General features: G+C 72.2%; 49 protein-coding genes and 2 pseudogenes (1 of these 51 running past the window's edge). 27 read left to right on the top strand and 24 right to left on the bottom strand.

The genetic code is table 11. The features are described from left to right. The 5 genes from ABT360_RS11595 to ABT360_RS11575 all read left to right on the top strand — a co-directional run. On the top strand, positions 1 to 914 hold the 3' portion of the coding sequence (locus ABT360_RS11595) for a hypothetical protein (RefSeq protein ID WP_351813921.1). 388 nt of this gene lie to the left of the window's left edge; 914 of the gene's 1,302 nt are visible here — the last part of the coding sequence; its start codon lies beyond the left edge, outside the window; the stop codon is at positions 912 to 914. A 174-nt stretch (positions 915 to 1,088) separates the two neighbouring features. Continuing rightward, on the top strand, positions 1,089 to 1,931 hold the full coding sequence (locus ABT360_RS11590) for a nitrilase-related carbon-nitrogen hydrolase (RefSeq protein WP_351813919.1): 843 nt from the start codon (positions 1,089 to 1,091) through the stop codon (positions 1,929 to 1,931). Continuing rightward, positions 1,928 to 3,226, top strand: coding sequence for an aspartate aminotransferase family protein (locus ABT360_RS11585; RefSeq protein ID WP_351813917.1), 1,299 nt, complete (start codon positions 1,928 to 1,930; stop codon positions 3,224 to 3,226). Before ABT360_RS11590 ends, ABT360_RS11585 begins: the two co-directional genes overlap by 4 nt. Before the next feature lie 20 nt (positions 3,227 to 3,246). Then, positions 3,247 to 4,653, top strand: coding sequence for a dihydropyrimidinase (hydA, locus tag ABT360_RS11580; RefSeq protein ID WP_351813915.1), 1,407 nt, complete (start codon positions 3,247 to 3,249; stop codon positions 4,651 to 4,653). 10 nt (positions 4,654 to 4,663) lie between these two features. Beyond that, positions 4,664 to 5,665, top strand: coding sequence for a TIGR03842 family LLM class F420-dependent oxidoreductase (locus ABT360_RS11575; RefSeq protein WP_351813913.1), 1,002 nt, complete (start codon positions 4,664 to 4,666; stop codon positions 5,663 to 5,665). Between the two features lie 412 nt (positions 5,666 to 6,077). Here ABT360_RS11575 and ABT360_RS11570 read toward each other — a convergent pair whose 3' ends face one another. After that, positions 6,078 to 7,997: a hypothetical protein gene (locus tag ABT360_RS11570; RefSeq protein WP_351813911.1), complete on the bottom strand. Its 1,920-nt coding sequence runs from the start codon at positions 7,995 to 7,997 to the stop codon at positions 6,078 to 6,080. Positions 7,998 to 8,387: 390 nt separating this feature from the next. Beyond that, positions 8,388 to 8,792, bottom strand: a complete 405-nt coding sequence (locus ABT360_RS11565) for a hypothetical protein (RefSeq protein WP_351813910.1) — start codon at positions 8,790 to 8,792, stop codon at positions 8,388 to 8,390. Between the two features lie 524 nt (positions 8,793 to 9,316). Between ABT360_RS11565 and uppS the strand changes: the two genes are divergently transcribed. Beyond that, positions 9,317 to 10,003, top strand: coding sequence for a polyprenyl diphosphate synthase (gene uppS / locus ABT360_RS11560; RefSeq protein ID WP_444852222.1), 687 nt, complete (start codon positions 9,317 to 9,319; stop codon positions 10,001 to 10,003). Further along, positions 10,000 to 11,469: an oxygenase MpaB family protein gene (locus tag ABT360_RS11555; RefSeq protein WP_351813909.1), complete on the top strand. Its 1,470-nt coding sequence runs from the start codon at positions 10,000 to 10,002 to the stop codon at positions 11,467 to 11,469. The genes uppS and ABT360_RS11555 overlap by 4 nt, the downstream gene beginning before the upstream one ends. Positions 11,470 to 11,631: 162 nt before the next feature. Here ABT360_RS11555 and ABT360_RS11550 read toward each other — a convergent pair whose 3' ends face one another. From ABT360_RS11550 to ABT360_RS11535, 4 genes are all read right to left on the bottom strand, one after another. Continuing rightward, a complete protein-coding gene (locus ABT360_RS11550) occupies positions 11,632 to 12,054 on the bottom strand; it encodes a DUF6461 domain-containing protein (RefSeq protein ID WP_351813908.1) in 423 nt (140 codons plus the stop codon). A 106-nt stretch (positions 12,055 to 12,160) separates the two neighbouring features. After that, a complete protein-coding gene (locus ABT360_RS11545) occupies positions 12,161 to 13,627 on the bottom strand; it encodes a hypothetical protein (RefSeq protein ID WP_351813907.1) in 1,467 nt (488 codons plus the stop codon). A 6-nt stretch (positions 13,628 to 13,633) separates the two neighbouring features. Continuing rightward, complete coding sequence (locus ABT360_RS11540; RefSeq protein ID WP_351813905.1) at positions 13,634 to 14,161, bottom strand: hypothetical protein; 528 nt, start codon at positions 14,159 to 14,161, stop codon at positions 13,634 to 13,636. Positions 14,162 to 14,166: 5 nt separating this feature from the next. Beyond that, entirely contained in the window at positions 14,167 to 14,865 is a 699-nt protein-coding gene (locus ABT360_RS11535) for a glycoside hydrolase family 16 protein (RefSeq protein WP_351813903.1), read from the bottom strand. Positions 14,866 to 15,361: 496 nt separating this feature from the next. On the opposite strand from ABT360_RS11535, the gene ABT360_RS11530 reads away from it, so the two are divergent. Next, positions 15,362 to 19,258: an nSTAND1 domain-containing NTPase gene (locus ABT360_RS11530; protein WP_351813901.1), complete on the top strand. Its 3,897-nt coding sequence runs from the start codon at positions 15,362 to 15,364 to the stop codon at positions 19,256 to 19,258. Positions 19,259 to 19,318: 60 nt separating this feature from the next. Here the strand turns inward: ABT360_RS11530 and ABT360_RS35380 are convergent. Beyond that, a pseudogene (locus ABT360_RS35380) lies at positions 19,319 to 19,603 on the bottom strand (N-acyl homoserine lactonase family protein); the annotation flags it as partial. Between the two features lie 175 nt (positions 19,604 to 19,778). On the opposite strand from ABT360_RS35380, the gene ABT360_RS11525 reads away from it, so the two are divergent. After that, the gene (locus tag ABT360_RS11525) at positions 19,779 to 20,606 is read left to right on the top strand and encodes an alpha/beta fold hydrolase (RefSeq protein WP_351814009.1); all 828 of its coding nucleotides are present in this window, start codon (positions 19,779 to 19,781) and stop codon (positions 20,604 to 20,606) included. Between the two features lie 473 nt (positions 20,607 to 21,079). On the opposite strand, the gene ABT360_RS11520 is transcribed toward ABT360_RS11525, so the two are convergent. Next, positions 21,080 to 22,135 (bottom strand): lipoate--protein ligase family protein, encoded by a 1,056-nt coding sequence (locus tag ABT360_RS11520; RefSeq protein ID WP_351813899.1) that lies wholly within the window; start codon positions 22,133 to 22,135, stop codon positions 21,080 to 21,082. 155 nt (positions 22,136 to 22,290) lie between these two features. Here ABT360_RS11520 and ABT360_RS11515 point away from each other — a divergent pair, with 155 nt between their 5' ends. From ABT360_RS11515 to ABT360_RS11490, 6 genes are all read left to right on the top strand, one after another. Beyond that, positions 22,291 to 22,635 (top strand): hypothetical protein, encoded by a 345-nt coding sequence (locus tag ABT360_RS11515; RefSeq protein WP_351814007.1) that lies wholly within the window; start codon positions 22,291 to 22,293, stop codon positions 22,633 to 22,635. Positions 22,636 to 22,832: 197 nt separating this feature from the next. Next, positions 22,833 to 23,711 (top strand): SCO2400 family protein, encoded by an 879-nt coding sequence (locus tag ABT360_RS35375; protein ID WP_444852220.1) that lies wholly within the window; start codon positions 22,833 to 22,835, stop codon positions 23,709 to 23,711. Between the two features lie 69 nt (positions 23,712 to 23,780). After that, the gene (locus ABT360_RS11505; protein ID WP_351813895.1) at positions 23,781 to 25,613 is read left to right on the top strand and encodes a gamma-glutamyltransferase family protein; all 1,833 of its coding nucleotides are present in this window, start codon (positions 23,781 to 23,783) and stop codon (positions 25,611 to 25,613) included. A 53-nt stretch (positions 25,614 to 25,666) separates the two neighbouring features. Next, complete coding sequence (locus tag ABT360_RS11500) at positions 25,667 to 26,500, top strand: inositol monophosphatase family protein (protein ID WP_351813893.1); 834 nt, start codon at positions 25,667 to 25,669, stop codon at positions 26,498 to 26,500. Between the two features lie 120 nt (positions 26,501 to 26,620). Beyond that, positions 26,621 to 28,036: a phytoene desaturase family protein gene (locus ABT360_RS11495; protein WP_351813891.1), complete on the top strand. Its 1,416-nt coding sequence runs from the start codon at positions 26,621 to 26,623 to the stop codon at positions 28,034 to 28,036. Beyond that, positions 28,033 to 28,545 carry an O-acetyl-ADP-ribose deacetylase gene (locus tag ABT360_RS11490; RefSeq protein WP_351814005.1) on the top strand — a complete coding sequence of 171 codons (513 nt, stop codon included), beginning with the start codon at positions 28,033 to 28,035 and terminating at the stop codon, positions 28,543 to 28,545. Before ABT360_RS11495 ends, ABT360_RS11490 begins: the two co-directional genes overlap by 4 nt. 12 nt (positions 28,546 to 28,557) lie before the next feature. On the opposite strand, the gene ABT360_RS11485 is transcribed toward ABT360_RS11490, so the two are convergent. The 3 genes from ABT360_RS11485 to ABT360_RS11475 form a co-directional block, all read right to left on the bottom strand. Then, positions 28,558 to 29,775 carry a cation:proton antiporter gene (locus tag ABT360_RS11485; RefSeq protein WP_351813889.1) on the bottom strand — a complete coding sequence of 406 codons (1,218 nt, stop codon included), beginning with the start codon at positions 29,773 to 29,775 and terminating at the stop codon, positions 28,558 to 28,560. Positions 29,776 to 29,782: 7 nt separating this feature from the next. Continuing rightward, positions 29,783 to 30,268, bottom strand: coding sequence for a cation:proton antiporter regulatory subunit (locus ABT360_RS11480; protein ID WP_351813887.1), 486 nt, complete (start codon positions 30,266 to 30,268; stop codon positions 29,783 to 29,785). Positions 30,269 to 30,630: 362 nt separating this feature from the next. Continuing rightward, positions 30,631 to 31,827, bottom strand: coding sequence for a cytochrome P450 (locus ABT360_RS11475; RefSeq protein ID WP_351813885.1), 1,197 nt, complete (start codon positions 31,825 to 31,827; stop codon positions 30,631 to 30,633). Between the two features lie 159 nt (positions 31,828 to 31,986). Here ABT360_RS11475 and ABT360_RS11470 point away from each other — a divergent pair, with 159 nt between their 5' ends. Both ABT360_RS11470 and ABT360_RS11465 read left to right on the top strand, forming a co-directional pair. Continuing rightward, the gene (locus ABT360_RS11470) at positions 31,987 to 33,462 is read left to right on the top strand and encodes an AlkA N-terminal domain-containing protein (protein WP_351813883.1); all 1,476 of its coding nucleotides are present in this window, start codon (positions 31,987 to 31,989) and stop codon (positions 33,460 to 33,462) included. A 12-nt stretch (positions 33,463 to 33,474) separates the two neighbouring features. Next, positions 33,475 to 33,984, top strand: coding sequence for a methylated-DNA--[protein]-cysteine S-methyltransferase (locus tag ABT360_RS11465; RefSeq protein WP_351813881.1), 510 nt, complete (start codon positions 33,475 to 33,477; stop codon positions 33,982 to 33,984). 22 nt (positions 33,985 to 34,006) lie between these two features. Here ABT360_RS11465 and ABT360_RS11460 read toward each other — a convergent pair whose 3' ends face one another. From ABT360_RS11460 to ABT360_RS11445, 4 genes are all read right to left on the bottom strand, one after another. Next, positions 34,007 to 34,723 (bottom strand): SIR2 family NAD-dependent protein deacylase, encoded by a 717-nt coding sequence (locus ABT360_RS11460; RefSeq protein ID WP_351813879.1) that lies wholly within the window; start codon positions 34,721 to 34,723, stop codon positions 34,007 to 34,009. A 72-nt stretch (positions 34,724 to 34,795) separates the two neighbouring features. Then, the gene (locus ABT360_RS11455; RefSeq protein ID WP_351813877.1) at positions 34,796 to 35,287 is read right to left on the bottom strand and encodes an NUDIX hydrolase; all 492 of its coding nucleotides are present in this window, start codon (positions 35,285 to 35,287) and stop codon (positions 34,796 to 34,798) included. 5 nt (positions 35,288 to 35,292) lie between these two features. Continuing rightward, a complete protein-coding gene (locus ABT360_RS11450) occupies positions 35,293 to 36,381 on the bottom strand; it encodes an ADP-ribosylglycohydrolase family protein (RefSeq protein ID WP_351813875.1) in 1,089 nt (362 codons plus the stop codon). Between the two features lie 2 nt (positions 36,382 to 36,383). Next, the gene (locus ABT360_RS11445) at positions 36,384 to 36,674 is read right to left on the bottom strand and encodes a hypothetical protein (RefSeq protein ID WP_351813873.1); all 291 of its coding nucleotides are present in this window, start codon (positions 36,672 to 36,674) and stop codon (positions 36,384 to 36,386) included. Positions 36,675 to 37,201: 527 nt separating this feature from the next. Here ABT360_RS11445 and ABT360_RS11440 point away from each other — a divergent pair. The 4 genes from ABT360_RS11440 to ABT360_RS11425 all read left to right on the top strand — a co-directional run bounded on the left by ABT360_RS11440 (position 37,202) and on the right by ABT360_RS11425 (position 42,177). Beyond that, a complete protein-coding gene (locus ABT360_RS11440) occupies positions 37,202 to 38,794 on the top strand; it encodes a TROVE domain-containing protein (protein WP_351813871.1) in 1,593 nt (530 codons plus the stop codon). A gap of 100 nt (positions 38,795 to 38,894) precedes the next feature. Continuing rightward, entirely contained in the window at positions 38,895 to 40,049 is a 1,155-nt protein-coding gene (locus tag ABT360_RS11435; RefSeq protein ID WP_351813869.1) for a glycerate kinase, read from the top strand. A 110-nt stretch (positions 40,050 to 40,159) separates the two neighbouring features. Beyond that, positions 40,160 to 40,756 (top strand): TetR/AcrR family transcriptional regulator, encoded by a 597-nt coding sequence (locus ABT360_RS11430; RefSeq protein ID WP_351813867.1) that lies wholly within the window; start codon positions 40,160 to 40,162, stop codon positions 40,754 to 40,756. 50 nt (positions 40,757 to 40,806) lie between these two features. Next, positions 40,807 to 42,177 carry an MFS transporter gene (locus ABT360_RS11425; protein WP_351814003.1) on the top strand — a complete coding sequence of 457 codons (1,371 nt, stop codon included), beginning with the start codon at positions 40,807 to 40,809 and terminating at the stop codon, positions 42,175 to 42,177. Here ABT360_RS11425 and ABT360_RS11420 read toward each other — a convergent pair. Then, a complete protein-coding gene (locus ABT360_RS11420) occupies positions 42,095 to 43,282 on the bottom strand; it encodes a PucR family transcriptional regulator (RefSeq protein WP_351813865.1) in 1,188 nt (395 codons plus the stop codon). The genes ABT360_RS11425 and ABT360_RS11420 overlap by 83 nt on opposite strands. A gap of 182 nt (positions 43,283 to 43,464) precedes the next feature. Here ABT360_RS11420 and ABT360_RS11415 point away from each other — a divergent pair, with 182 nt between their 5' ends. Genes ABT360_RS11415 through ABT360_RS11390 form a run of 6 tightly spaced genes read left to right on the top strand, consistent with a single transcriptional unit; the run spans position 43,465 to position 48,854 of the window. Beyond that, positions 43,465 to 44,262: an ABC transporter ATP-binding protein gene (locus tag ABT360_RS11415; RefSeq protein WP_351813863.1), complete on the top strand. Its 798-nt coding sequence runs from the start codon at positions 43,465 to 43,467 to the stop codon at positions 44,260 to 44,262. Then, entirely contained in the window at positions 44,259 to 45,029 is a 771-nt protein-coding gene (locus ABT360_RS11410; protein ID WP_351813861.1) for an ABC transporter ATP-binding protein, read from the top strand. The genes ABT360_RS11415 and ABT360_RS11410 overlap by 4 nt, the downstream gene beginning before the upstream one ends. After that, complete coding sequence (locus ABT360_RS11405) at positions 45,026 to 45,916, top strand: branched-chain amino acid ABC transporter permease (RefSeq protein WP_351813859.1); 891 nt, start codon at positions 45,026 to 45,028, stop codon at positions 45,914 to 45,916. Before ABT360_RS11410 ends, ABT360_RS11405 begins: the two co-directional genes overlap by 4 nt. After that, positions 45,909 to 46,979 (top strand): branched-chain amino acid ABC transporter permease, encoded by a 1,071-nt coding sequence (locus ABT360_RS11400; protein WP_351813857.1) that lies wholly within the window; start codon positions 45,909 to 45,911, stop codon positions 46,977 to 46,979. Before ABT360_RS11405 ends, ABT360_RS11400 begins: the two co-directional genes overlap by 8 nt. Continuing rightward, complete coding sequence (locus ABT360_RS11395; protein WP_351813855.1) at positions 46,976 to 48,247, top strand: ABC transporter substrate-binding protein; 1,272 nt, start codon at positions 46,976 to 46,978, stop codon at positions 48,245 to 48,247. The genes ABT360_RS11400 and ABT360_RS11395 overlap by 4 nt, the downstream gene beginning before the upstream one ends. Positions 48,248 to 48,302: 55 nt before the next feature. Continuing rightward, a complete protein-coding gene (locus ABT360_RS11390) occupies positions 48,303 to 48,854 on the top strand; it encodes a GNAT family N-acetyltransferase (RefSeq protein ID WP_351813853.1) in 552 nt (183 codons plus the stop codon). A gap of 142 nt (positions 48,855 to 48,996) precedes the next feature. On the opposite strand, the gene pssA is transcribed toward ABT360_RS11390, so the two are convergent. The 8 genes and pseudogenes from pssA to ABT360_RS35370 all read right to left on the bottom strand — a co-directional run. After that, on the bottom strand, positions 48,997 to 49,860 hold the full coding sequence (pssA, locus tag ABT360_RS11385; protein ID WP_351814001.1) for a CDP-diacylglycerol--serine O-phosphatidyltransferase: 864 nt from the start codon (positions 49,858 to 49,860) through the stop codon (positions 48,997 to 48,999). Further along, on the bottom strand, positions 49,853 to 50,500 hold the full coding sequence (locus ABT360_RS11380; RefSeq protein WP_073754924.1) for a phosphatidylserine decarboxylase: 648 nt from the start codon (positions 50,498 to 50,500) through the stop codon (positions 49,853 to 49,855). Before ABT360_RS11380 ends, pssA begins: the two co-directional genes overlap by 8 nt. A 167-nt stretch (positions 50,501 to 50,667) precedes the next feature. Next, on the bottom strand, positions 50,668 to 51,873 hold the full coding sequence (locus tag ABT360_RS11375) for an acyl-CoA dehydrogenase family protein (RefSeq protein WP_351813851.1): 1,206 nt from the start codon (positions 51,871 to 51,873) through the stop codon (positions 50,668 to 50,670). A 2-nt stretch (positions 51,874 to 51,875) separates the two neighbouring features. Next, positions 51,876 to 52,388: a MaoC family dehydratase gene (locus tag ABT360_RS11370; RefSeq protein WP_126884275.1), complete on the bottom strand. Its 513-nt coding sequence runs from the start codon at positions 52,386 to 52,388 to the stop codon at positions 51,876 to 51,878. A gap of 5 nt (positions 52,389 to 52,393) precedes the next feature. Next, entirely contained in the window at positions 52,394 to 53,353 is a 960-nt protein-coding gene (locus tag ABT360_RS11365; RefSeq protein ID WP_351813848.1) for an HpcH/HpaI aldolase/citrate lyase family protein, read from the bottom strand. Further along, complete coding sequence (locus ABT360_RS11360) at positions 53,350 to 55,371, bottom strand: protein meaA (RefSeq protein ID WP_351813847.1); 2,022 nt, start codon at positions 55,369 to 55,371, stop codon at positions 53,350 to 53,352. The genes ABT360_RS11365 and ABT360_RS11360 overlap by 4 nt, the downstream gene beginning before the upstream one ends. Continuing rightward, positions 55,371 to 56,708, bottom strand: coding sequence for a crotonyl-CoA carboxylase/reductase (gene ccrA, locus ABT360_RS11355; RefSeq protein ID WP_351813845.1), 1,338 nt, complete (start codon positions 56,706 to 56,708; stop codon positions 55,371 to 55,373). The genes ABT360_RS11360 and ccrA overlap by 1 nt, the downstream gene beginning before the upstream one ends. A 428-nt stretch (positions 56,709 to 57,136) precedes the next feature. Then, a pseudogene (locus ABT360_RS35370) lies at positions 57,137 to 57,206 on the bottom strand (AMP-binding enzyme); the annotation flags it as partial.

Below are 57,206 nucleotides of genomic sequence, written 5' to 3'. Positions count from 1 at the left end.
CCGAGGGCACCCCCGACGCGCAGCGGCTCGCCCACGACCTCGCGTGGGTGCAGGACGACCACGCCAGGGCGACCGCCCGGATCGAGGAGCTGGGCGCCCGCCTGGCGGCGCTCCCCGAGGCGCCGGCTCCCACGCCCCCCGAGCGGAGCCGTACCGCCGCCGACGTCAAGCCCAGGAAACGCCCGCGAGGCGCCCGGTACGCCTGGCTCGAGGAGGAGGACGACCTCCCGGACGCCGCCCCCGCCCCCGCCTCCGTACCCGACCTGTCCACCACCGTCGCCACCCCGCGCGGGGCCCGCTTCGGCGGCGCCCCCGAACAAGAACGACAACAGCCGCGACCGCAGCACCCCCACCGGTACGAAGCCACCGACGAGACCGCCCGCCGTGCCGCCCACGACACCGTCGGCGCGCTGCTGCGCCTCCGGGCCGGAGGCCGGGGCGGCGAGGCGCACGCCCTGCTGTGCGAGGCCGCCACCTGGCCCGCCGCCCGGCTGCCCCTGCTCGCCGACGAACTCCACCGGGCCGGCCTGGCCCCCGACTGGGCCACCCTCCTGTGGGAGGCCGCCTCCCTCCCACCCGAGCGGCTCGTCGACGTCGCCGGGGCGCTCACCGCCGCCGGACGTGGCCAGGACGCCCGGCAGTTGCTGCGCCAGGGCGTGGCGCGGCCCACCGCCGAGACGGCCGCCGCCGCGCTGGCGCTCGACGAGGGCGGGCGCCCCGAGGAGGCCCAGGTGCTGATCGGCGCGTTCGTCGGGTCCCGCAGCGCCGAGGACGCCGCTCGCCTCGCCGCGTACGCCCCGCACCGCCTGGTGCCGTACCTCCTGTCCGCCGCCCGCGCTCTCGCCGCGACGTCCCCGTCGCGCGAACGGGACCTGGTGCACGCCCTCCGGGTCGCGGGCCTGGTCGGCGACTGACCGGCAACCGGCGGAAGCGCGTCCAATGTGGACCACTCGGGTACGAAACATGATCGACTCCGGCGGTTGACGGCGGCGGTCTTGCCCAGGGGTGTGGCGAGGCTTACGTTCGCTGTCTACGCACCCCGTCTACGTGCGTAGAGGCTCTCTGACGCCGTGCCGAAGGAGCAGCTCATGTCCCACATCGTGCGCGCCGCGCTCGTCCAGGCGACCTGGACCGGCGACACCGAATCCATGATCGCCAAGCATGAGGAGCACGCCCGGGAGGCGGCCCGGCAGGGCGCCAAGGTCATCGGTTTCCAGGAGGTGTTCAACGCCCCCTACTTCTGCCAGGTCCAGGATCCGGAGCACTACCGCTGGGCCGAGGCCGTCCCCGACGGCCCGACCGTACGGCGCATGCAGGACCTCGCCCGGGAGACCGGCATGGTGATCGTCGTCCCGGTCTTCGAGATCGACGGCCCGGGCTTCTACTACAACACCGCCGCCGTGATCGACGCCGACGGCTCGTACCTGGGCAAGTACCGCAAGCACCACATCCCCCAGGTCAGGGGTTTCTGGGAGAAGTACTACTTCAGGCCCGGCAACCTGGGCTGGCCGGTCTTCGACACCGCCGTGGGCCGCGTCGGCGTCTACATCTGCTACGACCGCCACTTCCCCGAGGGCTGGCGCCAACTCGGCCTGAACGGCGCCCAGCTGGTCTACAACCCCTCCGCGACCCACCGAGGGCTCTCCTCCCACCTCTGGCAGCTGGAGCAGCCCGCCGCGGCCGTCGCCAACCTCTACTACGTCGCCGCCATCAACCGCGTCGGACAGGAGGAGTACGGGGACAACGACTTCTACGGAACCAGCTACTTCGTCGACCCGCGCGGCCAGTTCGTCGGTGACGTCGCCTCCGACAAGGCGGAGGAGCTGCTCGTCCGGGATCTCGACTTCCGCCTTATCGACGACGTACGGCAGACCTGGGCGTTCTACCGCGACCGGCGGCCCGACGCGTACGAGGGGCTGGTGCAGCCGTGACGACCGACCTCCACGCCACCGACCTGTACGCACGCCACAAGGCCGTCATCCCCGACTGGGTCTCGCTCTACTACCAGGACCCCATCGAGATCACCCACGGCGAGGGCCGTTACGTCTGGGACGCCGGCGGCAAGCGCTACCTCGACTTCTTCGGCGGCATCCTCACCACCATGACCGCCCACGCCCTGCCCGAAGTCACCAAGGCCGTCACCGAACAGGCCGGGCGGATCATCCACTCCTCCACCCTCTACCTCAACCGCCCCATGGTGGAGCTCGCCGAGCGCATCGCGCACCTCTCCGGCATCCCGGACGCCCGGGTCTTCTTCACCACCTCCGGCACGGAGGCGAACGACACCGCCCTGCTGCTGGCCACCGCCCACCGGCGCACCAACCAGATCCTGGCGATGCGCAACAGCTACCACGGCCGCTCCTTCTCCACGGTCTCCGTCACCGGCAACCGCGCCTGGACACCGACCACCCTCTCCCCGCTCCAGACGCTGTACGTGCACGGCGGCGTCCGCGGCCGGGGCCCCTACGCGCACCTGAGCGACGCCCGGTTCATCGAGGCCTGCGTCGCCGACCTCGAAGACCTGCTGGGGCACACCGGTGACGTCGCCGCGCTGATCGCCGAGCCCATCCAGGGCGTCGGCGGCTTCACCTCCCCACCGGACGGGCTGTACGCGGCCTTCCGTGAGGTCCTCGCGCCCCGCGGCATCCTGTGGGTCGCCGACGAGGTGCAGACCGGCTGGGGCCGCACCGGCGAGCACTTCTGGGGCTGGCAGGCCCACGCCGCGAGCGGCCCGCCCGACATGCTCACCTTCGCCAAGGGCATCGGCAACGGCATGTCCATCGGCGGCGTCGTCGCCCGCGCGGAGGTCATGAACTGCCTGAACGCCAACTCCATCTCCACCTTCGGCGGCTCACCCGTCACCATGGCCGCCGGTCTCGCCAACCTCTCCTACCTCCTCGAACACGACCTCCAGGGCAACGCCCGGCGCGTCGGCGGGCTGCTCATCGAGCGGCTGCGCGCCGTGGGCGCCGGCGTCGGCTGCGTACGGGAAGTGCGCGGCCGCGGCCTGATGATCGGCATCGAACTGGTGAAACCCGGCTCGGACGAGGCCCACCCGCAAGCGGCGGCCGCCGTCCTCGAAGCGGCCCGCGAAGGCGGCCTGCTCATCGGAAAGGGCGGCGGCCACAACACCAGCGCCCTGCGCATCGCCCCGCCGCTCTCCCTGACCGTCGCCGAGGCCGAGGAAGGCGCCGCGATCCTCGAACGGGCCCTGCACTCGATCTGACCCAAGGGGGCGACCCACCCATGAGCACCACCCGCACCCTCGTCCGAGGCGGCCTCGTCATCACCGCCACCGACGAGACCCACGCCGACATCCTGATCGAGGACGGCCGCATCGCCGCGCTCGCCGCCCACGGCTCCACCGTCTCCGCCTCGTGGACCGCCGAGCGGACGATCGACGCCACCGACAAGTACGTGATCCCGGGCGGCGTCGACGCCCACACCCACATGGAACTGCCCTTCGGCGGGACCTTCGCCTCCGACGACTTCGAGACCGGCACCCGCGCGGCCGCCTGGGGCGGCACCACCACCATCGTCGACTTCGCCGTCCAGTCCATGGGACACGCGCTGCGCGACGGCCTCGACGCCTGGCACGCCAAGGCCGACGGCAAGTGCGCCATCGACTACGCCTTCCACATGATCCTCTCCGATGTGAACGAGTCCTCCCTCAAGGAGATGGACCTGCTGGTGGAGGAGGGCGTCACCTCGTTCAAGCTCTTCATGGCCTACCCAGGCGTCTTCTACAGCGACGACGGGCAGATCCTGCGCGCCATGCAACGCGCGTCCGTCAACGGCGGGCTGATCATGATGCACGCCGAGAACGGCATCGCCATCGACGTCCTCGTCGAACAGGCCCTCGCCCGCGGCGAGACCGACCCCCGCTACCACGGCGAGGTCCGCAAGGTGCTGCTGGAGGCGGAGGCCACGCACCGCGCCATCCAGCTCGCGCGCGTCGCGGGCGCACCCCTGTATGTCGTCCACGTATCGGCCGAGGAGGCCGTCGCCGAGCTCGCCGCCGCCCGCGACAAGGGCCTGCCGGTGTTCGGCGAGACCTGCCCGCAGTACCTGTTCCTGTCCACGGACAACCTCGCCGAGCCGGGCTTCGAGGGCGCCAAGTACGTGTGCAGTACCCCGCTGAGGCCGCGCGAGCACCAGGCGGCGCTGTGGCGCGGGCTGCGCACCAACGACCTCCAAGTCGTCTCCACCGACCACTGCCCGTTCTGCTTCAGCGGGCAGAAGGAGCTGGGCCGCGGCGACTTTTCGAAGATCCCCAACGGCCTGCCGGGCGTGGAGAACCGGATGGACCTGCTGCACCAGGCTGTTGTTGATGGGCACATCAGCCGCCGGCGCTGGATCGAGATCGCCTGCGCCACCCCGGCCCGGATGTTCGGCCTCTATCCGAAGAAGGGCACCATCGCCCCCGGCACGGACGCCGACGTCGTGATCTACGACCCGCACACCGAGCAGGTCATCTCCGCCGAGACCCACCACATGAACGTCGACTACTCGGCGTACGAGGGCAAACGGGTCACCGGACGCGTCGAGACCGTCCTGTCCCGCGGCGAACCGGTCATGGAAGACCGCCGCTTTGTCGGCCGGGCGGGGCACGGCGTGTATACGCCGCGCTCCACCTGCCAGTACCTGAACTAGGAGCCCCGGCATGGACTTCGGACTCGTTCTGCAGACCGACCCGCCCGCGTCGCAGGTCGTCGGACTCATGCGGCGTGCGGAGCGCAACGGCTTCCGCTACGGCTGGACCTTCGACTCGGCCGTGCTCTGGCAGGAGCCCTTCGTCATCTACAGCCAGATCCTCGAACACACGACGAAGCTCCGCGTCGGCCCGATGGTCACCAACCCGGGCACCCGGACGTGGGAGGTGACCGCCTCCACCTTCGCCACCCTCAACGACATGTTCGGCAACCGCACCGTCTGCGGCATCGGCCGCGGCGACTCCGCCATGCGCGTCGCGGGCCGCAAGCCCAACACCCTGGCCCGTCTCGGTGAGGCGATCGACGTCATCCGGGACCTGGCGGAGGGCCGGGAGGCGCTCGTCGACGGGCAACCGGTCCGGATCCCCTGGGTGCGGAACGGGAAGCTCCCGGTGTGGATGGCGGCGTACGGCCCCAAGGCGCTGGCCCTCGCCGGGCAGAAGGCGGACGGTTTCATCCTCCAGCTGGCCGACCCGTTCCTCACGGAGTGGATGGTCAAGACGGTGCGCAAGTCCGCCGAGGAAGCCGGCCGCGACCCGGCCTCGGTGACCATCTGCGTCGCCGCGCCCGCGTACGTGGGCGACGACCTGGCGCACGCGCGCGACCAGTGCCGCTGGTTCGGCGGCATGGTCGGCAACCACGTGGCGGACCTGGTGAGCCGGTACGGCGAGCACTCCGGCCTGGTGCCGGAGGCCCTCACCGACTACATCAAGGCCCGTCAGGGCTACGACTACAGCCACCACGGCCGCGCCGGGAACCCGTCCACCGACTTCGTCCCCGACGAGATCGTCGACCGCTTCTGCCTCCTCGGCCCACCGGCCGCCCACATCGCGAAACTGAAGGCGCTGCGGGCCCTGGGAGTCGACCACTTCGCCGTGTACGCCATGCACGACGCGAGGGAAGCGACGATCGACGCGTACGGCTCCGACATCATCCCCGGGCTCGGGGGCTGACAGTCCGCAGCAGGCCACCGGATGCCAGAGGGATCTTGTGGACCATCCCTTTGACGACCTGGCGGTCTGCCGCCCTGGGCCGCCCGCTGACGGCCTCGCGGCGGTCCCGCGGTATCAGCGGAGCCGGCAACGCCACTCCCGGTAGGTGAGTTGAGGACCGCGTGCTGCGCGGTCGCGAGATCAGGGCTGCCGAAGAAAACGTCGTCGGGACCGTCGAACTTCCGGTTCATCACCAGGCGATGCAGTGCCTTCAGATGCCACAACGAGCTGAAAGTCACCGAGACGGAATCATCTGTCACACCGGGACCATGACGTACCAGGCCCAAGGCAGACGCGGCAGGGGGCCGCCTGGACGGGGATGTCCCGGAGGTCAGGGCAGACCGCCACGGCCGCCCTGCGGGGTGGCGATGTTTCAGCGCCGGGCTGCCACGGCTGCCGCGGCCGCGGCGAGGATGCGGTGCAGGACGGGGACCGGGATCGCCGGATTGGTGACCGCCGCGCCTGCCGTGTCGCGGTCGTGCAACAGCCCGGCAAGGACGCGGGCCGGCAGCCGGGCATGGCGCATCGCGGTCCCGCGGACGTGGGCCGCTGGGTCGTTCAGCAGCCGCACCGCGTCGGCCGGTGACAGCCGGGGGTCCTCGGCCGCGCGGCGGCGCACCTCGGCTTCTGGGTCGCGGGCGAGACGTGCGACGTCGGCAGACGTGGAATTCGGATCGTCCAGGGCCAGACGGCGCATACGCCCATCGGGGTCGTCGACGTAGCGCAGCAGGCCCGTACGGGGGAAGTTGGGGTGGCTGCGGGGGCGGTCGGGGTGAGTGAGGCTGCCGTCCCACCAGCGCCAGACCTCCAGCAGCATCCAGGCCGGCGCGTCGTCGCATGATTCGGCGAGGAACAGGTGGACCGTCCGGTCCTCGTCCCGCGCCAGACGCTCCGCGACGTCCGGTGGAAGGCGCCGGGCACGGGCCACGCTTCGCCGGATGAGCGGATGGGACGATACGGCGAGGCGGCGCATTGCGTCGGCCTCACCGTGCAGGTCTTCGACCCAGGGCAGAGTGCGCGACATCGACGTCGGGTCGAAGTCGTAGCGCACCGCGGCACGCTGCTCCTCGTTGAGGTCGGGCCGCAGTGCCACCGCCGAGCGGATGTCGTTGTCCGGGTCCTCCGCCAGGACGGCGACGCTGTGCGCACCGAGCTGCGGGTTCGCGGCCAGTGCTCGGCGTACTTCCGCGTCCCCGTCCCGGACCAGCTCCGCCTCCAGCTCGGGCGAGAGACGGCACTGTTCGAGCGCGTGCCGGGGCTCGGGCAGCGCGGCGAAGACCTCGCGAGGCATGGGAACGCGGGTGTGGTGGGCGAGCAGCGCCGCCGTGCGCACCGCGTCGTCGGTGTCCGCCAGCAGCCGCGTCCGCAGCGGCGCGGCGAGGTCTTCCCACCGGGCGCAGGCAGTTGCCCGCACCCGGGGATCGGCGTCGGCCGCGAGGCTGGGGAGGTGGTGCGCGGGGAGCCCGGGGAGTTCGGCGGCCCGAGCGCGGGACGGACCGGCGAGGAGCTCGTCGTACAGGTCCCCGGGGAGTTCGACACCCCAGGCGCAGGCATGTCCGGCCCGGAGCACGCGCCGGCTCGGCGACGGTTCGGCGCGGACCAGGCGTACCCACTGATCGGGCGTGAGCTTGGGCCGGAAGGTGTCCGCGGGCGTCGAGCGCACCCGCGGATCGGGATGCGTCACGGCGGCGTCGAGTACGGCGGGCCGGTCGCAGCAGTGGAGGAAGCCCTCCGCCACATCCAGCAGCCGGATCAGCAGCTCGTCCGGTGCGGCCGGATTGGACCCGATCCCTTCCGCCCAGTGCAGGGGCCATGCCGGCCGGCCGGGCACCGCTGCCCACACCTCGGCGCGTTCGACCTCCGTCTCGCGCCCGGCGGCTGCGGCGGCCTCCTCCAGCCGCTCCGGCAGCCGGTCCAGGGCCGTCACCCGAGGCCCGTCCGCGCCGGGCACCTCCGCCAGCAGCACCTGCCCGTCGAGGGAGAGCGCCACGAACCCGGGGTCGCCGGTCAGCCTCGGCACCCCGCCGCCGGCGTAGCGGACCCGGGTCCAGCAGGAGTCGTTGCCGCCGATCCGATGTCCAAGGACGGCTACCAGGAACTCACCGTCGACACCTGCAAGGCGGCGCCACCACGCGGCGTCGAGCGCTTCCCGGACCGCGACGTCCGGCGCCGCGATCCCCCGCGCGATCCGCCAGCCGGCCTCCGGCGGGAACAAGCTACCCGGGCGCATGTCCTCGACGACCGTGAGTCCGGCGCATGCGAGCAGTTCGTGGAGTTCCGATCGGCGTGGCACGCGGTCATGATCCCACCGACTCACGGGGGGACAAGGCCCTCAGCCCAGGACACCATCACCGATGGCGCACTTACTCGGCAGGGTCCGCTCGCGGGGCCGGCTCTCAGGAGTCACGTCGCCGAGCTTACGAAACCTGGGAGCCCTCAGAACGACGAACCGAGACGACGCCCGACGAACGGGGCCGCTGACCCGCGGAATCTCACGACCGCTCCATAAGAGGTCGCGCGGGTAGGCGTGTGCTCATGGGCAGCGGTTCGGGCGTTCGTCCCAGCGGTGGGTCGTCCAGGTCCGGTTCAAGGCTCTTCGCCATCTGCGAGGAAGCCCTTGCGGGGAGGGCAAGGGCTTCGTGGTGTGCGGGTCCGTGGGGAGCCGGGTGAGTGACCCTGACGATCAGCCTGGGGTGCGCCGGCCCGTTGGCGACTGGCTCGCGCGTCCGCGCCGGAGTGCGGCCAGCGTCATCACGCTCCCGGCGACGCCCATCGCGCAGGCGGCGATCCAGTGCCGGGTCTGCTGTCCCAGGACCAGCACGGAGGCGGCGCCGAACCAGAGGCCGGACGCGGGTAGCAGCAGGATCTTCCAGCCGGGAACGCGGCGATCGGCGAGGAGCATGACGGAGCCCAAGGCGATCACGCCGCCGGCGAACAGGGCGTACGTGTAGCGCTCGCCGCCGTCGGGAAGGCCGTAGCGCCCGCGGGCGTGTTCCTCGAGGCCCAGGTGGACGGATCCGCCGATGGACCAGAAGAAAGCGCTGAATGCGATCACACCGAGAGCGACGATCCACCACAGAGTTCTCACGCCGGGATCGTACGGGAGGGCGGCGGGGCTCGACCAAGGCGTCGTTCCAGCCGGCCTTGTGCGCGTGGAGCTCGCGAGCCGTGACTTCGGCGTCGAGGGTGGCCGGCAGTGCGCGGTGCAACCGATATCAGGTTGTCGATCGCGGTCATCGGAGAAAGCCCCCGGTGCCGGAACGAGGGAATCGGGCGTATGAGCCAAGGGTGACGGCCACCCGTTTGGCCGGTCAGAAGCCTTTCGCGCCGTCAGACTCTGGGAGGGAACGCCCCGGTGGGGCGTGGGTGTGGGCGAGGCGGGGGCGAGACGGTGTGGGTGTGACCGAGCGCGGTAGGGCCGACCGTGCCGCTCCGGGCGAGACGGGAGTGGGCGAGCCGGGGCAGGCCGAGACGGGGCTGGGCGAGACGGACCACGGCGTCCCGCACGCACGCGCGGCGACGGAGGACCGGCCGGGCGGGCGACAGTACGGCGACGAGCAGCGGCGGGCCGGCGGGCCGGCGCGTGCGGTGCCGCGGCACGTGGCCTGCGTGATGGACGGCAACGGCCGCTGGGCGCAGCGGCGTTCGCTTCCCCGCACGGCGGGCCACCGGGCCGCGGAGACCACCGTCATCGACATCATCGAGGCGGCCCGAACCGCCGGCGTCGGGTGGCTCAGCCTGTACGCCTTCTCCACCGAGAACTGGAACCGCCCTGGTACCGAGGTCGACTACCTGATGTGCTTGGTCCGCCGGGTCGTGCGGAAGCATGCGCCGCTGCTGCTCGCCCGCGGCATCCGCTGCCGCTTCCTCGGGGTCGCCGACCCGCGCATCCCCTGTCAATTGGCCCGGGATTTCGACGACCTGACGACGCTGACCGCCGACAACCGGGTGATGACGCTGACCGTCGCCTTCGACCATGGCGGGCGGCGGGACATCGTCGAGGCCGCAAAGTCGCTGATCCGCAGCGGGACGCCCGCCGAAGAGGTGACCGAGCGGCTCTTCGCGGACCACCTGCCGTTCCCCGACACCCCCGACGTGGACCTGGTCATCCGCACCTCCGGCGAGCAGCGCATCTCCAACTTCATGCTCTGGCAGGTCGCCTACGCCGAGTGGGTCTTCCCCGAGGTGCTCTGGCCGGACTTCCGGGCCCCCGACTTCCTCGCCTGCCTGCACACCTACCGGCGTCGCGACCGTCGCTTCGGCGGCGTGGCCCCCCGGACGAACGGAGACCCATCATGACGACCGGAACCACGGGAACGGCCGACGAGAAGCCTCTGTTCGGGGCGAAATCGCAGTTCCGCTCCTTCTTCGACGACCCGCGCTGGGCGCTGGCCGTGATCCGTGCCACCGTGCTGGAGGCCGCTCACCCGCAGATCGGCGCCGCGCTCGTCGACAACTCCACTTTCGTTGCTCACCCCTGGCGCCGGCTGCGCAACACCATCCTCAGCATGCGGCGCATGTTCGGCGCCGACCCGGCGGTACGTGAACGGGAGGCCGCCAGGCTCAACCGGCTGCACGCCCGCATGAGCGGCTCCGACTCCCGCGGCCGCGCCTACGACGCGATGGACCGCGCGACCCGCGCCTGGGTGGTCGCCACCCTCTTCGAGAGCGCCGTCACCATGTGCCGGCTGAGCGGCCAGCCGCTCGACCAGGACACGATGGAGCGGATGTACGCGGAGTACCGCGCCTACCTCGCCGCGCTCGACGGCGACGCCGGGGAGCTCCCCGAGGAACTGCACGACTTCTGGAATTACTTCGACCGGGTCGTCGAGAACGAGCTGGAGAACACCGAGGCGGCCCGCGTCATCCTCTACCGGCTCTTCGACCACCTGCCCGCCCCGGCGCTGCTCGACGGCGCGCCGACACTGTGGGCGGCCGGCCGCGCTGTCGCCGGTCCGCTGCTTGGCGCCATCACCGTCGCCTCGCTCCCCGAGTCGTACCGGCGCCGGGCCGGCCTGCCGGAGATGCCCGGCGCCCCCACCCTCATGCAGGGCGCCTACCTCGCCGCCGGGCTCGCCCGCTTCCTGCCCGAGGGCTGGATCAACGCCGAGAGCATCATCGAGGTCCTCTCGCTCTCACCCGGCAGCGACGACCCGCGCGCCCGCACCGTGGCCGCCCTGGGCGCCCGCATGAAACGGGCATCGGCCCTGCTCCGCCTCCTCACACCGCTGGGCGGCGACGCCCACCCCGGGCCGGACCCGGCGCCTTCGGCGGGCACGGGGGAGGGCCGACGCTCGGCGGAGGAGTTCTTCCGCCAGGTGCTGGACCAGACCGGCGACGGCCACCTCGACTGGCCCGACCTCGCCGCCATGGCCCGCGAACTGTCCACCCGCCTCGACCTGGACGAACCCGAGGAGACCCGGCTCTACGACGCCTTCGCCGCCTGGTGGCGCGAGCTCCAGGCCGCCCTCGACACCGACGGCGACGGCCGCGTCAGCGCCGACGAGTACGCCGCCGCCGTCCCCTCCCTCGCCGGACCCGCGCTCATCCGCGTCGCGGAAGTGCTCTTCGCCGCCACCGACAAGGACGGCAGCGGGTCCATCGACGCCGACGAGTACCGGACCCTCTTCCGCACCGCCTTCCACCGCGACCTCATCACCACCGACGGCGCCTACGGCCAAAGCGCCTTCGTGGGCGACTTTCTCTCCTTCATGTCGGGCCGCCGCACAAGCACCCCGTACGACCCTCTTCTCGCCGACGCCTGACGAACCAGTGCACGTGGGCGGCCACGGCGTGCACGCTCCGGCACTCCACGTCCCGACTTGCGGCTCAGGTGCCCGCGAAACTTCCTCGAGCGGCAGGGTGTCGCTCTGGCAGCGTCGCCGGCCAGGTGGCAACACAACGAAACCCGTCCGCAGTTCCCTGCTTCATGACCGTCGCCCGCCGAACTCCCAGGGTGCCGTCGAGCAGGACGTGGCCCGGTCGGCTTCGCGCAGGGCGCGCAGCAGGCCGGATGACGATCGGCGAGCACGGGGAGGGGACGCGTGGCACCACCCGTCAGGGCCTTGGCCGGCGTGTGAGTACGCGGCGTCCTTGAGCAGCTCCTCCGTGAGCCGTACGCCCGTCAGTCGCTCGGCGAGAGCGAGGACCGCCGCCTTGGTGTCGGTGCTCGGGCCGGTGCGGTCCTCCTTCTCGGTCAGGCCGAAGCCGATCTCACGCATCACGGGGACCAGGTCGTCCGGGGTGCTGCCGTACCTGTCGGTGGGCCATTCGAAGCCGGTCCGAAGCTCACCGGCCTCGTACCAGGAGGAACGTATCCAGGCGTAGTCCTGCGCGGTCACCGAAGTCATGCACCACAGTCTGTCCGCCACCACTGACACCCTTTCTTCCCCGAACCGCTCAGCCTCCCGTTCACCTGCGTGTGCGTGCAGCCGGGTCGCGCTCGGCAAGGACAGGTCAGCGGGTGACGATCGGGCGGAAGGCGTCCCGTACGTCGGAGTCGGTGGTGGAGACGAACTGGTCGCCGGGTCCGTAGTCGTACGTGCCGTAGTACTCGTAGCGCAGGACGGCCGGGCAGCTTCCGCCGCTGATCTGCACCGAGCGTGGACCGACGCGTTTACCGGTGCGCAGCTCGTAGACCTTCAGTGGGATCTTGACCTTGTGGAAGGTGACTCGGTGGGGGAGGTGGACGGACTTGTCGTTCTCGTAATAGCAGGACTCGACGGCGGTGCCGTTCTTCGCCGTCTCCGCGCAGACCACGAGCGCCGCCTTCGTCGGGTCGTCGGTGCGCCAAGCGCCGGGGAGTTTGCCGGTGTACTCGGTGTCGCCGAGGAACAGCGCGCGGTTGGCCCCTTTGCGGTACGGCGGGGCGGCGCTGTATTTGGCGGGTTTGTCGCAGTAGCCGGACGTCGCGCCGTGGGTGGCCGCGATCAGAGCCCGCACCTCGTCGAGTTCGATGGCCAGGCCCGCCTTCTTCACGCCGCTGCGTGCCTTGCCGGTGAGCGGCTCGTCCGGATACGCGTCGAGAAGCCGCTGGTAGCGCACCTGTGCCTGTTTCCAGTTCTCCTCGTCCATCAGGGCGTCGCCGCATCCGGCCAGCGCCGCGGGTTCCGTACGCGTCGCGGCGTCGGCGGACCGGTCCAGGACGTCACGGGTGGGCTCGCGGGTGCGGAGCCAGCCGGCGATGTCGGCGGTGTCACAGGCGTCCGCAGTGGGCAGGGCGTCGAGGAAGGTGTTCAGGACCGTTTGGACCGTCTTCTCGTGGCCGGGCTCCGCCAGGACGTGGGCGAGGACGCCGAAGCCTTGCTCCAGTTTCTTCAGGTCCCCGGACTGCCCGGCGTCGTACAGCGTGGACGCGGCGCGCTCCAGCCGTTGGCAGGTCTCCACCACCGCGTCGCCGGGTTCGACCACTGTCGCTCCCGCCACGCGGTGGCCGGACCACACCTCGCTCTGCGCGGCGAAGACTCCGTCGCAGTCACCGGCCTCGCGGGCCTCGTTCACCCGGTTCTCGATGCCGTGCGCCTCGACGCGCAGCACCACGGCGGTCAGCAGGACCGCGACCGTGACGGCGAGGGTGCCGGTGCGCTGCGCCCGCCGTGGGACATGCTCGCGCCCGCGGGCCAGGAACCAGCCGTGGGCCGTGCAGACTGCCCACCACAGGAGCAGCAGAAGCTCACACCAGACCTCGGCGGTCGCGGCGGTGAGTTCGAGAAGCACGCCGGTGCCGAGCACGGCGATCGCGGCCGGCCGCCGGTGGCCCAGCAGCAGATAGCCGATGCCGAGCAGCGAGGCGTTGCCGATCGCGGCCGCCACCGGGTCGCACGGGGCCGGGGCGGGCGGCTCGGGCGGCCGGGGTGACACGGGCGGCTCCGGCGGCTCGCCGGGCGGCCGGTACGGGTCGTGTTCGTACGTCGAGTAGTCCATGGGCCGTCATCCTCGAGGCGAAGTGGGAGCCGGGCCGCGTACGGAGAACCAGCGGCGGGCGGTCCGGCCGAGCACCACCCACAGGGCCGCCCCGTCGATGCAGAAGACCAGCAGCACCGCCGGACTGGGCGCTCCGGAGGCCAGAGAGCCGATGAAGGCGAGGAACATCGAGCACGCCACGAAGGTCAGGCACGCGGCCAGCACCACACGGATCCAGGGACGGCGCCGGCCGGCCAGGACGGCGCAGGCGACCTGAAGCGCCGCCAGTCCCCAGCAGAACAGCGCCACGAACCAGGCCAGGCCCATCGGCATGATCAGGTCCTGCCCGTGCTCCCGCTTGCTGTAGTTCTCGTCGAGTACCGCCCAGCCGCCGAAGGCGGTGCCCACCGCGTGCGCGACGACGACCACGAGCACGAAGACGAGGGCCCCGGAGAAGCGCGCCGCCTCGGACGGACGGGGTTCGCCGGACTGACCCGGGGGGCCGGACGGCCCGGCCGGGCCGTCCGGGCCGCTCCGGGGGGAGAAGTCCTGCATGGGGATCACCTCACACTTTCGTTGTCCGGCAGGTCGTAGACCCGGGCCCAGTCGACTTCGTGGACGGCGCTCTGCAGGTCGTCCCCGTAGAAGGTGTCGAGCTGGATGGTCTGGTGCATGGAAGGGGCGCACTGGATGCAGTCGCGGTCCGCGTTTGCGCCGCCGGAGAAGCGGAACCACTCCTCTCCGTCGATGAAGCCGCGCAGATGGTCCGCGGTCCACTCGACGGCGACGTTGTGCCACCGCGACAGGTCCACGCCGCACTTCTGCGCGAACTCCTGCTGCACGGGCACGCCCCCCGGGTGCGGGTAGTGCAGGAACGCCTCGGCGCACGGCTCACCGGGGGCGCCGTTCTCCAGGTAGTCGTACTCACCGTCCTGCGGATGCTCGCCGGAGTCCGGCCAGAGGATCAGCAGCGGGTGGTACTGCCGCCCGTTGCCGGGGGCGGTGGCCCGGGAGCGTACGCGCGCCTCCCAGCGGCCGTACCGCTGTCCGTACGGCGAGGCGAGCCATCCGCTGTCGCCGTTCGCCTCGCCGGTCATGCGCAGTGCGCCGCCGACGACCCGCGTATTGACGTCGCAGCGGCGGCCGTTGTCGCTGTGGCCGGGCCAGCACGCGCCGGGGCCGCCACCCGCCAGGCGCCACTTCTCGCGGTCGGGTACGGCGGGTCCGCCTCGGAGCCGTAGCCGAACTCGTCCGACCACTCGGGCAGCGGGGCGCCCCAACCGTACCGTTCGGCGGCCGTCGACGGCCGCGCCGGACCGGCGTTCGTCGTGGTCGTCGCGGAGGTCACCACCAGGGCAGCCGCTGCGAACCCCACGGCGAGGGGCCGGGCGCGAGGTCGTCCGTACATGCATCTCCTTCTGCCTGTCGCATGGGTGAGGGGGCGGCCCGAGCCCTCCCCCCTTTGCCCGGGCTCGGGCCGTGCCGTGGCCGTTCCGGGCCACTGCCCTCGGCCATTCGACCGCCGTACGCCGTTGTTCAGCAGGCCCTGTCCCGGCGCCGAACAATCGGAGGCGCACACCGGCGGGGCGAACCTGCCGCGGTTCATCGGGAAGACGGGGCGAACGCCCGTGTCCCACCAGCAGTTACCCGGCAGTTCGGTTGCGGTCGTACCGCCCGGCTTCCTACCGTGGGCACCCGAGCAGGCGCACTGGGTGATGCCCGGGTGGCGTCTCGGCGGAGCGAGGGGGCGGGCGCGTGTCGGGACAGCCGGGGCCGGGCCGCACCGAGGGTGAGCTGGACCCGGAGGCTGGACCGGTGCAGCGGTTCGCCGCCGGACTGCGGGCGCTGCGCGAGGCCGCGGGGAAGCCCACGTACCGGGCCATGGCTCAGCGGACGCGGTACGGAGTGACCACCTTGTCGCAGGCGGCGGCCGGGAAGCAGCTGCCCACCCGAGCGGTGGCGCTCGCTTATGTGGAGGCGTGCGGCGGTGACGTGATCGAGTGGGAGCGGCGCTGGCGCGAGGTGTCGGCCGAGCTCGCCGCCGAGGCGTCCGGTGACGAGAAGTCCCGGCCGCCGTACCGCGGCCTGACCCGGTTCGAACCGGCTGACGCCGACCTCTTCTTCGGCCGCGACCAGCTCCTGGAACGGCTGACCGGACTGACCCGCAAGCACCGCCTCACCGCCGTCTTCGGCCCCTCCGGCAGCGGCAAGTCCTCACTGTTGCGCGCCGGCCTGATCCCCCGGCTGCGCACCCCACCCGAGGACGCGGGCGACGGGAACCGCGAGACCGCTCCGGCGGCCGTACGGATCTTCACGCCCGGCCTCGACCCGCTGCGCACGCACGCCGACCGCCTCATGCCCGTGCCCGGCACCGAGGCCGACACCTGGCTGCTCGTCGACCAGTTCGAGGAGCTGTACACCCTCGGCGCCGACCCGGCCGACCGGGACGCCTTCATCGACCGCCTCGTCGCCGCCACCGACGCCGACAGCCGGTTGCGCGTCCTCATCGCGGTGCGGGCCGACTTCCTCGGCCGCTGCGCCGAACACCCCGGCCTCACCGCCGCGTTGCAGGGCGCCACGCTGCTCGTCGGGCCGATGAGCCGCGCGGAGCTGCGGGAGGCCATCGTGCGCCCGGCCGCCGCGGACGGCCTGATCGTCGAACGCTCCCTGACCGACCGTCTTCTCGACGAGGTCGAGGGCGCCCCGGGCGGGCTGCCGATGATGTCGCACGCCCTGCTGGAGACCTGGCGCCACCGCAGTGGCCGGGTGCTGACGGAGGCCGCGTACGAGGCGGCCGGCGGACTGCACGGCGCCGTCGTCCGTACGGCCGAGCAGGTGTACGGCGAATTCACCCCGTCCCAGGCCGAGGTGGCCCGCCGTGTGCTGCTCCGGCTCATCACGCCCGGCGACGGGGCGGCGGACACGCGCCGCCCCACCGAGCACGCGGAGCTCGACTTCGGCAGTCCCGCCGACACCCGCGTGGTGCTGGAACGCCTGGTCCGCAGCCGCCTCATCACGTTCGACGACGGCACCGTCGACCTCGCCCACGAAGTCCTCATCACCGCCTGGCCCCGGCTGCGCGCATGGATCGACGGCGAACGCGACCGGCTGCGCGTCCACCGCGCGCTCTCCGAGGCGGCACGCACCTGGCAGGCGCTCGGCCGGGAGAGCGCCGCCCTCTACGCGGGCACCCGGCTGGACGATGCCCGCGACGCCTTCCCGGAGGACGCCGCCCGGTCGAACGGAACCGCGGCGAAGGCCCGGGACGACGGGGCGAACCGCCGCGGCGTCGAGCTCACGCCTCTGGAACAGCAGTTCCTCACCGCCTCGCTCCGCCGCCGGCACCGCGCCGCGCGACTGCGGCGTACGGTCGTGGCCGTACTCGCCGCTCTCGGGCTGCTCGCCACCGGCACCGCCGTGGTCGCCCTCCAGGCGCGCGCCACCGCGCAGGCCGAACGGGACGAAGCCGTCTTCGGCCGCCTCACCACCGAGGCCGACAGCGTCCGCGAGATCGACGCAGGGCTGGCCGGCCGCCTCGACGTCGCCGCGCACAACATGCGCGCCACCCCGGACACCCGGACCCGGCTGGCCTCGGACGCGGGCCGGACGCTGGCCACCCGGCTGCCCGGCCACGCCGGTCTCGCCAGCTCCGTGGCGTACGCGCCCGACGGCCGCACCCTTGCCAGCGGCGGCCACGACGGCACGGTCCGGCTGTGGGACACCGCCGCACGGCCAGGGCCGGCGGACCGGCGCGGAGGTCTGGGGAAGCCGTTGGGGAAACCGCTGCGATTCCTTACGGGCCCGGTCGGCGCGGTCGCCTTCGCACCACAGGGCGGTGGTCTCCTGGCGGCGACCGGGAAAGGCGGCGGCATCCAGGTGTGGGACGCACACGACCGGGAGCGGCCCCGCTCCGTCGGCCGACCGCTGGTGAGCCACGACGAAGAGAACGTCGTCTCCGTCGCGTTCGCCCCCGACGGCCGCACACTGGCCACCGCCGGGGACGACGGGACCGTACGGCTGTGGGACCTGAGCGACCCGGGCCGCTTCACACCGCTCGGCGAGCCCGTCGAGGCCGACGCGTCCGAGGAAGGCAGCGTCCGTGCCGTCGCGTTCGCCCCGAACGGGGCCACCCTGGCCACGGCGGGCTTCGACGGTGCCGTACGGATGTGGCGCATCGGCGAGGAGGGCGGGATCGAGCCGCTCGGCGAGCCGCTGCGCGAACACACCGCCTCCGTCTGGACGGTGGCCTTCTCCCCGGACGGCCGGACGCTGGCCACGGCTGGCTTCGACGACACCGTACGGATGTGGGACGTGTCCGACCCGGGCCGCGCCCGGCCGCTGGGCGATCCGCTCACCGAGCACACCGCGCCCGTCATGTCGGTGGCCTTCAGCTCCGACGGCCGCACCCTGGCGAGCGCGGGCGAGGACAACACGCCGATCCTGTGGAACGTGGCCAACCCCGAATATCCGCAGCAGCTCGGGGAGCCACTGGCGGGCCACACGGAGGCCGTGTGGGAGGTGGCCTTCAGCCCCGACGGCCGTACCCTCGCCAGCACCGGCGCCGACCGCAGCGTCCACCTCTGGCACCGGCCGCCGACCGTTCTCACGGACTTCACCAACCCGCTGACCGCCGTCGCCCACAGCCCCGACGGCCGCCTGCTCGCCGCCGCCAGCACCGACGACGCGCTGATTCGCCTGTGGGACGTCGCAGAGCCGGGCCGCCCGCGCCGGATCCCGCGGATGCTCACCGGCCACGAGGACGAGGTGCTGGCCGTCGCGTTCGCCCCGGACAGCCGCACGGTGGCCGGCGGCTCGCTGGACGGCACCGTACGGCTGTGGGACGTCTCCGCGCCCGAACGTCCGGTCCCGCTCGGCGAACCGCTGTACGCGCACGACGGCGGCACCCTCACCGTCGCATTCGCCCGGACCGGCCGCACACTGGCCACCGGCGGCGAGGACGGCACGGTGCGGCTGTGGGACGTGCGCCGGGCGGACCGTGTACGGCCGCTCGGCGCACCGCTGCGCGGCCACGGGGACGCCGTCCGCTCCGTCGCCTTCGCCCCGGACGGGAAGACGCTGGCCAGCGGCGGCGAGGACGGCACGGTGCGGCTGTGGCACGTGCACGACCCGACGCGCGCGCGGCCCGCCGGTGCGGCTCTCACCGGGGACGACGAGTCGGTCAACGCTGTCGCCTTCGCCCCGGACGGCAAGACGCTGGCCACCGGCGGCGAGGACCGCGCGGTACGGCTGTGGGACGTACGCCGGCCGGACCGCGCCCGGCAGGCCGGAGAGGAACTGGACGGACACCGCGGGCCGGTCAGGGCGGTGGCCTACTCGCCCGACGGGAAGACACTGGCCACCGGCAGCAGTGACCACACGGTCCGGCTGTGGGACGTGGCACAACCGGACCGCGCCGAGCCCGTCGGCGGGGAACTCACCGGACACCTCGACACCGTCACCTCCGTCGCGTTCAGCCCGGAGGGCGACAGCCTTGCCTCCGCCGGCTACGACCTGACGGCCCGGGTGTGGCTGCTGGACACGGACCGCGCGGCGGACTACATCTGCGACCACACCGGCGGTGTGCTCACCCGCGCCGAATGGGAAGTGCACCTGCCGCGACTCGGGCACCGGACGGTGTGCGACACCCCGTGAGCCCATGCGGGTCGCCGTGGTACGCCGGGTCCGGTGGACCAGGAGCGGGAACCGTGCCGGCTACCCGGACCGCGCGGTCCTTGGGGTGAAGAGCACCCGGCGCCGGGTCGAACGCGGAGAGCCGGCCCATCCCGGGCCGCCAGGCGGGCAGGGGCGAGGGCGACGCGTCGCGTACGGCGCGCCGGGCGAGGTGGCCGGAGCCGTACGGGGAGGCGAAGTCGTGCGCCCGACCGGGGAGGACCACCGTGCTCGCGGCTGCCGGACGACCAGGGACTGGTGGCCGTCCGTGTGGCCGGGCGTGGGGATGATCCACACGCCCGGCCACGCCTCCGCCTCGCCGCTGAGCAATGGCGCGGGATCGCCACCCGCCACGACGGTGAGGACGACGGTGCGGATACGCCCGGGTTGAGCGATGGAACTGGTGGCCGGGTCACCACCCGGGTCCGAAATGACAGGCTCTGCAAGGAGCTTGGCAGACGTGGCTCGGGGCAGGAGCGGTGAGGACGGAAGGAGCCGCGCGGTGGACGCCTGGCAGTTGGGCAAGGTCTTCGAGAGCAGGTCGGGCGAGGTCCGGTGGGAACGGTTCGGGCCGGCGGACGGAGAGCCCGTCGTGCTGCTGCACGGCACTCCGTTCTCCTCGTACGTATGGGGGGAGATCGCCCCCGCGCTCGCCGCCGGGGGCCACCAGGTCTTCTTCTGGGACATGCCGGGCTACGGCGCGTCCGAGAAGGCCGAGGGCCAGGACGTCTCCCTCGCCGCGCAGGGCCTGGTCTTCGCCGAGCTCATGGAGCACTGGCAGGTGTCGGCCCCGTCCGTCGTCGCTCACGACTTCGGTGGCTGTGTCGCCCTCCGGGCCCACCTGCTGCACCAGGTCTCCTACCGGCGGCTGGCCCTCGTCGACCCGGTGGCGCTCGCGCCGTGGGGCTCGCCGTTCTTCCGGCTGGTCGGGGAGAACGCCCCCGTCTTCGAGCAGTTGCCACCTGCCCTCCACCGCGCGCTCGTCCAGGAGTACATCGGCTCGGCCAGCCACCGGGGACTCCGCTCGGACGCGGCCGAAGCCCTCACGGCGCCCTGGACGGACCGGACGGGACAGGCGGCGTTCTACCGGCAGATCGCCCAAGCGGACCAGCGCTACACCGACGAGGTCCAGAAGCTCTACCCGGGCATCGGCATCCCGGTGACGGTGTGCTGGGGTGAGGAGGACTCCTGGATTCCCGTCGCCAAGGCCCATGAGCTGGCCTCGTTGATCCCTGACGCCCGTCTGCGGATCATCCCCGGCGCCGGGCATCTCGTGCCGCTGGACGCGCCCGCGCAATTGCTGGCCGCGCTGCTGGAATTCCTCACCTGACGCGTCCCGGCACGAGCCGATGGTGGCACGGTCACCGTCCCCGGCCGGCAGTGGTGTACGCGCCGCCACCCGGCTCCGCGCCTGCCCGTTCACGGAGTTCCGTCGCCACGACCAGCGCGCGCGTCCCCCGGGCGACGGAGTCGCCGACTCCTCGACGACGTACGCGCCTGGGGCGATCCGCTGTGGCCCGCGCTTCTCGATGTGCGCGGGGAGCCGGGGGAGGAGCACCTCGTGTCACGGTATGTGCGCGGCGGTTTCCCGCTCGGCGTGCGGGTCAGGGGGCGGGAGGCCGTCCCCGCCGGCTGAACGCTCACGCGAGCACGCCGTCATCCGGACGGCCACCACCCGCCCGACCGAACCCCGCAAGCCCTTCACCCCCCGCTGGGCGATCCGCAAACTCGCGGATCACCGGATCACCGGATCACTGGATCCAGCCAGGACCGTAGGCATGCCAACAGGTCCCGCCGGAACGGTTACGGCACCCGGGCCGTCCACTCCGACGAGCTGAACTTCGTCCGGGCCAGCTCACGCGCGCGTGCCATCTCGTCGTCCGTGACCATGCCCTCGGACAGGCCGTAGCGCTCCCGGAACGAGCCGATCATCTTCTCGATCACCGTCCCCCGCGGGAGGCCCGTCTGGCGGCGCAGTGGATCGACGCGCTTCTTCGCGCTCCTGGTGCCCTTGTCGGAGAGCTTCTCCCGGCCGATGCGCAGCACCTCCGTCATCTTGTCGGCGTCGATGTCGTACGCCATGGTCACGTGATGCAGGACGGCCCCGTCCCCGCCGGCCAGCCGCTTCTGCGCCGCCCCGGCGATCTTGCCCGCCTCGGTGGCAATGTCGTTCAGCGGCTGGTACCAGGCCTTGATGCCCATGTCGCCGAGCGCGCCCAGCACCCAGTCGTCGAGATAGGCGTAGCTGTCCGTGAAGGACAGCCCCTGGACCAGGGCGTCGGGGACGGAGAGCGAGTACGTGATGGTGTTGCCGGGCTCGATGAACATGGCCCCGCCGCCGCTGATCCGGCGTACGACGGTGATGCCGTGCCGCTCGGCGGCCTCCGCGTCCACCTCGTTGCGCAGCGACTGGAAACTGCCGATCACCACGGCCGGTGCGCCCCACTCCCACACCCGCAGCGTCGGGGGACGGCGCCCCGCGGCGACCTCGCCGGTGAGGACCTCGTCGAGCGCCATGTGCAGGGCGGGCGGCTGGGCTCCGTCGTGGACGAGTTGCCAGTCGTAGTCGGTCCAGTCGGTGGCGTGGGCCAGGGCGCGCCGGACGGCGACCCCGATGCCCTCGGTGGTGAGCCCGAACATCTGCGTCCCGGGAGGCAGTGCCGCGTCGATCCGGGCGGCGAGCCCCGACGCGTCGGTGTCGGCGGGCGCACCCTCCAGGGCCCGGTCGATGGCGAGCAGCGCCTCGTCGGGCTCCAGGAAGAAGTCCCCGCCGACCCTCACCCGGCGCAGTACCCCGTCCTCCGCGTCGAGGTCGACGACCACGAGCTTGCCGCCCGGAACCTTGTATTCGCCGTGCACGTCCACGCCTCCCGTCCGCCCCCGAATAAACCGTCATGTCAGCCTATGCCCGGCTGGCGGCGGTCCGAAAATCGATATCGAACAGTAGGTTTGAAAGGTGTTTCGCGCCGTTGGGCGAGGCAAGCGATCAGGGCATGAACAATCCCCGTGAACCCATGCCCGTAAACGACGCCTACACCCCCTATGGCCCCGGCCGGAACACCCCCGTGCGCAATGGCGACGGCGTCGGGGCGAACCGGGCGGCCTTGGCCATTCACACGATTGCGGACATCGCCGCAGGATTTCTGGTCCTCTGGATCCTGCTCCACCTGCTCGACGCCAATCAGGCGAATGTCTTCGTCGGTTTTGTGCACAGCGTGGCGGACTGGCTGGCCGCCTGGTCCCAGGACATCTTCACCATGGAGGCCGAAAGTCTGCGCGTTATCCTCAATTACGGGCTGCCCGCGGCGATTTACCTTCTGCTCGGGCATGGGATCGCTGCGCGGGTGCGCCGCATCTGACCGAATCCCGGTCGGATTCTCCCCCGGTACGTCGTGAGGCCCGTGTTGTGGTTCCTGCGGGACTTTCACCTTTCACGGGCTTCACGGCGACACATCTTCGCAGGAGCATCACAAGGACTCCGCACCACCTTCGGCGGGTGCCGTTAGCGTTATTGGCCGCTCGATCCCGCGTGCGAACGTACACAGAAAGACCGCCGATGGACTATTGCTCCGCGTGCCGCCGGAATCTCAACGGGGCGTTCGTGTGTCCAGGATGCGGCGCCTACGCTCCCGACATCGCTCCCGCCGCCCCCCGCCTCCACAGCGCGGTCGCGTCCACCGCCACGACGCTGGAGGCCACGCCGTCTCCGGAGGGATTCGACGACGCGACGGCGGGCACGTCCAGGCCGGATACGCCCGGACCGGGCCCCTCCGGTGGCTTCGAGAGCGCCGTACCCACAGGGCAGGGCAGGGCGGCGCGGCGCCGGCAACTGGCGCGCTGGAAGAAGCACCGGCGCCGGGCGGTCGCCGCGACGGCCGTCGCCCTCGTCGGCGGCGGGCTCACCGTCGCCGTGCTGCCGAGCGCCAGGCCCTCCACCAGCCACACCCACGCGGCCCCACCGCCGGAACCGCCTGCCACGCCCACGTCCACTTCCCACTCCGGGAACGCGGGCGGCGGCACCTCGTCCGCCCAGCCGGCCACGTCGGCCACGCCGCACACACCGGCCACACGGCACCCTGGAGCGCAGCAGCCGAAGGCGGCCGCCGCCGAGTGGCGGGACACCCCTACCACGGCGGGCCTCCCGGCACGGGCGGGCGCGTCCCCGTACACGGCTCCGGAGCAGGCGAGACGGACGGACGGCAGCGCCGGCGCGGTCGCCCAGCCCCAGACCCAGCCCCAGACCCAGCCCCCTGTCCAGGCCCCGCCCGCGGCTCCGGCCCCGGCCGCGCCCACGCAAGCCCCCGCGCCCGCCGCACCCCATGACCCCGCACCGGCCCCCGCGGGCACATCGCCGGCGAACCTGCTGCCGGGCCCCTCGGCGGACGACCCGGCCTCACCTGCGCAGGTGTGCCTCCTCGTTGTGTGCCTGGGCTGACCGGGCGGTCGGTAGCCTGCTCGTGGATCACGCGCACGACCGCGTCCGCACAGTGAGGTGACAGGCCGTATGTTCACCACCCGACCGACGCTGCGGGGCACCTTCGGGATGGTGTCCTCCACGCACTGGCTCGCCTCGCAGTCGGCCATGGCCGTCCTGGAGGACGGCGGCAACGCCTTCGACGCCGCCGTCGCCGCCGGGTTCGTCCTCCACGTCGTCGAGCCACACCTCAACGGCCCCGCCGGAGAGGTGCCGGTCATCCTCGCGCCCGCCGGGGGCGAGGTCCGGGTGCTGTGCGGCCAGGGAACAGCGCCCGCCGGGGCCACCATCGCGCACTACCGCTCCCTCGGACTCGGCCTGGTGCCCGGGACCGGGCCGCTGGCCGCCGCCGTGCCCGGCGCGTTCGACGCGTGGATGCTCCTGCTGCGCGACCACGGCACCAGGTCCCTCGCCCAGGTGCTGCGGTATGCCATCGAGTACGCGGACGCCGGGCACGCGCCCGTGGAACGGGTCGGCGAGACGGTGCGGACGGTGCGCGCCCTCTTCGAGAACGAGTGGACCTCCTCCGCCGACGTCTACCTCCGAGGCGGTGAACCCCCTGCCCCCGGACGACTCTTCCGCAACCCCGCGCTCGCCCGGACCTGGCGCCGCCTCATCGACGAGGCGACCGCCGCCGCCGGTGACGACCGGACCGGCCAGATCGAGGAGGCCCGCCGGATCTGGCGGGAGGGGTTCATCGCCGAGGCCCTCGTACGGCAGGCCGGGCGCCCCACCATGGACACCAGCGGGATCCGCCACACGGGCACGCTGACCGCCGCCGACCTGGCGGGCTGGTCCGCCACGTACGAGGACCCCGTCACGTACGACTGGAACGGCTGGACCGTCTGCAAGGCGGGCGCCTGGAGCCAGGGCCCCGTGTTCCTCCAACAACTGGCCCTGCTGCCCGACGCGTTGCCCCCGTACGGCTCCGCCGACCACGTCCACCTGCTCGTCGAGGGCTGCAAGCTCGCCATGGCCGACCGCGAGGCCTGGTACGGGGACGCCGCCGACGTCCCGCTCGGCACCCTGCTGTCCGCCCCGTACAACGCCCAGCGGCGCGCCCTCGTCGGGGAGAAGGCCTCCTACGAGCTGCGCCCCGGCAGCCCCGGCGGCCGTACGCCCCGCCTGAGCGCCCACGCCGTCGCCGTCGCCGAGGGCCGGCCCGGCTCCGGCGCACCGGCCGTCCCGTCCGCCGCCGCCGGCGCCGGAGAGCCGACGGTCACCGGCCACGCCCCGCCCGCGGGCGAGCCCCCCGTCGGCCGCGACGGCACCACCCGGGGCGACACCTGCCACGTCGACGTCGTCGACCGGTGGGGCAACATGGTCGCCGCCACGCCCAGCGGCGGCTGGCTCCAGTCCAACCCGGTCGTACCCGAACTCGGCTTCCCGCTCGGCACCCGGCTCCAGATGGCCTGGCTGGACCCCGGCCTGCCGAACTCGCTGACACCCGGCCGCCGCCCCCGCACCACGCTCACCCCGTCCCTGGCGCTGCGCGACGGGGTGCCGGTCATGGCGTTCGGCACGCCGGGCGGCGACCAGCAGGACCAGTGGCAGCTGCATTTCTTCCTCGCCGTCACCCATGGCGGACTGGACCTCCAGGCCGCGATCGACGCGCCCAACTGGCACAACGACGGCTTCCCCGGCTCCTTCCACCCGCGCGGCATGCGGCCCGGCGGGCTCACCGTCGAATCCCGCATGACGCCGGCCGTCGTGGAGGAGCTGCGCCGCCGCGGCCACGACGTCACGGTCGGCGGGCCGTGGTCCGAGGGGCGGCTGTGCGCGGTGGCCAGGGACCCGCGCACGGGGATCCTGTCGGCCGCCGCGAACCCGCGCGGAATGCAGGGCTACGCGGCGGGACGCTGAGCCGGAGCCCGACCCGGCCCCGCGCTGTCAGTGGGCCGTGCTTAGCTGGACACATGATCGATGAACTTCTCGATGGTTCCGGGACCCTGTCCGCCGCGGCCGAGGAGGCGGTGCGCGAAGCGGCCGCCGCCGAGATCGTGCCGCGCTGGCGGCAGCTCGCCACGCACGAGATCGTCGAGAAGAGCGGCCCGCACGACCTCGTGACCATCGCCGACCGGGCCGCCGAGACCCACCTCACCGCCTCGCTCACCCGGCTGCTGCCCGGCTCGGTGGTGGTCGGTGAGGAGTCCGTCCACGCCGACCCCGCGGTGTACGAGGCGCTGAAGGGCGACGCGCCGGTGTGGATCGTCGACCCGGTCGACGGCACCTGGCACTTCGCGCACGGGGACCCCGGATTCTGCACGCTCGTCGCACTCGCGGTGCACGGCGAGGTCCTGGCGTCCTGGACGTACGCCCCGGCGCTGGACGAGATGGCCGTCGCGGTGCGCGGGCGCGGCGCCCGGCTGAACGGCGCGGAGATACGGACCGGGGCACCCGCACCGGGCGCGGTGCTGGAGGTCGCGATGTCGCACCCCGACTACACCACCGCGGAGCAGAAGGCCGCGCTCCTGGGCCTCGACACCGAGGGCGTCCACGCCCGCCCGTGCGGCTCGGCCGGCCTGGAGTACCTGGCCGTGGCCCGGGGCGAGCTGGACGCGGTCGCCTTCTCCTGGGAGCTCGCCTGGGACCACGCGGCGGGGCTGCTCCTGGTCGAGGAGGCGGGTGGCGCACACGCCACGCTGACGGGTGCCCCGTTCCGGGTCACGGGCGCCAACGCCCTGCCTTTCACCGCCGCCCGCGACCGGGCCACGGCCGACCGCATACGCGGCCTGCTGACCTCCCCGTAGGCGGTTTCCGGACGCGTGGCGACGGCCGGTGGCGCGCGTCGCCCCTCCTGCCGCCCGCTGCCGCGCACCGGCCCAATATCCTGAGATACCTTGGCCATCGGCTGACGAAGGAGTCCCAACGTGCCGTCGATGCTCGATGCCGTCGTCGTGGGGGCGGGGCCCAACGGACTGACCGCTGCCGCCGAACTGGCCCGCCGCGGATTCTCCGTCGCCGTGTTCGAAGCCCTCGACACGGTCGGCGGCGGAGCCAGGACCGAGGAGCTCACGCTGCCCGGCTTCCGGCACGACCCGTGCTCCGCCGTGCACCCGCTGGGCGTCGGATCGCCCGCCTTCAAGGCCATGCCGCTCGACCGGTACGGCCTGGAGTGGCTGCACGCGGAGCTGCCCATGGCGCACCCGTTCGACGATGGCACGGCCGCCGTCCTGTCCCGTTCCGTCTCCGAGACCGCCGCCTCCTTCGGCCCCCGAGACGCGGGCACCTACCGCCGCCTGGTCGAGCCCTACCTCGGCAAGTGGGACACCCTGGCCCGCGACTTCATGTCCCTGCCGCTGACCGCCCTCCCGCGCGACCCGGTCACCCTCGCCCGGTTCGGCATCGACGGCCTGCCGCCCTCCACCTGGCTGATGCGCCGCTTCCACGACGACAAGGCCCGCGCACTGTTCGCCGGGCTCGTCGCCCATGTCATCGCCCCACTCGGCGGCCTGGCCACCAGCGCGATCGGGCTCGTCTTCGCGCTCGCCGCCCACGCCGGCGGCTGGCCGCTCCCGCGCGGCGGCTCCCAGTCCGTCTCCGACGCCCTGGCCGCGTATGTGAAGGACCTCGGCGGCACCGTCCACACCTCCTACGAGGTCAAGCGGCTCGACGACCTGCCGCCCGCCCGCGCGTACGTCTTCGACACCTCGCCGACCGCGCTGGCCCGTATCGCCGGCTTCGGCCGGTTCTACGAGCGCTACCGCTACGGGGCCTCCGTCTACAAGATCGACTACGCGCTGGACGGCCCCGTCCCCTGGACCGCCGACGCACCGCGCCGCGCCGGCACCGTCCAAGTCGGCCCCAGCAGCCGCGAGATCGGCACCGCCCTCAACCAGGCGTCCGGCGGCACGGCCCCCCGCACCCCCTTCCTGATCACCGCCCAGCCCAGCCTCGTCGACCCGTCCCGCGCGCCCGAGGGCAAACACGTCTTCTGGGCCTACGGCCACGTCCCGCACGCCTGGGAGGGCGACCTCACCGACGCCATCGAGCGGCAGATCGAGCGGTTCGCCCCCGGCTTCCGTGACCTCGTCCTCGCCCGCGCCACCGCCGGCCCGCCCCAACTGGCCGCCCGCAACGCCAACTACGTCGGCGGCGACATCGCGTGCGGCGCCGCCAGCGGCCTCCAGCTGCTGCTGCGCCCCCGGCTCTCCCTCTTCCCCTACAACACCCCGCACCCGGCCGTCTTCATCTGCTCCTCCGCGACCCCGCCCGGCCCCGGCGTCCACGGCATGTCGGGCCACAACGCGGCCAAGGCGGTCTGGCGCCACCTCCGAAGGAGCTGACGGTGCGCATCACCCTCGTACACGGCGACATCACCGAGCAGCACGCCGACGCCATCGTCAACGCCGCCAACTCCTCCCTCCTCGGCGGCGGAGGCGTCGACGGCGCGATCCACCGCAGGGGCGGCCCCGAGATCCTCGCCGAGTGCCGCAAGCTGCGCGCCTCCTACTACGGCCGCGGCCTGGGAACCGGCCAGGCCGTCGCCACGACCGCCGGCCGCCTGAACGCCCGCTGGGTCATCCACACCGTGGGCCCGGTGTACCAGGCTTCCGGCAGCGATCCCTCGCTGCTGGCCTCCTGCTATCGCGAATCCCTCCGCGTCGCCGACGAACTGGGCGCGCGCACGGTCGCTTTCCCCGCCATCTCCACAGGGGTCTACCGCTGGCCCATGGACGACGCCGCCCGCATCGCCGTGGAGACGGTCCGGGCGACGGACACGGCCGTCGAAGAGGTGAGGTTCGTGCTCTTCGACGAGCGGGCGTACCAGGTGTTCGCCGAGCTGATCCACTAGACGGCGAGTACGTCAGTTCGCTGTGCGGGCGACGTCGGTACGCCCGGGTTCAGAGGATGCGACCGCTGCCGTACCAGCAGTGCGGCGAGCGAGCCGACGGGCCAGGGGCTCGGTCCACCGGGCAGCGAGTGGGCCGACGATGACCAGGATCAGGACGTAGGCGGTGGCGAGGGGGCCGACGCGGGGCTCCACTCCGACGGCGAGGCCCGCGATGACGATGGAGAACTCCCCTCGGGCGACGAGGGTCCCTCCGGCCCGCCAGCGACCGGCGGTCTTGATGCCCGCGCGGCGCGCCGCGTACCAGCCGGTGGCGATCTTCGTCAGGGCGGTGACCACCGCGAGGATCAAGGCGGGTACGAGAACGGGCGGGATGTCGGCGGGGTCGGTGGACAGGCCGAAGAAGACGAAGAAGACGGCGGCGAACAGGTCGCGCAGCGGCGTGAGGAGGTTGCTGGCTCCTTCGGCGACCTCTCCGGACAGGGCGATGCCGACGAGGAAGGCACCGACGGCCGCGGAGACCTGGAGTTCCTGGGCGATGCCGGCGACGAGAAGGGTGAGGCCGAGGACGACCAGGAGGAGCATTTCGGCGTTGTCGGACGACACGGCCTTGCTGATCAGACGGCCGTGGCGGAGGGCGACGTAGAGGACGGCGCCGACGGTGCCCAGGGAGATCAGCAGCGTGACGGTGCCGCCCGCGAGGCTCACCCCGGCGAGCAGGGCGGTGAGAATGGGCAGGTAGAGGGCCATGGCCAGGTCTTCGATGACCAGGATGCCGAGGATGACGGGGGTCTCGCGGTTGCCGAGCCGGCCGAGGTCTCCGAGGACCTTGGCGATGACGCCGGAGGAGGAGATCCAGGTGACGCCTGCCAGGGCGACGGCGGCGACCGGCCCCCAGCCGAGGATCAGGGCGGCGGCGGCGCCCGGCAGGGCGTTGAGGACGAAGTCGACGGCGCCGGAGGGGTACTGGGTCTTGAGGTTGGTGACGAGCTCGGAGGCGCTGTACTCCAGACCGAGGAGCAGGAGCAGGAGGATGACGCCGATTTCGGCTCCCGCCGCGATGAACTCCTCGCTGGCCTGGAGCGGCAGTATGCCGCCGTGACCGAAGGCGAGCCCGGCGAGCAGGTACAGGGGTATGGGGGAGAAGCCCACTCTTCCGGCGAGGCGACCCAGCAGGCCGAGGGCCAGAATGACCGACCCGAGTTCGATGAGCATGGCTGTCGTGTTGTGCACGGCGCGTCTATCCTCCGGTGATCAGTTCGGTGACGGCGTCGACGCCTTCCCGGGTACCGACGACGACGAGCGTGTCGCCGATGGCGAAACGGAAGTCCGGTGCGGGGGACGGGAAGGCCGCGGTGCGGCGCAGGACGGCGACGATGGAGGCGCCGGTGCGTGTGCGGGCGTGGGTCGATCCGAGGGTGCGGCCCGCGTAGGGCGAGCGTTTCGTGATCGGGATGTGCTCGGTGACCAGGTCGATCTCCATGTGCTGGTGGAGGTGCGCCACCGGGTCCGGGGTGAGCAGCTTCGCCAGCGCGGTCGACTCGTGCGGCTCGAGTGCGGCCGAGTCCCGGCAGTTGTCGTCGTCCTCGGGGTCGTGCAGGGCCAGGATCCGCCGCCCGTCCTGGTGCACGACGACGGACAGGTGCCGACCGGCTTGCGTCTCCAGGTCGTAGCGGGTGCCCACGCCGGGCAGGGCGGTTTTTCGGGTGTGAGCCGTGGGTTCCATGGGGTCTCCTGCGGGGTGATGTGTCGGACGGTCCGGTGGCGCAGCGGTACGGGCATATGCGAGTGCCCGTTCGACAGGGGATTCTGCATCACTCGCCGCAACCGGCCGGGGCCGCGCTCTGGAGCCGGGCTCTCTTCTCCGGGCGGCGTGCCCGGCAGCGACCGGCGCCAGACGCCCGTCACTCGTCATGCGCCATGCCGTCGGCGGTGGAGCCCACGACTCGTGCGGGCCGATCGCGCTCGGAAGCGGACCGTCGGCGGACCGTCAGCGCAACGGGGCGGGGGCCGGAAACGGGGTGGCGGCCGGGTGGTCCTGCTCCGTGGCGAAACCGGCACCGGCGGATCGAACGGGTAGCTGACGGACTACCTGGTGACGTACAGCGTGCTGGGCGTGCTGGCGATGAGCGAGGGCACCGGAGGTCCGGGGGGGCCGGCGAGGCGGAGGTCCGGGAACCGTTCGAACAGCGCGGCCAGCGCGATGCGGAGTTGGAGGCGGGCGAGCGGGGCGCCGACGCAGAAGTGCGGCCCGTGCCCGAACCCCAGGTGCCGTGCGGGCTCACCGTTCCGGCCGGGCTCGAACCGGCCGGAGCCACGCCGCGGGTCCCGGTTGGCCGCCGCGAAGCAGAGCAGCAGCGCGTCACCCTCGCGCAGCGACCGGCCGCCCAGCTCCACGTCCTCGGTGGCGAACGCGAAGGGCAGGGCGTAGACGCTCGAATCATGGCGGATGCCCTCCTCCACGACCGTGCTCCAGTCGACCTCTCCGCTCAGCGCGAGGCGCAGCTCTTCGGGGTGCGCGAGCAGGGCGTGGGCCGTGTTCACCAGGGCCCCGGCCGTGGTCTCGAACCCCGCAGCGAGGAACAGCCACAGCATGTCGAGGAGTTCCACCTCCGACAGGCGGCCGGCGGCGCCCCCGCGCACCAGGTCGGTCACCAGGTCGTCGCCGGGCGCCGCCGACCGGCCCTTCACCAGGTCCGCCAGATAAGCGTTGATCTCGCGCGTCAGCCGGGCGGACTCCTCCGGGCCGAGCGTCGACCGCGAGAACGCCCGGCCCACGAGGGCGACGACGGCCGGCTGGTCCTCGGACGGGATCCCGAACAGGGCACAGAGCGTACGCAACGGCAACGGCAGTGCGTAGGCCGAGCGGAGGTCGACCGGGCCGTCAGCCACCGCTGCCGCCAGATCGTCCAGCAGCGCGTCGACGGTCCGGGTGACCGCGGGCGTGAGCCCCTCGACACGGCGGGGGGTGAACGCCGCCGACACCACCTGTCGCAGCCGCCGGTGACCGGCGCCGTCGGCGGTCAGCATCCACTGCCGTGTCACGTGCGCCAGCATCGGCCAGTCCGCCGGGACCTCCCCCTCGCGCAGGGCCCGCCAGCGGTCGGGCGAGCGGGCGAACCGGGGATCGGTCAGCACGGTCTCCAGCTCGGCATGGCCGACCACCGCCCAGCAGTGGACACCGCCCGGCCACTCGGCCGGAGCCACCGGGCCACACCGGCGCAACCGCTCCGCCTGCGCCCGATGGTCCGGGGTGCGAGGGTCGAGAAGGATCCGCTCGGTCATCAGGCATCCCCTGCGGTGTCGTGGATCGCGACGTGGCGTGACACGATGCTCTCATGTGGTGACCGGGGTCCGGCCGGGAATCGGCACACCGCTGGCAGTACGAGGCTGATGTCGTTTTCTCGCCAGCGGCGACCGGCCGCGGTGCTCGATGCTTGAGCCATGCACACCGACACCGAGCGCTGCGTGCGGGCGGTCCAGTCCAAGGACGCCCGTTTCGACGGATGGTTCTTCACCGCTGTCCTGACCACCCGCATCTACTGCCGGCCCAGCTGCCCGGTCGTGCCGCCGAAGCCCGAGAACATGGTGTTCTACCCGAGTGCCGCCGCCTGCCAGCAGGCCGGTTACCGCGCCTGCAAGCGGTGCCGGCCCGACACCAGCCCCGGCTCGCCCGAGTGGAACGCCCGCGCGGACACCGTCGCCCGCGCCATGCGCCTCATCGGCGCCGGCATCGTCGACCGCGAAGGCGTACCGGGCCTCGCCGCCCGCCTCGGCTACTCGACCCGCCAGATCGAGCGCCAGCTGCTCGCCGAACTCGGCGCCGGACCGCTCGCGCTGGCCCGAGCCCAGCGCGCCCAGACCGCACGCGTCCTCATCGAGACGACCGACCTGCCCATGGCGGACGTCGCGTTCGCCGCAGGGTTCGCCTCCGTACGCACCTTCAACGACACCGTCCGCGAGGTCTTCGCGCTCCCCCCGGGCCAGCTGCGCACCCGCGCCGCCCGCACCACCGGGAAGACACCGCACACCCCCGGCGTCATCGCGCTCCGCCTCCCGTACCGCGCCCCCCTCAACCCCGACAACCTCTTCGGCCACCTGGCCGCGACCGCCGTCCCCGGGGTGGAGGAGTGGCGCGACGGCGCCTACCGGCGCACCCTCGCCCTCCCGCACGGCCACGGCATCGTCGCCCTCACCCCGCGCCCCGACCACATCGCCTGCCGCCTCTCCCTCACCGACCCGCGCGACCTCACCCTCGCCATCAGCCGCTGCCGCTGGATGCTCGACCTGGACGCCGACCCGGTCGCCGTCGACGACCAGCTCCGCACGGACCCCCTCCTCGCGCCCCTGGTCGACAAGGCACCGGGCCGGCGCGTCCCGCGAACCGTCGACGCCGCCGAGTTCGCCGTACGCGCGGTCCTCGGCCAGCAGGTCTCCACCGCCGCCGCCCGCACCCACGCGGCCCGCCTGGTCACCGCGCACGGCATCCCCGTCGACGACCCCGACGGCGGGCTCACCCACCTCTTTCCCGCGCCCGAGGCACTCGCCGCGCTCGACCCCGAGGCGCTCGCCCTGCCGCGCAGCCGCCGCACCACGCTCACCACCCTGGTCGGCGCCCTGGCCGACGGCTCGCTCCGGCTCGGCCCGGACAGCGCCTGGGACGAGGCCCGCGTACAACTCGCGAAACTGCCCGGCTTCGGGCCCTGGACCGTCGAGGTGATCGCCATGCGCGCCCTCGGCGACCCCGACGCGTTCCTCCCCACCGATCTGGGCGTCCGGCGCGCCGCCGCCGGTCTCGCCCTGCCCTCCACCCCCGCCGCGCTCACAGCCCGTGCCACCGCGTGGCGGCCCTGGCGCGCGTACGCCGTCCAGTACCTGTGGGCGACCGACAGCCACCCCGTCAACCACCTGCCCGCGTAAGGAAGTCCGCCGATGAACCGACGGCACACCGTCATCGACAGTCCCTATGGGCCGCTCACCCTCGTCGCCACCGACGGCGTCCTCAGCGGCCTCTACATGACCGACCAGCGCCACCGCCCGCCGGAGGAGACCTTCGGCGACCCGGACCCCCGCCCCTTCACCGAGGCGATCCGCCGGCTCGACGCCTACTACGCGCGTGAACTCACCGCGTTCGACCTGCCGTTGAACCTCGCCGGCACGCCGTTCCAGCGCAGCGTCTGGGAGCAGTTGCGGAGGATCCCTTACGGCGAGACCCGTACGTACGGCGAACTCGCCGAGGTTCTGGGCAAGCCCGGCGCCTCCCGCGCCGTCGGCCTCGCCAACGGCAGGAACCCGGTCGGGATCATCGTCCCCTGCCACCGCGTCATCGGAGCGAGCGGCGGCCTCACGGGCTACGGCGGCGGCCTGCACCGCAAGCAGCGGCTGCTCACCTTCGAAGGAGCCCTCGGCAGCGGTGTCCCGGCCGCGGGCGTCCTCTTCTGAGGCGTGATCTTCCGGAGCTCTTCTACAGCCGCTTCAGCAGCGCCGGCAGGGCCGTGCCGATGGGCTCGCGCACGACCTCCTCGGCCAGTTCGTCGTACGGTGTGGGGTCGGCGTTCACGATGATCAGCCGCGCTCCGTGCTCGGCCGCGATCCCGGCGAGCGACGCGGCGGGCTGCACCTGGAGCGTCGAGCCGACCGCGATGAACACCTCGGCGGCCTTGGCGATGCCCATCGCCTCACCCAGCACCACCGGGTCCAGCCGCTCACCGAACATCACCGTCGCCGACTTCAGGATCCCGCCGCACGCCTCGCACGCCGGATCCTCCTCGCCCGCCTCGACGCGGGCCAGCGCGTCCTCCATCGACGAGCGCGTATGACAGCCCGTGCACACCACCGCCCGTGCGGTGCCGTGCAGTTCGAGGACCTTGCGCGGGGGCATCCCGCCGAGCTGGTGCAGCCCGTCCACGTTCTGCGTGAGCACGCGGACCGCGAAGCCCGGCGTCCGCTCCAGCTCCGCGATCGCCCGGTGCGCCGCGTTCGGCTCGGCACGCAGTGCCGCGCTGTCGCGCCGCATCTGCCAGGACCGGCGCCGGATCTCCGGGTCGGCCATGTAGTAGTCATACGTGACCAGCTTCTCGGCCTCCGGATCGCGCCGCCACAGGCCGGCCGGCCCCCGGTAGTCACTGATGCCGGAGTCCGTGGAGATACCGGCACCGCTGAGGATCGCGACGAGAGTCATGCGGCCGAGGTTACGCAGCGTTTCCCCGTACCCGCGAACGAATTCATCGCCCCGGCCTGGGCGCCCCGCCGCTCAGCGCACCGGGCGGCCGTTCTCCAGTTCCAGCGCGCCACAGCCGGTCGTCAGCGCGTCCAGCGCGGCGGTCACGCGGAAGCCCAGCGAGCCGAGCAGATACGTCAGCAGGTCCTCGCGCTCCACCAGCTTCCAGGAGATCAGCTCCTCCTCCTGGACCCGGATCGCCCGGAACTGCTCGCCGCTGAGCACGCCCCCGTCGTACACGTACGCCACGATCGGCGGACGCCCCGTCCCGTGCACCCAGTCGACCGCGAGGAGCGGGCCGAGCTCCACGTCCAGGCCGATCTCCTCCAGCGTCTCCCGCCGGGCGGCCTGCCTCGGGGTCTCGCCGGTGTCCGACTCGACGGTGCCGCCGGGCAGCGCCCAGCCGTCCCGGTAGTTGGGCTCGACCAGCAGGACCCGGCCCTCGCCGTCGCGGAAGAGAGCGGCGGCGCCGGCCAGCACGCGGGGGAGTCCGGCGATGTACGTGGCGTAATCGTTCGTGGTCACTTGCGTCACCTTAGTGCGAGCGTCCGCTCGGCAAGTTCACTGATCCGTACGCCGTCGAAGCCGAACACCGCGCTGCGCACCCGGTCCTGGAGCGGGTCCGTCCAGTGGCGCGGGATGGCCGACGCCCCGCACAGCACGCCCGCGACCGACCCGGCGGTGGCGCCGTTGGAGTCGGTGTCCAGGCCGCCGCGGACCGTCAGCGCGATGGTGCGGGTGAAGTCGCCGTCGCCGTACAGCAGCCCCGCCGTGATGACGGCCGCGTTCGGGACGGCGTGGATCCAGTGCAGCCCGGCCGTCTCGCGCTCCGCCTCCGCCAGGGCGTCCGCCCATGTCAGGCCCGCCTCGTGCAGCGCCACCATGTGCCGGACCGTGCGGGACAGGCGGCTGCTCGCCGGGATGCGGTCCAGCGCCGTTTCGACGGCGGCGCGCGGTCCGGGCGCGGTGAAGGCCGCCGCGACCAGGGCGGCCGCCCACATCGCCGCGTACACGCCGTTGCCCGTGTGGGACAGCACCGCGTCCCGGCGGGCCAGGGCGGCGGCGCGGACGGGGTCGCCGGGGGAGGTCCAGCCGAAGACGTCGGCGCGGATGAGGGCGCCGATCCACTCCTGGTAGGGGTTGTCGTGGGTGGCGGTGAGCGGGGGTTTCAGGCCGTTCGCGAGATTGCGGTACGCGACCCGCTCGGCGGTGAACGTCTGGAGGTAGGGCAGGCGCAGCAACCACAGCTCGCCGACCTGCTCGGTGGTGAAGGCGAACCCGTGCGTCTCCAGCAGGTGCAGGGCGAGGATCGCGTAGTCGACGTCGTCGTCCCGGCAACTGCCGTGGATCCGGCCGCGTACGCACTCCCGCCACTCGGGCCGCAGCGCGAAACCGGCGGCGTCGCCGTCCGGTGGTGGCCCGGGGAGGTAGTCGGTCAGGGGGAGGGCGTCGGTGGCCCGCAGATAGCGGTCGATCCGGTCGCGTGTCCAGTAGTCGCCGCGCTCGACGGGTTTGCCGAGCATGTTTCCGGCGATGCGCCCGGACCAGCCGCCGAGGACCCGGTCGGCCGGGTCCGGGCCGGCGGGTCCGGCGGACACGTCCCGCGCGGTCACGGCCATGGTCACGGGGACGGCAGCGAGGGAGACGGTACGACGGCCCCGCCGCCCGTCCGTACGGCCTCCACCACGGCCTCGTGCAGATCCCTGCTGTCCTTCTCCGAACGGCACGGTACGGGGCTGCCCGTCATGGTGAACCAGTCGGACGCCCCGCTGTACTGGACGGCGATCTGTGCCTCGCCGCCCGCCCAAGTGGTGTGCACGGTGACGTTCCCCGTGACGATTCCGAGCTCGTCGGTCCGGACCCCGCCACGCCCCGTGTACACATCGGTCGTCGTCCACGATGCCCACGTCATGATGGCAGCGTCACACGAATGGCGGACACCCGCGACTCGGGTGCATGGGCACACGCAGGCCCGAATAATCCGTGGCGCTCGAACAGTTCGCCTCACTACAGTGATCAGCGTCCAGGTGCGAAGGTAGGACCTACTTCCACTGTTAATGGGGCGGTCGCGGGTTCGAGTCCCGTCTCCGGCTTCGGGCCGGTGTAGCTCAGTCGGTAGAGCACCTTGTCGGTTCCGCCGACCTTGAACTCTGGACACCTGTACGGAAACGCACCTCCCGGTGCGCCGGTCGCGGCTACTTCCTTCCAACGAAATCACGCCGCGGCCACCTTGATCTCGGGAGGCGCGGCGGACGGGGTGCCCGGTGCGAAGGCAACGGATACTTCGGGGAACAGCAGGGCGCGGGTTCGAATCCCGCCACCGGCGTACGCCGGTGCAGCTCAGCCAGGTGGAGCGGCTGTTGTGATGACCGTCGCCGACACGCGACCTCGGGCACCCCTTCCGCCGTGCGTCCCCCGCCGAATTCGGGGGGAATTCACATGGCACGCTTCAACATCCGCCGGACCGCCGCCACGGCCGTCGGCCGCGCGGTCTCGCCGGTACGGTCGACCGGCCGCACCACCACCCACCAGGGCGGCGCCGGTGTGCTGCGCGACCCGCGCTCCGAGCTGTTCCTGCTCGCGGTCGCCAACTTCGTCACGCAGGCGACCTTCTACGAGTCCGGCGGTGACCGCGACGACCGGTTCACCGCGCTCATCCGCAAGCTCGCCGTCGAGGACCCCGAGTGGACCGCCGGACTGCTGCGCTGGCTGCGCGGCGAGGGCAATATGCGGACCGCCTCGATCGTCGGCGCCGCCGAGTACGTCAAGGCCCGCCTCGACGCCTCCGCCACCGACGGCCCCGCCAACCGGCAGGTCGTCGCCTCCGTCCTCCAGCGCGCGGACGAGCCCGGCGAGCTGCTGGGCTACTGGACCTCCCAGTACGGACGGAACGTGCCCAAGCCGGTCAAGCGGGGCATCGCCGACGCCGTCCGGCGCCTCTACGGCCCCCGGTCGCTGCTGAAGTACGACACGGCCGGGAAGGGCTACCGCTTCGGAGACATCCTCAACCTGGTGCACGCCGCCCCCGACCCGGCCAAGCCCTGGCAGGGCGAGCTGTTCCAGTACGCCCTGGACCGCCGTCACCACCCCGAGACCGCACTCCCGCCCGCGTCGAGCCGGATGCTCACCGCCCACCGGGCGCTGATGGAGCTGCCGGTCGCCGAGCGGCGTGCCGTGGTCACCGGCCCGGACGGCGCCGAGCGGCTGGCCGAGGCGGGAATGACCTGGGAGGCCCTGGCCGGCTGGCTCCAGGGCCCGCTGGACGCGGCGGCCTGGGAGGCGGTCATCCCCTCCATGGGTGTGATGGGGCTCCTGCGCAACCTGCGGAACTTCGACGAGGCGGGCGTCAGCGACGAGGTCGCGGCGCAGGTCGCGGCGCGGATCTCCGACCCCGAGGCGGTCGCCGCCTCGCGCCAGTTCCCGTTCCGCTACCTGGCGGCCTACCAGCACGCGCCTTCGCTGCGCTGGTCGTACCCGCTGGAGCAGGCGCTCGGCCACTCGCTGGCGAATGTGCCCGGTCTGCCCGGCCGCACCCTGGTGCTGGTCGACCGCTCCGGCTCCATGTGGGCGCCCCTGTCGCAGCGCTCCCAGCTGAACCGCGCCGACGCGGCGGCCGTCTTCGGTACGGCGGTGGCGATGCGCGCGGCCGACGCCGACCTGGTGGAGTTCGGCACGAGCAGCGCGCCCGTGCCGTACCGCGCGGGGGAGTCGGTCCTCAAGGTCCTGGACCGCTTCCACAGCCTGGGCGGCACCAACACCACCGAGGCGGTACGTGCCCACTACCGGGGCCACGACCGGGTGCTGATCGTCACCGACGAGCAGGCTTCCTACAGCCACTACGGCGACCCGACCGCGCAGGTCCCGGCGCACGTGCCGGTCTACACCTGGAACCTGGCGGGCTACCGGCCGGGCCACGCCCCTTCCGGCACGGGCAACCGGCACACCTTCGGCGGCCTGACGGACGCGGCGTTCCGGATGGTGCCGCTGCTGGAGGCCGGGCAGGCGGCGGACTGGCCCTGGTCGGCCGCCTGACCAGCGGGTCCGCACGCCGGACAGGGGTGGCACAGTGTCTCACCCTCCGGATAGGGTCGGCCTCGGCGCGACTGCCTGTTCGAAAGCAAGGGATGCAAGGGTGACGGACGGAGCAGTAACTGAGGCCGCGCGCGTGCTCGTCGCGGCTGACAAGTTCAAGGGTTCGCTCACGGCCGTACAGGTCGCGGAGCGGGTGACGGCCGGGCTCCGGCACGTCGTCCCCGGACTCGAAGTGGAGACCTTGCCGGTCGCGGACGGCGGCGACGGCACGGTCGCCGCCGCGGTCGCGGCCGGGTTCGAACGGCGTGAGGTACGGGTCACCGGCCCGCTCGGCGCGCCGGTGACCGCGGCGTTCGCGCTGCGTGACGGGACGGCCGTGGTGGAGATGGCGGAGGCGTCGGGCCTCCAGCTGCTCCCCGAGGGCGTCTTCGCGCCGCTGACGTCCACCACGTACGGCTCCGGCGAGCTGCTGCGCGCCGCGCTGGACGCGGGCGCGCGCACCATCGTCTTCGGCGTGGGCGGCAGTGCCACCACGGACGGCGGTGCCGGCATGCTGGCCGCGCTGGGCGCCCGGTTCCTGACCAAGGACGGCGAGCCCGTCGGGCCGGGCGGCGGGGGTCTCAAGGACCTCGCCACCGCCGACCTGTCGGGCCTCGACGCCCGCTTCGCGGACGTGGACCTGGTCCTCGCCAGCGACGTCGACAACCCGCTGACCGGCCCGAAGGGCGCGCCCGCGGTGTACGGGCCGCAGAAGGGCGCCTCGCCGGAGGACGTCGCGGAGCTGGACGGCGCGCTGGCCCACTTCGCGTCCGTCCTTGCCGACTCGATCGGCCCCAGGGCCACCGAGCTGGCCGAGTCCCCGGGCGCCGGCGCGGCGGGCGGCATCGGGTACGGCGCGCTGGTCGCGCTCGGCGCGAGCTTCCGCCCCGGCATCGAGGTCATGCTGGATGTCCTCGGCTTCGGCCCCGCCCTGTCCCGCGCGACGCTGGTCATCACCGGCGAGGGCTCCCTCGACGAGCAGACCCTGCACGGCAAGGCCCCGGCCGGTGTCGCGGCGGCGGCCCGCGCGGAGGGCATCGAGGTCGTCGCGGTCTGCGGCCGCCTCGCCCTGCTGCCGGAGGCGCTGGGCAGGGCCGGCATCCGCCGCGCCTACGCCCTGACGGAGCTGGAGCCGGACCCGGCGAAGTGCATGGCGGAGGCGGGCCCGCTGCTGGAGCGCCAGGCTGCGAACATCGCGCGCGACTTCCTGTCGTAACCCCGTCTCCATCCTTTCCCCCTGCACCCGACGGGTGCGGGGGGATTTTCGTACCCCGGGCACACACGGCGGGGTAGACAGTGTCTACTAGATCTTGGTAGACACTGTCTATGGATCATGACAGCTCCCTCCGGGACCGCCTCGTCGACGTCGGCGTGGAACTGGTGCTCAGCGAGGGCACCGGCGCGCTCGGACTGCGCGAGATCGCCCGCCGGGCCGGCGTCTCGCACGGCGCCCCCCGCCGGTACTTCCCCACGCACCACGCCCTGCTCTCCGCGATCGCCCGCCGGGGCTTCGAGGACCTCGCGGCCCGGTTCGAGGCCGTGACGGCCACCGCCGCACCGCCCCGCGAGCGGCTGCGGTCCCTCGCACAGGCGTACGTCGGGTACGCGCAGGAGCGCCGCGGCATGTTCGAGCTGATGTTCCGCCACGACCTGCTCGACGGCGAGCGGCAAACCCCGTCCGGCAGCCCGCGGCTGCGGGAGGCGACCTTGCCGATGTTCGGACTCCTGGTCGACCTCGTCGCCCGCGAACGCCCCGAACCCGCACCGATCGTGACGGCCGCCGCCCTCTGGTCGAACCTGCACGGCATCGCCCAGCTGTGGGCCTGGGGCAGCCTGCCCCTGGCCATGGGCGGCGAGCACCCCCAGGAACTCGACCGGCTCATCGGGGCCGCCCTGGACGCCCACCTCGGGGCGAGCACGTGACCGGAGCCGTACGCAGGCGCCTCGCCCTCCTGGTCAGCGTGGCCGGCGCCATGATCGTCGCCCTGGACGGCACCGTGCTGATCGTCGCGCAGCCCAGCCTGCAACACGACCTCGGGGCGAGCGTCGCGCAAGTCCAGTGGACCAGTACCGCCTACCTGCTGGCGGTGGCCGCGCTGCTCGTCGTGGCCGGCCGCCTCGGCGACATCCACGGGCACCGGCGGCTGCTCCTCGGCGGCGTCCTCGGATTCGGAGCCGCCTCGGCCGGCATCGCCCTCGCTCCCGGAGTCGGCTGGGTGATCGCCCTGCGCGCCGCCCAGGGCGTATTCGGCGCGCTGCTCCAGCCCGCCACCCTGGCGCTGCTGAGGCTGGCCTATCCACCGGACCGGCTCGGCACGCCGATCGCCGTCCGCACCAGCGCCATCGGCATCGCCGCGGCGGCCGGCCCGCTTCTCGGCGGCGCCCTCGTCGCGCACCTGGGCTGGCGGGCCGTGTTCGTCCTCAACATCCCGGTGGCCCTCGCCATCGCCGCGCTCACCCTCGCCGTGCGGGTGCCGACGCCGCCCCGCACGAGCGGTCACGGGCCCGGATTCACCGGCCCGGCCCTGCTCGCGTCCGGGCTGGCCCTCCTGGTGTACACGCTCGTCGGAGTGGAGGCGCACGGCTGGGGCGCCACACCGACCCTGCTCGGGTTCCTCACCGTCACGGTCGCGGGGGCCGCCCTCGCCGTACAGCAGCGCCGCAGCGCGCATCCGATCGTGCCGCCCGCCGTGGCCCGGTCCGTCCCCGTGACCGCGGCGATGGCGCTCCTGCTGGTGACCACCGCGGCGCTGTTCGGGACGCTGTTCACGGCCACCTTCCTCCTCCAGGACGTCCTGGACCTCGACCCGCTCGCCACCGGCCTGCGCGTCCTGCCGATGACCGCGCTCATGGTCCTCGGCGCCCCCGTGGCCGGCGCCGCGCTGCGTCGCCACGGAGCGCGCCGTACCGCGCTCACCGGCTCCGTCCTCGTCGTCCTCGGCATCGCGGCCCTGTCGCGGCTCTCCACGGCCGCCTCCGCCGCCGAGACCGGCATGGGCTTCGCCCTCCTGGGCGCGGGCTTCACCACCGTCATGGTCACCGCCACCGGCACGGTCGTCGGGGACGCGCCACCGGGATACGCCGGAGTCGTCGGAGGTCTCAAGCAGACCGCGATGAACGTCGGCCCGACCCTGGGCATCGCCGTCGCCGCCGGCATGCCGCTGCTGACGTCCACGGGCCCCACCCTGCTGCTCCTGGCCGGGTTCGCGGCCGTCGGCCTCCTCCCGGCGTCCCTCCTGCCCACGGGCAGGCCCCGCGCCCTCACCCCGATGACAGCCGGAAGGCGTCCAGAGCCAGCGTCATCTCCGTCAGGTCCCGGGGCCGGGACAGCGAACGGGAGGTGAGCTGCTCAAGGCGGCGGAGGCGGTTGAAGACGGTGTTCCGGTGGCAGTACAGACGGCTCGCCGCCCGGCCCGCCGAGCCCTCGCAGTCGAGCCAGACGTCCAGCGTCTCCAGCAGCACCGCCCGGTCCGCCGGGTCCAGGTCCAGCAGGGCGCCCAGCACCTCCGAGACCAGCAGGGACGACAGCTCCGGCTGGCTCACCACCAGCGCGCCGGGCATCCGCCGGTCCAGCCGCACGATCGCGGGCGCGTCCGCCGGACACGTACGCAGCGCCAGTTCCGCCAGGCGCCGCGCCCGGCCCAGCTCCGTCAGGCCCACCACCACCGGGCTGATCCCGCCCGGCCCCGCGCACCGGCCGTCCATGAGCCCGGCCAGCGCGTCGAGCCCCGTGTCCTCGTCCAGCGACACCACGCCCACCTCGCAGTCCGTGCGCATCCGCCACACGAACCGCAGCCCCTCCGCCTGCAACCGCCGGTGCGTCAGGTCCCGCCGGGCGGTGCGCAGCACCACCACCGCGTACCGTCCCCGCTCCGGCAGGTTCAGCCCCGCCGCCGCCCGCGCCGCGACCTCCGCCGACCGGCCCCCCTCCAGCAGCGCGTCGAGCAGCGCCTGGAGCTGCTCGTCGGTACGGCGCCGCAGCTCCAGCTCCGTCACCCGGTAGGCCTCCGAGGCCGTGTCCGTCTGCGCGTCCACCGCCGACCACACCATGGTCGCCGCCTGCACCAGCACGGCGAGCCGCCGCGCGTCCGCCGCAGCGTCCTCCAGCAGCGCGTCCCACACCAGGTGCCCGGCGAGCCGGTAGGCGTGCACCACCAGTTCCAGCGGCAGCCCCTGCTCCGCCCGCCGCCGTCCCAGCCACTCCGCGTGCTCCAGGTCGCGGCGCGGCGCCGCCTTCGGCGCCGAGATCATCTCGATGCCGATCCGCATCGCCTCCCGCGCCTCCTGCCAGTGCTGGTCGTAGCCGATGATCCGCCCGTAGGTGGGGGAGTGCTCGTGCAACTCCCGCAGGTGCTCGTCCACCAGTTCGGGCAGCCGCTCCAACAGCGCCGCGCACGCCTGGGCGAGCAGCTTCCAGTCGTCCCCTGTCCGTGGTCTACGGGCTCCCATGGCCCGGAGGATGCCACCTCCGCCCCCCATCCGGCATGCCCCTGACACGCGGTGTTGTGCGCGTGCACAACCCGCCGCCACGCCCGCTGGGCACCGGCAGCCATTTCCGCCCCGCACGTGGACGGGCGACCGGACCCGGTGCTGGGGTGAGCGCCACCGAACACACGGACGAGGGGAAATCCATGAGCGCTGCCGCCCTGCACGTGCGGGGACTGACAGCCGGGTACGGGCCCGTGACCGCCCTGCGTGACGTTTCGCTGGACGTACCGGAAGGCGCCTGCGTCGCCGTACTCGGCGGCAACGGAGCCGGCAAGTCCACACTGCTGCGCGCCCTTTCGCGCACGCTCGCCTTCCACGGCGGGGCCGCCACCGCCGGCACGGTCACCTTCGCCGGCCGCCCCCTGCACGGCCTGCCGCCCGACCGGGTCGTCGCGGCCGGGCTGTGCCACGTCCCCGAGGGCCGCCAGGTGTTCGCCCGCATGACGGTCGAGGACAACCTCCGCGCGGGCGCGCTCACCGCCGCCCGTACCGGGAAGGCCGCCGCCCTGCGCCGTGTCCACGAGCTGTTCCCCGTCCTCGCCGAACGCGCCCACCAGCGCGCCGGGCTGCTGTCCGGCGGCGAACAGCAGATGCTCGCCGTAGCCCGCGCCCTGATGGCCTCCCCACGCCTGCTGCTGCTCGACGAGCCGTCCCTCGGCCTCGCCCCGCTGATGGCCGCCCGGATCGCCGACACCGTCCGCGAGATCAACGCCCAGGGCACCTCCGTGCTGCTCGTCGAGCAGAACGCCGCCCTCGCGCTGCGCCTCGCCTCCCATGCGTACGTCCTGGAGGTCGGCGAGGTCGCGACCGAGGGGCCCGCCGACGAGCTCGCCGCCTCCGACGAGGTGCGCCGCCGCTACCTCGGCGTCGTCGACGAGGAGGCGGCCGCCGACGCCCCGTCCGTGGCGGTGCTCCACCTCGCCCGCTGGGAGGACGCATGACGACCCTCGAGGTCCGCGACCTCACCGTCCGCTTCGCCGGCCTCACCGCCCTCGACGAAGTGAGCTTCACGGTGGAACCCGGCACCGTCCACGCCGTCATCGGTCCCAACGGCGCCGGGAAGTCCACCACCTTCAACGTGCTGTCCGGCGTCCACCGCGCCACCTCCGGCAGCGTCCGGTTCGACGGCCACGAGCTGACCGGCCTGCCCCCGCACCGCATCGCCGCCCTCGGGGTCGCCCGGATCTTCCAGAACCTGGCACTGCCGCCGTACGCCACCGTCGCCGACGCCCTGATGCTGGGCCGTCACCGGCTCACCCGCGCCGGCTTCCTCGCCACCGGGCTCCGCCTGCCCTCCGCCGCGCGGGAGGAGACCCGCCACCGGGCCCGCGTCCGCGAGATCGCCGACTTCGTGGGCCTCGCCGACAAGCTGGACCGCCCGGCCGCCTCCCTCCCGTACGGGCAGCAGAAGCTCGCCGAACTGGCCCGCGCCCTGTGCATGGAGCCGAAGCTGCTGCTGCTCGACGAACCCGTCGCCGGCATGACCGGCGACGAACGCCGCCGCACCGCCGCCGTCATCGCGGGCGTCCGCGAGAGCCTCGGCATCTCCATCGTCCTCGTCGAACACGACATGGGCGTGGTGATGCGCCTCGCCGACTCCGTCACCGTCCTCGACTTCGGCCGCCGGATCGCCGACGGCGCCCCCGCCGACGTACAGAACGACCCGGCCGTCGTCCGCGCCTACCTCGGACAGGAGAACGCCGAGTGACCACCTTCGCCGAACTGCTCCTGGGCGGAGTGGCCCTCGGCTCCGTCTACGCCCTCATCGCCCTCGGATTCGTCGTCATCTTCCGCGCCACCGAGGTCGTCAACTTCGCCCACGCCTCCCTCCTCCTCGCGGGCGGGTACGTCATCGCCGTCCTCCACGACGACATCGGCTTCTGGCCGGCGCTCGCCGTCGGCGTCGCGGGCGCCGCGCTCGTCGGAGCGGCCGTGGAGTTCCTGGTGATGCGCCGCTACCGGGGCCGGGACCACAGCGTGCTCGCCATCGTCACGATCGGCGTGGACATCCTGCTCACCACCGAACTCACCCGCCGCATCGGCACGGACGTGCTCTCCCTCGGCGACCCCTGGGGCGACGCGGTCGTCACCATCGGCTCCGTCACCATCGCCCAGACGCGGATCGCCGCGTTCCTGGCCGCCGGGCTCCTGATCACCGCGTTCCTGCTCGCGTTCCGGTTCACCTCCTGGGGCGTGGCCATGCGCGCCGCGGCCGAGAGCCCGTCCACGGCCGCCCTGATGGGCGTCCGGCTCGGCCGGGTGTCGCTCGGCGCGTGGGCGGTGGCGGGCGGTCTCGCCGCCGTCGCCGCGCTCTTCCTCACCGTCTTCCCGACACCCGGACTGGAACGCTCCACCTCCCTCGCGGCCCTCAAGGCCTTCCCCGCCGCCATCCTCGGCGGACTGGACTCCACCACCGGCGCGCTCGTCGGCGGACTGCTCGTCGGGATCACCGAGTCCCTCGCCACCGGCTACCAGGGCGACCTCACCTTCCTCGGCCGCGGCATCGGCGACCTGGCGCCCTACCTCGTCATGGTCGCCGTCCTGCTGATCCGCCCCGCCGGGCTCTTCGGTACGAAGGAGCTCGCCCGTGTCTGACACGCTCACCCGACCCCGTACCTACGCCTGGGCCCTCGGCGCGGTCCTCCTCCTCGCCCTGCCCTTCTACCTCGAACGCTTCTGGCTCCAGGCCGGACTGTTCGCGATGGCCGCCGCCATCGGTGCGATCGGCATCAACCTGCTCACCGGCTCCACCGGCCAGCTCTCCATGGGGCACGCCTTCTTCCTCGCCGTCGGCGCGTACGGCTACTGCGCCTTCGCCGGGGACGGGAGCGACGGGCTGACCGGCCTCGGCCTGCCCGGCTGGCTCGCCGCCGTGGGCGCGGTGGCGCTGGCGGGCGCCGCGGGCGGCCTGTTCAGCCCGATCGCGGGCCGGCTGCGCGGCGCGTACCTCGGCATCGCGACACTCGCGCTGATCTTCATCGGCCAGCACGTGCTGTTCAACGCCCACGACCTGACCGGCGGCTTCAACGGCCGCGCCGTCCCGCCGCTGAGCCTGCTCGGCGTCACCTTCGACGAGAGCGAGCTCCTCGTCGCCCAGATCCCCTTCGGCGCCGCCGAGAAGTTGTGGTACCTGGGCCTGGCCCTGCTCCTGGGCTCCGCCCTGTTCGCCCGCGGGGTGCTGCGCGGCCGTCCGGGGCGGGCCCTGAACGCCATCCGGGACCACCGCATCGCGGCGGGCGTCCTGGGCATCCCGGTGGCCCGCTACCGCGCCGCCGCGTTCGTCCTGTCGTCGATGTACGCGGGGCTCGCCGGCGTCCTGCTGGCCCTGGTCTTCCAGCGGACCGTGCCGGAGTACTTCGGCATGCTGCTCTCCCTCGAGTACCTCGCCATGATCGTCATCGGCGGTCTGGGCTCGGTGGCGGGCGCGGTGGTCGGGGGCGTCTTCGTCTCCCTGCTGCCGCAGGTTCTCAACCGGTACAGCGACACGCTGCCCCTGGTGTCCGCCCCCGGCACGGGCGGCATCGCACCGGGCGAGGCGTCGCGCTACCTGTACGGCGCCGCCGTCGTGGCCGTCGTGCTCTTCCTGCCCGGCGGCCTGGTCCGGCCGGCCGCCCGGCGTCCCGCACAACCCTCAGGTACCCCAGCGGAGGAACGATGACCATGCGCAGACACCGGCGGCTCGCCGCCACCCTCACCGCGCTCGTCGCCCTGACGGCGGCCGCCGGCTGCAGCTCCAAGGCGACGAGCGGCGACGAGGCCGGCGGCCAGGGCGCCGACGGGGTGAAGACCGGCGAGGGCGTGGACGCCAGGACGATCCGGCTGGGCGTCCTCACCGACATGACCGGGGTGTACGCCACGCTCGGCAAGAGCGTCACCCAGGCCCAGCAGCTGTACGTCAAGCAGCTGAACGCGGCCGGCGGCGTCTGCGGCCGCACGGTGGAGCTGACGGTCCGTGACCACGGCTACGACCCGCAGAAGGCACTCGCCGGCTACACCGAACTGGAGCCGAAGGTGCTGGGCTTCCCCCAGTTCATCGGCTCGCCGTTCGTGGCGGCGGTCAAGCAGCGCATCGACGGCCAGGACAAGGGGCTCGTCCTGCCCCAGGCATGGTCGGCCTCGCTGCTGGGCAGCCCCCACATCCGGGTGATCGGCTCCACGTACGACATCGAGACGATCAACGCGGTCGACTTCCTGTTGAAGGAGAAGGGTCTGAAGAAGGGCGACAAGCTCGGCCATGTCTACTTCGAGGGCGACTACGGCGAGAACGCGCTCAAGGGGTCGAAGTACGCGGCGGACAAGGCCGGGCTGACGGTCGTGGAGCAGAAGATCAAGCCCACCGACAACGACATGTCGGCGCAGGTCGCGGCCCTCAAGCAGGCCGGGGTCAAGGCGATCGTACTGAGCGCCGGCCCGCGCCAGGCGGCCTCGCTCGTCGGTGTGGCGGCCGCGGTGAAGCTCACCGTCCCGGTCATCGGCAACAACTCGGCCTACGCGCCGCAGCTGCTGGCCACCCAGGCCGGACCGGCGCTGGAGCGCATGTACTACGTGGCCACGCCCAGCCTGCCGATCGGCGCCGACACCCCGGCCGCCAAGAAGCTCGTGGCGGACTACCGGGCGGCCTATCCCCAGGACGCCCTCGACAACGGCGTCGTCGCCGGCTGGTCGGCCGCCCAGGTCTTCGGCGAGGCGCTGAAGAAGGCGTGCGCCGCCAAGGACCTGACACGTGAGGGTCTCGGCACGGCGCTGCTGACGCTGAACGCCCACGACGCGGGCTTCGGCATGACGCACGACTTCTCCGACCCCCAGGCGCCCTCGTCGCGACAGAGCGCCATCATTCAGCCCGACAAGTCCGTGCCCGGAGGCGCCCGGGTGGCGCGCGAGCCGCAGGTCTCCGACGCGGCGAAGGCCTTCACACCCGGCGGCTGACCGGAGGCGAAGCCCCCGTCACCGGCCGGAAACGAAGCCGTGTGAAGCTCTGATCATGAGCGATGACCTCCTCACGGCCTACCGGATCGAGCCCCTCACCGCCCAGCAGGTCCATGACCTCGCGGGTGAGGGGCTCGCCGCGTTGCTGCGGGACGCGGTGGACGGCGGGGCCTCCGTCGGCTTCCTGGCCCCGCTGGACGGCGCCCAGGCCGCCGCGTGGTGGCGTGACGTCGCCGAGCAGGCGGCCCGGGGCGTACGGAGCGTCTGGGCGGCGTACGGGCCGAACGGCGCCGTCTCGGGCGTGATCACCCTCGTACGCGCGACGATGCCGAACCAGCCGCACCGCGGCGACATCGCCAAGCTGCTGGTCCACCGCGACGCCCGCGGCCGGGGCCTGGGCTCCCGGCTGCTCGCGGCGGCCGAGGAGGCGGCGGCCGCCGAGGGGCTCACCCTGCTCGTCCTGGACACCGAGACCGGCAGCGCGGCCGAGGTCCTGTACCGCAAGGGGGGCTGGACCCGCGCCGGGACGATCCCGCACTACGCCCTGACCCCCACCGGCACGCCCCACGCGACGACGTACTACTACAAGGCCTTGCGCGGCACCTGAGAGCCCGCCCGACCGCGCTCCGCCATCCGGGGCCGGCTGTCGCACACCGGCGCCCCGGCCCGGCGCCGGCGTGGAACGCGGAAGGGCCCGGGTGCGTATCCCGCACCCGGGCCCTTCCGGGATCCATGCCCGCCGTGAGGCGTTACGGCAGCTGTGCCGCCCGCGCCTCCCGGCTCTCGCGCCGGTTGCCGCGGAAGGTGTTCACTCGCCGGGCCGTCGCGAAGAGGGGGATCACGGCGCCCAGCACCACCTGGAGCGCGCAGCCGGTCTGGAGCAGCAGCTGGCCGCCCGGGGCGTCGAACGCCCACGCCGCCAGCAGACCCATCGCCCCGACGATCCAGCTGAGCATCGCCACCGCGAGGATGCCCCGCGGCTTGGGGTACTCGACGCGGCTCACCATCAGCCACGCCGTACCGATGATCGCCAGCAGCGTCGGGATGAACGGCAGCTCCAGCAGCACGATCGAGACGACCGTCAGCGCACCGAAGGGGCTCGGCATGCCCTGGAACATGCCGTCCTTCATGGTCACGCAGCTGAATCTGGCGAGCCGCAGCACCACCGCCAGCAGCACCACGATCGCGGCCACGGCCGAGACCTTCTGGTGGGCGTCGTCCGCGACCATCCCGTACACGAGTACGAAGTACGCCGGGGCGAGCCCGAAGCTGATCAGGTCCGACAGGTTGTCCAGCTCAGCGCCCATCGGCGAGCTGCGCAGCTTGCGCGCGACGAGCCCGTCGAAGAGGTCGAAGATCGCCGCGAGGAGCATCAGGATCACGGCCGTGGCGGCGCTGTGGCGCGCCATGCCGGTCTCCTGGCTCCCCGTGAGGTGCGGGATCAGGATGCCGGTGGTGGTGAAGTACACCGCCATGAAGCCGCACGTGGCGTTGCCCAGCGTGAGCGTGTCCGCTATTGAGAGACGCAGCGACAGCGGCATCTCCTCGGCTTCCTCGACGATGTCCGCCTCGGCGTCGGCCACCCAGTCGGCCCGTGTGTCGGGATCAATCACGGTCAATTCGAGTCACCCCCGCGGTCGTGGTCTGACCGACCTCGACAGCGACGTCGACACCTTCCGGAAGGTAGATGTCAACGCGCGATCCGAAGCGGATCAGACCAATACGCTCGCCCTGCTCGACCTTGGTCCCCTGCGGGATGTACGGCACGATGCGACGGGCGACCGCACCCGCGATCTGCACCATCTCGATGTCGCCGAGCTCGGTGTCGAAGTGCCAGACAACGCGCTCGTTGTTCTCGCTCTCCTTGTTGAACGCCGGCACGAACCCACCGGGGACGTGCTCGACGGACGTCACCGTCCCCGCCAGCGGGGCGCGGTTGACATGGACGTTCAGCGGGCTCATGAAGATGGCGACCCGGGTCCGTCCGTCCTTCCACGGCATGATGCTCTGCACCACCCCGTCTGCGGGCGAGATGACCCTGCCCTGCGCGATCTCGCGCTCGGGGTCGCGGAAGAACCACAGCATGCCCGCCGCCAGAGCGGTGGTGGGCACAGCGATGGCCGCGGCGCGCTTGGAACGGCGCGAGCGGGCAAGACTGAGTGCAGCGGTGGCGACGGTCGGCAGAAGCCACGGCGATGCTCCGCGTGCGATGCGGACGCGGCCGCGAGGTGCAGAGGTTTGGCTGTGGGGCATGGATGACCTTCGTAGCGGTGATGCCGCGCGAGTGCGGGGGACGGCGGCTTTTTGGCGATGCTATCGGTTGCGGGCCGCAACTGGGCAAGCCAGAAGCCGAGTCGGCGGCCGGAAGACGATGACAGGGTGTGATCTTCTTCGCGGCCGAACCGGCTCAAAAGCGACAATCACCCCTGGAATCGGTACTCCTCGAGCAGCCGACGCCCAATGATCATTTTCTGGATCTCGGCGGTACCTTCGCCGATGAGCAGCATGGGAGCCTCTCGGTAGAGACGCTCGATCTCGTACTCCTTCGAGAACCCGTAGCCGCCATGGATACGGAAGGCGTCCTCGACGACCTCCTTGCAGTACTCGGAGGCGAGGTACTTCGCCATCCCTGCTTCCAGGTCGTTTCGCTCCCCGGAGTCCTTTTTGCGTGCTGCGTTGACCATCATGGCATGAGCGGCCTCCACCTTGGTAGCCATCTCGGCCAGTTTGAACTGGATGGCCTGATGCTGGGCGATCGGCTTACCGAAAGTCTGACGTTGCTGGGCATACGAGACGCCCAGCTCGAATGCACGCTGCGCCACGCCGCAACCACGTGCCGCTACATTCACGCGGCCGACCTCGACACCGTCCATCATTTGGTAAAACCCTCGGCCGGTGGCCCCGCCGAGCACACGATTGGCCGGAATGCGCAGTCCGTCCATGATGAGCTCGGTGGTGTCGACGCCCTTGTAGCCCATCTTGTCGATCTTCCCGGGGATGGTGAGGCCGGGCCGGACCTCGCCGAAGCCGGGCTCCTTCTCCACCAGGAAGGTCGTCATCGACTTGTGGGGGGCGGTGCCCTCGGGGTGTCCTTCGTCACTTCGGACGAGAACGGCGACGAGCGTTGACGTGCCGCCGTTCGTCAGCCACATCTTCTGGCCGTTCAGGACGTACTCGTCGCCGTCCTTGACCGCCTTGGACGTGATCGCCGACACATCCGAGCCGAGGGCCGGCTCCGACATCGAGAACGCGCCCCGCACCTCGCCGGCCGCCATCCGGGGCAGGAAGGTGTCCTTCTGCTCCTGTGTGCCGTGCTGCTTGAGCATGTACGCGACGATGAAGTGGGTGTTGATGATGCCCGACACGGACATCCAGCCGCGCGCGATCTCCTCCACGCACAGCGCGTACGTGAGCAGGGACTCGCCCAGACCCCCGTACTCCTCCGGGATCATCAGGCCGAAGACACCCAGCTCCTTCAGCCCGTCGACGATGTCCTGCGGGTACTCGTCGCGGTGCTCCAGTTCCGTCGCGACCGGGATGATCTCCTTGTCGACGAAGTCCCGGACCGTGGACAGGATCTCCTGCTGGACGTCCGTCAGACCGTGGGTCTGCGCGAGTCGGGCCATGGCTACTTCTCCTGCGCCTTCAGTTCCGGGCGGCCGGGCTGCTCGCCGCCGCGCTCCTTGATGTACGTCTCGGTGGGGACCATCACCTTGCGGCGGAACACGCAGACCAGCGTGCCGTCCTGCTTGTAGCCCTTGGTCTCGACGTACACGATCCCGCGGTCGCTCTTGGACTTCGACGGGGTCTTGTCGAGGACGGTGGTCTCGCCGTAGATGGTGTCGCCGTGGAAGGTCGGCGCCACGTGCCGCAGCGACTCGATCTCCAGGTTGGCGATCGCCTTGCCGGAGACGTCCGGCACGGACATGCCGAGCAGCAGGGAGTAGATGTAGTTCCCCACGACGACGTTCTTCCCGAAGTCCGTCGTCTTCTCCGCATAGTTGGTGTCCATGTGGAGGGGGTGGTGGTTCATGGTGAGCAGACAGAAGAGGTGGTCGTCGTACTCGGTGACCGTCTTCCCGGGCCAGTGCTTGTAGACGGCGCCGACCTCGAACTCCTCATAGGTGCGTCCGAACTGCATGGTGCTCAGGCCTCCGGGGCTTCGAACGTGGACGTACGGGTCATACCGGCGGCGCGGCCCTTGCCCGAGATGACGAGCGCCATCTTGCGGCTGGCCTCGTCGATCATCTCGTCGCCGAGCATCGCCGATCCCTTCTTGCCGCCCGCCTCGGACGTGTAGTACTCGTACGCGTCCAGGATCAGCTCGGCGTGGTCGAAGTCCTCCTGGGAGGGCGAGAACACCTCGTTGGCCGCGTCGACCTGACCGGGGTGCAGCACCCACTTGCCGTCGAAGCCGAGCGCGGCGGCACGTCCGGCCACTTCGCGGAAGCCGTCCACGTTCTTGATCTGCAGGTACGGACCGTCGATCGCCTGGAGGTCGTTGGCGCGGGCCGCCATCAGGATCTTCATCAGGATGTAGTGGTACGCGTCGGCCGGGTAGCCGGGCGGCTGCTCGCCGACGACCAGCGACTTCATGTTGATGGACGCCATGAAGTCGGCCGGGCCGAAGATGATCGTCTCGATGCGCGGCGAGGCCTGTGCGATCGCGTTGACGTTGTTGAGGCCCTGGGCGTTCTCGATCTGCGCCTCGATGCCGATCCGGCCGACCTCGAAGCCCATCGTCTTCTCGATCTGCGTCAGCAGGAGGTCCAGCGCCACGACCTGCTCGGCGTTCTGGACCTTCGGCAGCATGATGCAGTCCAGGTTCGGGCCCGCACCCTCGACGACGGTGACGACGTCGCGGTACGTCCACTCCGTGGTCCAGTCGTTCACCCGCACGACCCGGGTCTTGCCCGTCCAGTCACCCTCGTTGAGGAACTTGACGATGGTGTGCCGGGCCTCCGGCTTGGCCAGCGGCGCGCATGCGTCCTCCAGGTCCAGGAAGACCTGGTCCGCGGGCAGGCCCTGGGCCTTCTCCAGGAAGCGCGGGTTGGAACCGGGGACCGCCAGGCAGGAGCGGCGCGGGCGGAGACGGTTGACGGTCATGCGGGGACCTCCGTGCTTTCTACGGGGTTGAGCTTGTTCGCTGTACGGATCTCGTCGACGATACGACCGATGATCTCCGTGATACCGAAGTCCTTCGGTGTGAAGACGGCGGCCACTCCCGCACGCTTCAGTTCGGCGGCATCGGCGCTCGGGATGATTCCCCCGACGATGACCGGAATGTCGGAGGCGCCCGCCTCACGCAGCCGGGCCAGCACGTCCGGCACCAGCTCGGCGTGCGACCCGGACAGGATGGAAAGACCCACGCAGTGCACGTCCTCCGCGAGGGCGGCGTTCACGATCTGCTCGGGGGTCAGCCGGATGCCCTGGTAGACCACCTCGAAACCGGCGTCACGCGCGCGTACCGCGATCTGCTCGGCCCCGTTGGAGTGCCCGTCCAGGCCCGGCTTGCCCACCAGCAGCCGCAGCCGCCCGGCGCCCAGCTCCTCGGCCGTCCGCGCCACCTTCTCGCGTACGGCGGCCAGCGGAGTGCCCTCCTCGGCGGCGATCGCGACCGGCGCGGAGGAGACACCCGTCGGCGCGCGGAACTCGCCGAATACGTCCCGCAGCGCCCACGACCACTCGCCGGTGGTGACACCCGCGCGGGCGCACTCCAGGGTGGCCTCGAACAGGTTCGCGTCCCCGGCGGCCGCCGCCTTGAGCGTGGCGAGGGCCTCCTGGGCGCGGGTCTCGTCGCGGTTGTCGCGCCACTCGTGGAGCTTCGCCACCACCCGCGCCTCGTTGGCCGGGTCCACCGTCATGATGGCGGTGTCCAGGTCCGCGGTGAGCGGGTTCGGCTCGGTCGTCTCGTAGATGTTGACGCCGACGATCTTCTCCTCGCCGGACTCGATCCTGGCCCGCCGCTCGGCGTGCGAGGACACCAGCTGCGACTTGAGGTAGCCGGACTCGACGGCGGCCATCGCACCGCCCATCTCCTGGATCCGGTCGATCTCGGTCAGACATTCCTCGACCAGGGTGTCCACCTTGGCCTCGATGACGTGCGAGCCGGCGAAGATGTCCTCGTACTCCAGCAGGTCGCTCTCGTGCGCCAGCACCTGCTGGATGCGGAGGCTCCACTGCTGGTCCCAGGGGCGGGGGAGGCCCAGGGCCTCGTTCCAGGCCGGGAGCTGGACGGCACGCGCGCGTGCGTCCTTCGACAGCGTCACGGCGAGCATCTCCAGGACGATGCGCTGGACGTTGTTCTCCGGCTGCGCCTCGGTCAGGCCGAGGGAGTTGACCTGGACGCCGTAGCGGAACCGGCGGTGCTTGGGGTTCTCGATCCCGTACCGCTCACGCGTGATCTTGTCCCAGATGCGGCCGAAGGCGCGCATCTTGCACATCTCCTCGATGAAGCGGACGCCCGCGTTCACGAAGAAGGAGATCCGCGCGACCACATCGCCCTTGCGCTCCTGGGGCACCTGCCCGGAGGCGAACACCGCGTCGAGGACGGCGATCGCCGTCGACATGGCGTACGAGATCTCCTGGACCGGCGTGGCGCCCGCCTCCTGCAGGTGGTAGCTGCAGATGTTGATCGGGTTCCACTTGGGGATGTGGTTCACCGTGTAGGTGATCATGTCGGTGGTCAGCCGCAGCGACGGACCGGGCGGGAAGACGTGCGTCCCGCGCGACAGGTACTCCTTGACGATGTCGTTCTGCGTCGTCCCCTGGAGCTTGGTGATGTCCGCGCCCTGCTCCTCCGCGACCACCTGGTACAGCGCCAGCAGCCACATGGCGGTGGCGTTGATGGTCATGGAGGTGTTCATCTGCTCCAGAGGGATGTCCTGGAACAGCCGGCGCATGTCACCGAGGTGCGAGACCGGGACCCCGACCCGGCCCACCTCCCCGCGGGCGAGGATGTGGTCCGGGTCGTAGCCGGTCTGCGTGGGCAGGTCGAAGGCGACCGACAGACCGGTCTGGCCCTTGGCGAGGTTGCGCCGGTACAGCTCGTTGGACGCCTCGGCGGTCGAGTGACCGGCGTACGTCCGCATGAGCCAGGGGCGGTCCTTCTTCCGTTCCGTCATCAGATGTTCCGGAAGCGGTTGATGGCGTCGATGTGCTTGTCCCGCATCTCCTGGTTCTTCACGCCCATGCCCTCCTCGGGGGCCAGGCACAGGACGCCGACCTTGCCCTGGTGGAGGTTGCGGTGGACGTCGTACGCGGCCTGGCCGGTGTCCTCCAGGGAGTACACCTTCGACAGCGTCGGGTGGATCTTGCCCTTGGCGATCAGGCGGTTGGCCTCCCACGCCTCGCGGTAGTTCGCGAAGTGCGAGCCGATGATGCGCTTCAGCGACATCCACAGGTAGCGGTTGTCGTACTCGTGCATGTAGCCCGAGGTCGAGGCGCAGGTGGTGATGGTGCCGCCCTTGCGGGTGACGTACACGGACGCGCCGAAGGTCTCACGGCCGGGGTGCTCGAAGACGATGTCGATGTCCTCGCCGCCGGTGAACTCGCGGATGCGCTTGCCGAAGCGCTTCCACTCCTTGGGGTCCTGGGTACGCTCGTCCTTCCAGAACTTGTAGCCCTCGGCGCTGCGGTCGATGATCGCCTCGGCACCCATCGAGCGGCAGATGTCCGCCTTCTGCTCGCTGGAGACGACACAGATCGGGTTGGCGCCACCAGCCAGCGCGAACTGCGTGGCGTAGGAGCCGAGGCCGCCGCTCGCGCCCCAGATGAGCACGTTGTCGCCCTGCTTCATGCCGGCGCCGTTGCGGGAGACCAGCTGGCGGTACGCGGTGGAGTTCACCAGGCCGGGTGCCGCCGCCTCCTCCCAGCTGAGGTGGTCCGGCTTGGGCATCAGCTGGTTGGACTTGACGAGGGCGATCTCCGCCAGGCCACCGAAGTTGGTCTCGAAGCCCCAGATGCGCTGCTCGGGGTCGAGCATCGTGTCGTTGTGACCGTCGGAGGACTCCAGCTCGACCGACAGGCAGTGCGCGACGACCTCGTCACCCGGCTGCCAGGCGTTCACGCCCGGGCCGGTGCGCAGCACGACGCCCGCCAGGTCCGAGCCGATGATGTGGTACGGCAGATCATGACGCTTGGTCAGCTCCGAGAGCTTGCCGTACCGCTCCAGGAAGCTGAAGGTCGACACCGGCTCGAAGATCGAGGTCCACACGGAGTTGTAGTTGACCGAGGAGGCCATCACGGCCACCAGCGCCTCACCCGGGCCCAGCTCGGGCAGCGGCACGTCGTCGACGTGCAGCGACTTGCGCGGGTCCTTCTCGCGTGTGGTGAGACCGGCGAACATCTCGGTCTCGTCCTTGTGCACGGTCACCGCGCGGTAGGACTCGGGGAGCGGCAGAGCGGCGAAGTCCGCGGACGTGGTGTCCGTCGACTGAATCGCGTCCAGGATTTCCTTCACGGTGTTGCCTCCGGCGAAGAACGTCTTGAGGGGAGACGTTGAGTGGAACGTCGGGAAGTGCTGCTGTGGAGGTGTGCCGTCGGTTCGGCCGGGTGGTGCTGGCAGCGCTGGGTGGTGCGCAGAGGTTGCCTGTGACGCAGGCGTCCGGGCGCGCGAGGCGCGATGGCCTTGCGGGGACAGCCGGCGTACGAGATGTCTCTGCACGCCGGCCGCCCGGACAACATCAACGTATGACACCGTGTGCCAGGCCGCAAGGCACTGAGTGCCAACAATTTCTCTCAGATGCAATCCACCGTTCACAGATGAGCGATGATCGATCGATTGCGTCGACGGGCGGGGCTCGGCGACCTCTGTGCGGCCGCGGTGGCGGCTCCCCACGGGACCGCAAACGGAAGCGCCCGCCCGGCTCGACGGTGACCGTCGAGCCCCACGATCGCCTGACCGGTCGTCTCGTCGGCCGCGCCCACGACCGCCGCCTCGGCGACCTTCGGGTGCGAC

This window comes from Streptomyces sp. NPDC000229 (genome assembly GCF_040300825.1).
Taxonomy (GTDB): Bacteria; Actinomycetota; Actinomycetes; order Streptomycetales; family Streptomycetaceae; genus Streptomyces.
This window is presented reverse-complemented; position numbering and strand designations above follow the sequence as displayed.

Bases quoted from the DNA above. Each gene is read 5' to 3' on its own strand.
- ABT360_RS11420 (WP_351813865.1), bottom strand. From the start codon at position 43,282: ATGGGAGCCCGTAGACCACGGACAGGGGACGACTGGAAGCTGCTCGCC.
- ABT360_RS11575 (WP_351813913.1), top strand. From the start codon at position 4,664: ATGGACTTCGGACTCGTTCTGCAGACCGACCCGCCCGCGTCGCAGGTC.
- ABT360_RS11450 (WP_351813875.1), bottom strand. From the start codon at position 36,381: ATGGCCGTGACCGCGCGGGACGTGTCCGCCGGACCCGCCGGCCCGGAC.
- ABT360_RS11460 (WP_351813879.1), bottom strand. From the start codon at position 34,723: ATGACTCTCGTCGCGATCCTCAGCGGTGCCGGTATCTCCACGGACTCC.
- ABT360_RS11445 (WP_351813873.1), bottom strand. From the start codon at position 36,674: ATGACGTGGGCATCGTGGACGACGACCGATGTGTACACGGGGCGTGGC.
- ABT360_RS11505 (WP_351813895.1), top strand. From the start codon at position 23,781: ATGTTCACCACCCGACCGACGCTGCGGGGCACCTTCGGGATGGTGTCC.
- ABT360_RS11480 (WP_351813887.1), bottom strand. From the start codon at position 30,268: ATGGAACCCACGGCTCACACCCGAAAAACCGCCCTGCCCGGCGTGGGC.
- ABT360_RS11555 (WP_351813909.1), top strand. From the start codon at position 10,000: ATGACGACCGGAACCACGGGAACGGCCGACGAGAAGCCTCTGTTCGGG.
- ABT360_RS11515 (WP_351814007.1), top strand. From the start codon at position 22,291: ATGCCCGTAAACGACGCCTACACCCCCTATGGCCCCGGCCGGAACACC.
- ABT360_RS11540 (WP_351813905.1), bottom strand. From the start codon at position 14,161: ATGCAGGACTTCTCCCCCCGGAGCGGCCCGGACGGCCCGGCCGGGCCG.
- ABT360_RS11425 (WP_351814003.1), top strand. From the start codon at position 40,807: ATGATCGTCGCCCTGGACGGCACCGTGCTGATCGTCGCGCAGCCCAGC.
- ABT360_RS11375 (WP_351813851.1), bottom strand. From the start codon at position 51,873: ATGGCCCGACTCGCGCAGACCCACGGTCTGACGGACGTCCAGCAGGAG.
- ABT360_RS11470 (WP_351813883.1), top strand. From the start codon at position 31,987: ATGCACACCGACACCGAGCGCTGCGTGCGGGCGGTCCAGTCCAAGGAC.
- ABT360_RS11360 (WP_351813847.1), bottom strand. From the start codon at position 55,371: ATGACGGAACGGAAGAAGGACCGCCCCTGGCTCATGCGGACGTACGCC.
- ABT360_RS11545 (WP_351813907.1), bottom strand. From the start codon at position 13,627: ATGGACTACTCGACGTACGAACACGACCCGTACCGGCCGCCCGGCGAG.
- ABT360_RS11465 (WP_351813881.1), top strand. From the start codon at position 33,475: ATGAACCGACGGCACACCGTCATCGACAGTCCCTATGGGCCGCTCACC.
- ABT360_RS11440 (WP_351813871.1), top strand. From the start codon at position 37,202: ATGGCACGCTTCAACATCCGCCGGACCGCCGCCACGGCCGTCGGCCGC.
- hydA (WP_351813915.1), top strand. From the start codon at position 3,247: ATGAGCACCACCCGCACCCTCGTCCGAGGCGGCCTCGTCATCACCGCC.
- ABT360_RS11395 (WP_351813855.1), top strand. From the start codon at position 46,976: ATGACCATGCGCAGACACCGGCGGCTCGCCGCCACCCTCACCGCGCTC.
- ABT360_RS35375 (WP_444852220.1), top strand. From the start codon at position 22,833: ATGGACTATTGCTCCGCGTGCCGCCGGAATCTCAACGGGGCGTTCGTG.
- ABT360_RS11390 (WP_351813853.1), top strand. From the start codon at position 48,303: ATGAGCGATGACCTCCTCACGGCCTACCGGATCGAGCCCCTCACCGCC.
- ABT360_RS11380 (WP_073754924.1), bottom strand. From the start codon at position 50,500: ATGCCCCACAGCCAAACCTCTGCACCTCGCGGCCGCGTCCGCATCGCA.
- ABT360_RS11365 (WP_351813848.1), bottom strand. From the start codon at position 53,353: ATGACCGTCAACCGTCTCCGCCCGCGCCGCTCCTGCCTGGCGGTCCCC.
- uppS (WP_444852222.1), top strand. From the start codon at position 9,317: ATGGACGGCAACGGCCGCTGGGCGCAGCGGCGTTCGCTTCCCCGCACG.
- ABT360_RS11475 (WP_351813885.1), bottom strand. From the start codon at position 31,827: ATGACCGAGCGGATCCTTCTCGACCCTCGCACCCCGGACCATCGGGCG.
- ABT360_RS11550 (WP_351813908.1), bottom strand. From the start codon at position 12,054: ATGACTTCGGTGACCGCGCAGGACTACGCCTGGATACGTTCCTCCTGG.
- ABT360_RS11430 (WP_351813867.1), top strand. From the start codon at position 40,160: ATGGATCATGACAGCTCCCTCCGGGACCGCCTCGTCGACGTCGGCGTG.
- ABT360_RS11590 (WP_351813919.1), top strand. From the start codon at position 1,089: ATGTCCCACATCGTGCGCGCCGCGCTCGTCCAGGCGACCTGGACCGGC.
- ABT360_RS11370 (WP_126884275.1), bottom strand. From the start codon at position 52,388: ATGCAGTTCGGACGCACCTATGAGGAGTTCGAGGTCGGCGCCGTCTAC.
- ABT360_RS11415 (WP_351813863.1), top strand. From the start codon at position 43,465: ATGAGCGCTGCCGCCCTGCACGTGCGGGGACTGACAGCCGGGTACGGG.
- ABT360_RS11500 (WP_351813893.1), top strand. From the start codon at position 25,667: ATGATCGATGAACTTCTCGATGGTTCCGGGACCCTGTCCGCCGCGGCC.
- ABT360_RS11410 (WP_351813861.1), top strand. From the start codon at position 44,259: ATGACGACCCTCGAGGTCCGCGACCTCACCGTCCGCTTCGCCGGCCTC.